The 51,114-nt window shown below is 50.3% G+C and carries 43 protein-coding genes and 1 tRNA gene; 34 read left to right on the forward strand and 10 right to left on the reverse strand.

Annotation, left to right across the window (positions count from 1 at the left end):
* Positions 1–169 precede the first annotated feature (169 nt).
* The 3 genes from AC1S52_RS24075 to AC1S52_RS24085 all read left to right on the forward strand — a co-directional run bounded on the left by AC1S52_RS24075 (position 170) and on the right by AC1S52_RS24085 (position 1,615).
* Positions 170–436, forward strand: a complete 267-nt coding sequence (locus AC1S52_RS24075) for a hypothetical protein (RefSeq protein WP_482031579.1) — start codon at positions 170–172, stop codon at positions 434–436.
* Positions 433–1,080 carry an MAE_28990/MAE_18760 family HEPN-like nuclease gene (locus AC1S52_RS24080; RefSeq protein ID WP_482031580.1) on the forward strand — a complete coding sequence of 216 codons (648 nt, stop codon included), beginning with the start codon at positions 433–435 and terminating at the stop codon, positions 1,078–1,080. Before AC1S52_RS24075 ends, AC1S52_RS24080 begins: the two co-directional genes overlap by 4 nt.
* Positions 1,081–1,435: 355 nt before the next feature.
* On the forward strand, positions 1,436–1,615 hold the full coding sequence (locus AC1S52_RS24085) for a phage integrase N-terminal SAM-like domain-containing protein (RefSeq protein WP_482031581.1): 180 nt from the start codon (positions 1,436–1,438) through the stop codon (positions 1,613–1,615).
* A 147-nt stretch (positions 1,616–1,762) separates the two neighbouring features.
* Here the strand turns inward: AC1S52_RS24085 and AC1S52_RS24090 are convergent, their stop codons facing one another.
* Positions 1,763–3,676: a transglycosylase domain-containing protein gene (locus tag AC1S52_RS24090; protein ID WP_482031582.1), complete on the reverse strand. Its 1,914-nt coding sequence runs from the start codon at positions 3,674–3,676 to the stop codon at positions 1,763–1,765.
* Positions 3,677–3,956: 280 nt separating this feature from the next.
* Between AC1S52_RS24090 and tyrS the strand changes: the two genes are divergently transcribed.
* Positions 3,957–5,246: a tyrosine--tRNA ligase gene (gene tyrS / locus AC1S52_RS24095; protein ID WP_482031583.1), complete on the forward strand. Its 1,290-nt coding sequence runs from the start codon at positions 3,957–3,959 to the stop codon at positions 5,244–5,246.
* An 81-nt stretch (positions 5,247–5,327) separates the two neighbouring features.
* On the opposite strand, the gene AC1S52_RS24100 is transcribed toward tyrS, so the two are convergent.
* Both AC1S52_RS24100 and AC1S52_RS24105 read right to left on the reverse strand, forming a co-directional pair.
* Positions 5,328–6,155: a PAS domain-containing protein gene (locus AC1S52_RS24100; protein ID WP_482031584.1), complete on the reverse strand. Its 828-nt coding sequence runs from the start codon at positions 6,153–6,155 to the stop codon at positions 5,328–5,330.
* A complete protein-coding gene (locus AC1S52_RS24105) occupies positions 6,152–7,435 on the reverse strand; it encodes a HAMP domain-containing protein (protein WP_482031585.1) in 1,284 nt (427 codons plus the stop codon). Before AC1S52_RS24105 ends, AC1S52_RS24100 begins: the two co-directional genes overlap by 4 nt.
* Positions 7,436–7,660: 225 nt before the next feature.
* Here AC1S52_RS24105 and pyrF point away from each other — a divergent pair, with 225 nt between their 5' ends.
* The 3 genes from pyrF to rsgA all read left to right on the forward strand — a co-directional run bounded on the left by pyrF (position 7,661) and on the right by rsgA (position 10,574).
* Positions 7,661–8,380 carry an orotidine-5'-phosphate decarboxylase gene (gene pyrF / locus AC1S52_RS24110; protein WP_482031586.1) on the forward strand — a complete coding sequence of 240 codons (720 nt, stop codon included), beginning with the start codon at positions 7,661–7,663 and terminating at the stop codon, positions 8,378–8,380.
* A gap of 174 nt (positions 8,381–8,554) precedes the next feature.
* Positions 8,555–9,148, forward strand: a complete 594-nt coding sequence (locus AC1S52_RS24115) for a hypothetical protein (RefSeq protein ID WP_482031587.1) — start codon at positions 8,555–8,557, stop codon at positions 9,146–9,148.
* Between the two features lie 364 nt (positions 9,149–9,512).
* Positions 9,513–10,574, forward strand: coding sequence for a ribosome small subunit-dependent GTPase A (gene rsgA, locus AC1S52_RS24120; protein WP_482031588.1), 1,062 nt, complete (start codon positions 9,513–9,515; stop codon positions 10,572–10,574).
* Between the two features lie 54 nt (positions 10,575–10,628).
* Here rsgA and AC1S52_RS24125 read toward each other — a convergent pair whose 3' ends face one another.
* Positions 10,629–11,333: a uracil-DNA glycosylase gene (locus tag AC1S52_RS24125; protein ID WP_482031589.1), complete on the reverse strand. Its 705-nt coding sequence runs from the start codon at positions 11,331–11,333 to the stop codon at positions 10,629–10,631.
* Between the two features lie 189 nt (positions 11,334–11,522).
* Here AC1S52_RS24125 and AC1S52_RS24130 point away from each other — a divergent pair, with 189 nt between their 5' ends.
* The 3 genes from AC1S52_RS24130 to AC1S52_RS24140 all read left to right on the forward strand — a co-directional run bounded on the left by AC1S52_RS24130 (position 11,523) and on the right by AC1S52_RS24140 (position 14,595).
* Positions 11,523–12,224: a phosphoribosyltransferase gene (locus AC1S52_RS24130; RefSeq protein ID WP_482031590.1), complete on the forward strand. Its 702-nt coding sequence runs from the start codon at positions 11,523–11,525 to the stop codon at positions 12,222–12,224.
* A gap of 363 nt (positions 12,225–12,587) precedes the next feature.
* Positions 12,588–14,006: a glycogen synthase GlgA gene (glgA, locus tag AC1S52_RS24135; protein ID WP_482031591.1), complete on the forward strand. Its 1,419-nt coding sequence runs from the start codon at positions 12,588–12,590 to the stop codon at positions 14,004–14,006.
* Positions 14,007–14,124: 118 nt separating this feature from the next.
* The gene (locus tag AC1S52_RS24140) at positions 14,125–14,595 is read left to right on the forward strand and encodes a hypothetical protein (protein WP_482031592.1); all 471 of its coding nucleotides are present in this window, start codon (positions 14,125–14,127) and stop codon (positions 14,593–14,595) included.
* A gap of 595 nt (positions 14,596–15,190) precedes the next feature.
* Here the strand turns inward: AC1S52_RS24140 and AC1S52_RS24145 are convergent.
* Complete coding sequence (locus tag AC1S52_RS24145) at positions 15,191–17,419, reverse strand: NAD(P)/FAD-dependent oxidoreductase (protein ID WP_482031593.1); 2,229 nt, start codon at positions 17,417–17,419, stop codon at positions 15,191–15,193.
* 147 nt (positions 17,420–17,566) lie between these two features.
* On the opposite strand from AC1S52_RS24145, the gene AC1S52_RS24150 reads away from it, so the two are divergent.
* From AC1S52_RS24150 to AC1S52_RS24190, 9 genes are all read left to right on the forward strand, one after another.
* Entirely contained in the window at positions 17,567–17,800 is a 234-nt protein-coding gene (locus AC1S52_RS24150; protein WP_482031594.1) for a hypothetical protein, read from the forward strand.
* A 102-nt stretch (positions 17,801–17,902) separates the two neighbouring features.
* On the forward strand, positions 17,903–18,754 hold the full coding sequence (gene ccmA, locus AC1S52_RS24155) for a heme ABC exporter ATP-binding protein CcmA (protein WP_482031595.1): 852 nt from the start codon (positions 17,903–17,905) through the stop codon (positions 18,752–18,754).
* Positions 18,755–18,973: 219 nt separating this feature from the next.
* Positions 18,974–19,462 (forward strand): SMC-Scp complex subunit ScpB, encoded by a 489-nt coding sequence (gene scpB / locus AC1S52_RS24160; RefSeq protein ID WP_482031596.1) that lies wholly within the window; start codon positions 18,974–18,976, stop codon positions 19,460–19,462.
* Between the two features lie 458 nt (positions 19,463–19,920).
* Positions 19,921–22,131 carry an ATP-binding protein gene (locus AC1S52_RS24165; protein ID WP_482031597.1) on the forward strand — a complete coding sequence of 737 codons (2,211 nt, stop codon included), beginning with the start codon at positions 19,921–19,923 and terminating at the stop codon, positions 22,129–22,131.
* 39 nt (positions 22,132–22,170) lie between these two features.
* Positions 22,171–22,527 carry a DUF760 domain-containing protein gene (locus AC1S52_RS24170; protein ID WP_482031598.1) on the forward strand — a complete coding sequence of 119 codons (357 nt, stop codon included), beginning with the start codon at positions 22,171–22,173 and terminating at the stop codon, positions 22,525–22,527.
* Between the two features lie 13 nt (positions 22,528–22,540).
* On the forward strand, positions 22,541–23,650 hold the full coding sequence (locus AC1S52_RS24175; RefSeq protein ID WP_482031599.1) for a tocopherol cyclase family protein: 1,110 nt from the start codon (positions 22,541–22,543) through the stop codon (positions 23,648–23,650).
* A 13-nt stretch (positions 23,651–23,663) separates the two neighbouring features.
* A tRNA-Arg gene (locus AC1S52_RS24180) sits at positions 23,664–23,737 on the forward strand.
* An 18-nt stretch (positions 23,738–23,755) separates the two neighbouring features.
* Positions 23,756–24,499, forward strand: a complete 744-nt coding sequence (locus AC1S52_RS24185; protein ID WP_482031600.1) for a histidine phosphatase family protein — start codon at positions 23,756–23,758, stop codon at positions 24,497–24,499.
* Between the two features lie 231 nt (positions 24,500–24,730).
* On the forward strand, positions 24,731–25,660 hold the full coding sequence (locus tag AC1S52_RS24190; RefSeq protein ID WP_482031601.1) for a hypothetical protein: 930 nt from the start codon (positions 24,731–24,733) through the stop codon (positions 25,658–25,660).
* Positions 25,661–25,671: 11 nt separating this feature from the next.
* Here AC1S52_RS24190 and AC1S52_RS24195 read toward each other — a convergent pair whose 3' ends face one another.
* Entirely contained in the window at positions 25,672–27,450 is a 1,779-nt protein-coding gene (locus tag AC1S52_RS24195; protein WP_482031602.1) for an ATP-binding protein, read from the reverse strand.
* Positions 27,451–27,758: 308 nt separating this feature from the next.
* Here AC1S52_RS24195 and AC1S52_RS24200 point away from each other — a divergent pair, with 308 nt between their 5' ends.
* The 3 genes from AC1S52_RS24200 (at position 27,759) to AC1S52_RS24210 (ending at position 32,298) form a co-directional block, all read left to right on the forward strand.
* The gene (locus tag AC1S52_RS24200; protein WP_482031603.1) at positions 27,759–29,864 is read left to right on the forward strand and encodes a GAF domain-containing sensor histidine kinase; all 2,106 of its coding nucleotides are present in this window, start codon (positions 27,759–27,761) and stop codon (positions 29,862–29,864) included.
* A 108-nt stretch (positions 29,865–29,972) separates the two neighbouring features.
* On the forward strand, positions 29,973–31,661 hold the full coding sequence (locus tag AC1S52_RS24205; protein WP_482031604.1) for an ABC1 kinase family protein: 1,689 nt from the start codon (positions 29,973–29,975) through the stop codon (positions 31,659–31,661).
* 370 nt (positions 31,662–32,031) lie between these two features.
* Positions 32,032–32,298, forward strand: coding sequence for a Cif family virulence factor (locus AC1S52_RS24210; protein WP_482031605.1), 267 nt, complete (start codon positions 32,032–32,034; stop codon positions 32,296–32,298).
* Between the two features lie 132 nt (positions 32,299–32,430).
* Here AC1S52_RS24210 and cysH read toward each other — a convergent pair whose 3' ends face one another.
* A complete protein-coding gene (gene cysH / locus AC1S52_RS24215) occupies positions 32,431–33,177 on the reverse strand; it encodes a phosphoadenosine phosphosulfate reductase (protein WP_482031606.1) in 747 nt (248 codons plus the stop codon).
* A gap of 216 nt (positions 33,178–33,393) precedes the next feature.
* Between cysH and AC1S52_RS24220 the strand changes: the two genes are divergently transcribed.
* From AC1S52_RS24220 to AC1S52_RS24240, 5 genes are all read left to right on the forward strand, one after another.
* Positions 33,394–33,681 carry a glutaredoxin family protein gene (locus AC1S52_RS24220; RefSeq protein ID WP_482031607.1) on the forward strand — a complete coding sequence of 96 codons (288 nt, stop codon included), beginning with the start codon at positions 33,394–33,396 and terminating at the stop codon, positions 33,679–33,681.
* A gap of 27 nt (positions 33,682–33,708) precedes the next feature.
* Positions 33,709–35,217: a UDP-N-acetylmuramoyl-L-alanyl-D-glutamate--2,6-diaminopimelate ligase gene (locus AC1S52_RS24225; RefSeq protein ID WP_482031608.1), complete on the forward strand. Its 1,509-nt coding sequence runs from the start codon at positions 33,709–33,711 to the stop codon at positions 35,215–35,217.
* A gap of 204 nt (positions 35,218–35,421) precedes the next feature.
* A complete protein-coding gene (locus AC1S52_RS24230) occupies positions 35,422–37,530 on the forward strand; it encodes a DNA polymerase III subunit gamma/tau (protein ID WP_482031609.1) in 2,109 nt (702 codons plus the stop codon).
* 357 nt (positions 37,531–37,887) lie between these two features.
* Positions 37,888–38,058, forward strand: a complete 171-nt coding sequence (locus AC1S52_RS24235; protein WP_482031610.1) for a hypothetical protein — start codon at positions 37,888–37,890, stop codon at positions 38,056–38,058.
* 195 nt (positions 38,059–38,253) lie between these two features.
* Complete coding sequence (locus AC1S52_RS24240; RefSeq protein WP_482031611.1) at positions 38,254–39,225, forward strand: glutathione S-transferase family protein; 972 nt, start codon at positions 38,254–38,256, stop codon at positions 39,223–39,225.
* A gap of 11 nt (positions 39,226–39,236) precedes the next feature.
* On the opposite strand, the gene AC1S52_RS24245 is transcribed toward AC1S52_RS24240, so the two are convergent.
* Positions 39,237–39,392 (reverse strand): hypothetical protein, encoded by a 156-nt coding sequence (locus tag AC1S52_RS24245; RefSeq protein WP_482031612.1) that lies wholly within the window; start codon positions 39,390–39,392, stop codon positions 39,237–39,239.
* A gap of 55 nt (positions 39,393–39,447) precedes the next feature.
* On the opposite strand from AC1S52_RS24245, the gene alaS reads away from it, so the two are divergent.
* From alaS to AC1S52_RS24265, 4 genes are all read left to right on the forward strand, one after another.
* Positions 39,448–42,075, forward strand: a complete 2,628-nt coding sequence (gene alaS, locus AC1S52_RS24250; protein WP_482031613.1) for an alanine--tRNA ligase — start codon at positions 39,448–39,450, stop codon at positions 42,073–42,075.
* A gap of 650 nt (positions 42,076–42,725) precedes the next feature.
* A complete protein-coding gene (locus AC1S52_RS24255) occupies positions 42,726–42,881 on the forward strand; it encodes a hypothetical protein (protein ID WP_482031614.1) in 156 nt (51 codons plus the stop codon).
* Positions 42,882–42,947: 66 nt separating this feature from the next.
* Positions 42,948–43,667 (forward strand): hypothetical protein, encoded by a 720-nt coding sequence (locus AC1S52_RS24260; protein ID WP_482031615.1) that lies wholly within the window; start codon positions 42,948–42,950, stop codon positions 43,665–43,667.
* Positions 43,668–43,855: 188 nt separating this feature from the next.
* Positions 43,856–44,488: a DUF305 domain-containing protein gene (locus AC1S52_RS24265; protein ID WP_482031616.1), complete on the forward strand. Its 633-nt coding sequence runs from the start codon at positions 43,856–43,858 to the stop codon at positions 44,486–44,488.
* A 279-nt stretch (positions 44,489–44,767) separates the two neighbouring features.
* Here the strand turns inward: AC1S52_RS24265 and AC1S52_RS24270 are convergent, their stop codons facing one another.
* Both AC1S52_RS24270 and AC1S52_RS24275 read right to left on the reverse strand, forming a co-directional pair.
* Positions 44,768–46,045, reverse strand: coding sequence for an IS110 family RNA-guided transposase (locus AC1S52_RS24270; protein ID WP_482031617.1), 1,278 nt, complete (start codon positions 46,043–46,045; stop codon positions 44,768–44,770).
* 517 nt (positions 46,046–46,562) lie between these two features.
* A complete protein-coding gene (locus AC1S52_RS24275) occupies positions 46,563–48,203 on the reverse strand; it encodes a cyclic peptide export ABC transporter (protein ID WP_482031618.1) in 1,641 nt (546 codons plus the stop codon).
* Between the two features lie 87 nt (positions 48,204–48,290).
* On the opposite strand from AC1S52_RS24275, the gene AC1S52_RS24280 reads away from it, so the two are divergent.
* The 3 genes from AC1S52_RS24280 to AC1S52_RS24290 form a co-directional block, all read left to right on the forward strand.
* Positions 48,291–49,304, forward strand: coding sequence for a glycosyltransferase family 2 protein (locus tag AC1S52_RS24280; protein ID WP_482028219.1), 1,014 nt, complete (start codon positions 48,291–48,293; stop codon positions 49,302–49,304).
* A gap of 290 nt (positions 49,305–49,594) precedes the next feature.
* A complete protein-coding gene (locus AC1S52_RS24285) occupies positions 49,595–50,029 on the forward strand; it encodes a hypothetical protein (protein WP_482028218.1) in 435 nt (144 codons plus the stop codon).
* An 11-nt stretch (positions 50,030–50,040) separates the two neighbouring features.
* On the forward strand, positions 50,041–51,114 hold a 1,074-nt coding region (locus tag AC1S52_RS24290; protein WP_482031619.1), incomplete at its 3' end, for an HlyD family secretion protein.

A 51,114-nucleotide genomic window follows, 5' to 3' on the forward strand; every position in this document is an offset into this window, starting at 1 on the left:
TGCAGTTAGGGTTGAAAAACTTGACCTACAACTTGCTGCGCTTAGTGTTCTGGCAAACGCGCCCACTTGAGGGATAGATCTGCCCAAAATCGGGTATTGAGTCAGGTTAGACGCTCTATGCGCCGCAGATTTTGCTGGCCGAAGCCCAGCAATTGACCATGAGACTGTTATGAGACTGAAAATTGCTAGAAAACCAATTAATCGAGGTGCCCAAAGATTTCTAGGTGGATTTTTATTATCTGCTTTTGAGGCAGTTGCCCTTGGTGTTGGATATAACTATGAGGCCATTCTGGATGTGAAGAATTTTGAAATTTTAGAACGGATTAAAAAGTTATGGGGAAACAAAGACTTCCTAAAAAGAATTGGTTCTGGAAAAACAGCTAGTTTGCGGATGCCAAGAATAGTTCCTCTGGGAAGAGATTTGTTCAAACCATGACCAAGATTCGGACTGTATCTCAGCTAAGTGATCAGCTTTCTGAGGAAATTGCATGGCGAAAAAAAGAACTGATATACATCAAAACTTTAGTCGAGAAAAATAGATATAAAACTGTTCAATCTACTTTGCTTAGGAGCGGTACTGCAATTTTGTACGCGCACTGGGAAGGCTTTGTTAAGAATGCTGCGACAGCTTATGTAGAGTTTGTTGCTAGGCAAAACCTAAAATACTCAGAACTGGCACCTAACTTTCTAGCTTTGGCTGTTAAAAAACACCTTAATGAAGCTCAAGGCAGTTATAGAGCAGTTATCTTTACCAAAGTTATAGATTTCCTAATAACAGGGTTAGAATCCAAGTGTTTAATTCAATGGGATGATGCAATTAAGACACAATCAAATCTTAATTCTGAAGTCTTGAAAGATATTATATGCATCTTAGGGCTAGACTACTCTTTCTATGAAACAAAAGAAAAAATTATTGATGAAACCTTGCTTCGTTCTAGAAACGAAATCGCGCATGGACAATATCTATTAATCGGGTTTGATCAGTATATGGAATTGCATCATGAAATCATATCACTAATGGATTTGCTCAGAGATCAAATTGAGAATGCAGCAATATCAAAAGCTTACCTTTGTGCGTAGAACTTACTGGTCGCTTCAATTTTAGAAATATTATTTATCACCATACAGTGCAACCTACTGAGAAATTCCGTGCCACCTCAACACTCGGTACTTACAGATACCCTTTGAGCGGCTCTCCTGACGGAAACGCAAAGCGGTCGAACTATTAATAGACTGAAATTTTCTGCCTAAGATCCCAAATTGGGCGGATAGGCAGAATGATTCGGTATAGTCTCCAAAATTCGCTACTTATGCAGATTGTTTCCGCATAATACGCCGTTTAGACTGAATAGACAGAATCTTTCTGCATATTTTCAGATTCCTTACGTAGATAAATGAATGTCCTATTAGATACACAGTGCATTTATTTATCTCTATGCAGTCACCTTCTAAGAAATTGCTGGATCAGGTGCGGGATGCCATTCGTCTCAAGCACTACGCCTACCACACAGAAGAAACTTACGTGCAGTGGATTCGCCGCTACATTCTGTTTCGCAATAAGTGCCATCCAAAGAGATGGGCAAAGCTGAAATCGAAGCATTCCTCACCCATCTAGCCGTCGAGGGGCAAGTACGATCGCCCGCCTTATATGGGTTAAGCACCGTCAAGCTTTTCACCCATCCCCTCTCGGCTCCAGCGAAACCTAACATCCACGGTTAAATTTTGAGAATCTGCGAACCGCCAAAATTTTTCTAACAGAGTACTACGGGCGTGGGAAGTCGGAAGGCGATCGGAAATTCTCGACCGGAACCCCTCTTAAAGCCTGCTCCATAAAGTCTCGCCAGATGGGAGCAATGAACCCACCCCCCGTCGCGCCCCTGCCGACTGGCGTATAGTTATCGTTTCCTGCCCAGACCGCAACCGATAGCTGGGGCACATAACCCACAAACCAGATGTCTCGCTCAGAGGATGTCGTCCCCGTTTTACCTGCCGCTGGACGACCAATTTGGGCAGCGGTTCCCGTTCCCTGAGAAATGACCCCTTGCAGCACATTGTTAAGTGAGGCGACTGCCCACGGATCAAGCACCAGTTGAGGCTTTGGCGTATTATCCAGCAGGACATTCCCCATACTATCGGTCACCTGCACAATCATCGTAGTTTCTGAATACCAACCATTGCTAGCGAAGGTGGCGTATCCCCCCGCCATCTCCAGAGGAGTCAGATCGACTGCACCGAGGGGTAGGGACACGACAGGTTCAATTGGGGTGCGGATGCCAATCGTGCGGCAGACATCAATGACTTTATTTAGCCCAATGTCCTGACCCAGGCGAACAGCGGGCACATTACGGGAAACCTCCAGTGCCCGACGAGCCGTGATCGATCCAGAAAAAGAACCATCGTAGTTCTGGGGTGAGTAATATTCATACCCATCCGGGTAACTCACTGGACTATCGGAAACGATCGACTCAGGTGAGTATTTGCCCGTTGCGAAGGCAGTGTAATAAACAAAGGGCTTAAACGCAGAACCGGGCTGGCGTAAAGCCTGAACGGCACGGTTATACTGGCTCTTGCCGTAATCGACCCCGCCCACCATTGCTTTGACAAAATGGGTCCGAGGATCGACCGCAACCAGTGCCATCTGGTCAGCATAAACGCCCTGTGCCAGCAGGTTGGAATGTCCCCGATTGACCACATCCTCCGCAATCCGTTGGAGTTTGGTATCCACAGTGGTTTGCACCCGCATCCCACCCTTGAGTAAGGCATCTCTCCCAAACCGCTTCGTCAACTCCTGGACCGTTGCTTCGGTGACATAGGGAATGGTACTGCCCTGGAAAGAAGTCACCTTACCCAGGCGAATTGGCTGTTTACGGGCAGCGGCTTCCTCCTGGGGCGTAATCCATTGCAGATCCCGCATCCGCCTCAGAACGACATACTGCCGTTGCTTTGCTTGTTTGTAGTCAATAAAGGGGCTGAGGCTCTCTGGGGCTTGAATCAGCCCCGCCATCATGGCAGACTCTGCCAGATTCAGTTCGGTTGATGACTTGCCAAAGTAGCTTTCGGCGGCGGTTTCGGCACCATAAGTATTGTGCCCCCAGTACACCTGATTCAAATACAGTTCTAAAATCTGAGTTTTCGTCAAAATTTGCTCGAGCCGCAGCGCCAGTACTGCTTCCGCCACTTTACGGCTAAAGTTTCGCTTGGGTGTCAGGAAGAGGTTTTTCACCAACTGCATAGTCAGGGTAGAACCGCCTTCAACCGTTTTTCCCGTTTCCCAGTTCGCCACAAAGGCGCGAACGACTGCCCCTGGGTTCACGCCCCGGTGGGAATAGAAGTAACTGTCTTCGATCGCCAATACTGCCCGTTTTAAATCTGGCGAAACCTTATCCACCGGAATCACTTCCCGGTTGGCTTCCCCGTGGATGCTGCTTAATAGCTTACCTTTGACATCGTAGATGTGGGTAGTCTCGCTGGGCACGTAGCTGCGCAAAACCCGCACATCTGGCAGGTTACGGAAGCTAATTGCCAAACCCACCAGCCCGCCTGCGACCACCGAACTGGTCAGCATCATTGTCCCCAGCACCATGCCCCCGGTGACCTTGCCGACGGTTTTGACAAACTGGAAGACTGCTTCGGGAGCGTCAGGTTGATTCCGTTGTTGGAGGGTATTGGACGACACGACGATTTTATTCCCTTAAAAGATTTAGAATACAGCAGTCGATCAAAGCGCCCTATATTGTTTAATATCCACCGGGCAATTGCCCGATCAGGAAGCCAAAATCATGCATTTGAAACTGCTCTGGTAAAGGGTAGCACTAACCTCTCAGATAGGCACATAAAGTAGAGATGACAAATCACGTTACAGTAATACATGCAGGCTACCAGATGGGCACGGGTCGAAAAATCTTACACTCCATGCTGTGTGATTGCTTAATGCCTGCAATTATAGTAGTCCGTCCATGAATCGTGAACGTTCATCCGTGAGTCTAGAGAATTTAACAGGAAATTTACATTCAGTAGGTGGTCAGGGAGCTTCCGGCTCAGACCCAGATTTTAACTGGCTGCGACGCGGGATCAGCGAGATTTTTCCTGACCAGGCAGATTCTATCAGTCTGGATGAGAATTTGTTAAAGCGATTGCAGGGGAGCGATCGCCCCTTGCGGGTAAAGCTGGGAATTGACCCGACTGGATCGGAGATTCACCTGGGGCATAGCATTCCCGTCCGCAAGCTGCGGGCATTTCAGGATGCGGGTCATACCGCTGTGCTAATTATTGGTGACTTTACGGCTCGGATTGGCGATCCCACGGGCAAGTCAGAGGTGCGAAAGCAATTAACCGAGGACGACGTTCGCGCCAATGCCCAGACCTACCTGGAGCAGGTACGTCCCATTTTGGACTTTGACACCCCAGGACGGTTAGAGATTCGCTACAACTCGGAATGGCTGGCAAATCTAGACCTGGGTAAGATTCTGGAATTATTGGCGACCATGACCGTCGGGCAAATGCTGGCAAAGGAAGGCTTTGCAGAACGCTACGACAAGGGCAACCCTGTTTACCTGCATGAGTTTCTTTACCCGCTGATGCAGGGCTTTGATTCGGTGGCGGTGGAAGCCGATGTGGAACTGGGTGGCACCGATCAGAAGTTCAACATTGCGGTCGGTCGAGACTTGCAGCGGCACTTTGGGCTGCGCCCTCAGTTTGGGCTACTGATGCCAATTTTGCTGGGGACGGATGGGGTGCAGAAGATGTCGAAGTCTCTCGGTAACTATGTGGCGCTGACGGAAGACCCGCTGACGATGTACTCGAAGCTGGAGAAAACGCCCGATCATCTGCTAAAAAACTATTTTGAGTTGCTGACGGATGTGCCCCTGGAGCAGATGCCGGAGAATCCCCGCGAGGCTCAAAAGCGGCTGGCATTAAACGTTGTGACTCAATACCACGGAGATGCGGCGGCGAATCAGGCACAGCAAGATGCGATCGCCCTGATCCAGGGTTCTACGTCCCAGGCAGATAATGTTCCAGAATTTTCCCTGGCAGAGGTTCAGTTTCCTGCCAAAATCTTTTACTTGGTCAGTGCGAGTGGCTTATGCAAGACCAGTTCCGATGCCCGTCGCCAGATTCAAGGGGGTGCCGTCCGGTTAGATGGAGAAAAAGTAGAGCGGGTGGATCTGAGCTTCGACTCCCCAGACACTCTGGCTGGCAAAGTGTTGCAATTGGGTAAAAACAAATTTGTCCGCTTTGTTCAGTAGTAGATCCTGAGCTTTGTATGATTGGCTTGGTTCTAAATCAGTCAAATCAATTAGTTAAAATCAGTCAAATTAGGGTCTGCTTCACCCTATAGGATGCATTATCCCTTGATGGTCATGCAGTTCCTGGATGTGAGCAACGAAATAAAGGGGCTTCTGTTCACTGTTATGGACGAGCGAAATACTGACTAATGCCCACAGAACATTTCCATCTTTCCGAACGTAACGTTTTTTCAGATGGTAGTAGGGGATGACTCCACTCAGGAGTTGCCGGGTATGATTTAATTCTTTCTCTACATCTTCAGAGTCAGTGACCTGATAAAACGTGAACTTCAGCAGTTCTGCCTCGGTGTAACCCAGCATCCGACAAAAGGTAGGATTCACCTGCAAAAACTGCCCTTCAAGGGAAGCAATATTCATGCCTACCGCGCTGGTGGCAAATGCTCCCCGAAATCGTTCTTCACTTTCGCGTAAGGCGGCTTCTGCCTGTCTGCGTTCTTCTTCGACGCGCTTACGTTCTGTAATATCTCTGGCAGCTCCAATAATGCATTGCCGTCCCTGAAGTTCAATGATTTCAGAGGAAAAAAGCACAGTCAGCAATTCCCCCGATTTGGTTTGAAACGCTTCTTCTCGGTTAAGGATGCGTCCTTGCTCCCGTAGTTGATCAACATGGGTTTTTCGGTCCGCTGGATTGAGCCAAATGGAGATTTCACTGTGCCGATGACCCACAACTTCTTCTCTGTCATAGCCAAACAGGTTGACGAACGAATCATTGACTTCCAGGTAGAGTCCATCCAGGGTGGCGATCGCCATTGGGTCAGGGCTGGAGCGAAATATTTTTGTGAATTTTTCTTCCGATTTTTGCAGGGCTGTGGTGACCTGATCAAAGGATTCTTGCAAATGGGCTGTCATCTGGTTAAACGATCGCGCCAGAACTTCCAGTTCAGCAATCTGGCTCTGTTCTTCAATGGGATAGTCCCATTGAAGAACAGAGCCAGGTTACGGCTTGCCCGACTCAGTCTTAGAATCGGTTTGGCAATCCACTCGGCAGTGGTCCACCCCAGGGCGATCGCCGCCAACAGGGCAACGGCGCAAAGCATCATTGTCATCCGAGTACTGTGCTGAATTTCTGCCATAAAATCGGATTCTGGCATCACCATCACCATCAGCCAATTGAGACCATACTGATCGGTGTACGGCTTTATCTGCACAAACTGACGTACATCGTTGATCTCGAAGTCCAGTTTCTGTGCCTCTTTGATGGTTTGCAACTGAGCAAAGTGGGCACTTAAATAAGCCGCGGTTTCTGAAATCAGCGGATCAAAACTTCTGGAGGCTTTGATCCGCTGAACTTTGCCATTTACCAGGTCATAGGGTGGCTCATCACTTGAACTGGCAACCAACAGACCAGAAGCTTCAACAATGAAAATTCTGCCGTTTGGACTTAGCTGCAAGCGACGTAGAAATTGGTTGATTTGAACCAAACTGTCCTCAATCATGAGGACTCCTAACAGCGTTTGATTGTGGTCATAAATCGGCTGATTAAATGAAATTCCTAAGCCTGGATCCCTTGACCACTGGTCAATCTCGCCCCAGGCAGGCTTGCCGACTTGCACTGCATTGGTATATCGCTCTGGATTCACGACGGTAAACTGGGCATCCGGTTGTAGGGGTTTAGCTGGGTTACCATCCCCCTTAAATTTGTAGTAGTAGAGTTGAGCATCGCCCGACCTCTTCAACACCTCAATCACCGGTTGATTTTCCCCTGCCAGGTGAGTTCCCACAAATTCACCTTGGGTATTCGTTAACCCAATCGAGCTAATGTCGGGGTAGAGTCGGTGTTTGTGTTGAAAATACTGTCCAATGCGAGGCAGATCCGAAAGTTGAAGAACACTCAATTCAATGGTGCTGGATGCCATGCGGGCAATCAATGGCGGGGTTTTCAAGTAGGCATTCAATTGATCATGGGTGCGATCGCTAACCTCATCAATTAACTGATGAGCCAGGTTATTGACTGCCTGCTGTCCATTGCGAAAGGATAGATACCCGGTTAACCCTACTACAATCAGAATTTCTAATAAAAAGGGGACGACCAGGACGACCCGTAGGGGAAACTGGAGCAAACCGTAAGAAACGGGGGGAATTATCCGGCGTTTATGACGCAATTTTCCTCCGATCAGGTGATGTGACATAACTCAGGTTTTGATAATCCTAAATCAACCCAATGGGGGAAGTTCTGATTTGAGGCAGGCGAAGCGGTGATCTAAAGCAGGAGAAAAGTTGATCTGAAGCAAGTATATTTTGCTACGATCCGCTGCTTCTAACATCACTCATTTGTTTGACCTGCAAAACTTTGCTCCAGATCATGAAACAATGGCTAAAAACAAGGTTCGCACCGCTAATTTCTTCAGGCTTTCATGGTATTTGCTAGTTACATTATCGTTCCCCTGGATGTGTCGAGCGAACGAGAAGCGATCGCACTTCTAGATAGAATGCCTCAAGTGAGCTTCTGGAAAGTAGGGCTGGAACTCTTTGTCAGCAGTGGTCCCAGTATCTTGCATGAACTCAAGTCCCGCCAGAAAAAGATCTTTCTGGATCTCAAGTTCCACGATATTCCGAACACCGTTGCAGGAGCCTGTCGCGCCGCTGCCCGTTATGGGGTCGATTTGATCACACTCCATGCAACTGCTGGAAAGGAAGCTCTACAAGCGGCTCAAGCGGCAGCGGCAGCGGGGGCATCTGAATCAGGACAGCCTACCCCTAAGCTGATCGCAATCACCCTGCTGACCAGCCTCAACTCCCGCAATCTTGCCTTTGACTTGAAGATTCCCCTGGAATTGCCAGAATATGTGCTTCAGATGGCGCTACTGGCACAGGAAAGTGGTTTAGCCGGTGCGGTCTGCTCCCCTCAGGAAGCCGCATCACTCCGACGAGCCTGTGGTGATGACTTTCTGCTGGTTTGTCCGGGGGTGCGTCCCACCTGGTCAGAAGCGGGCGATCAGCGTCGGGTGGTCACCCCAGCAGCAGCCCTCAAAGCAGGGGCAAATTACCTGGTCATTGGTCGTCCGATTACGGCAGCGGCAGATCCCGTGGCAGCGTTTGAGCGGATTTGTGAGGAACTGGCGACGACTGGGTGAATGGGTGAATGGATGGATGGGTGGATGGGGCTTATGCCAGGGGAAACGGCTTAAGACGGGGTGTAATGAATACAAGTAAGAAAAATTGCAAATCACCCAAGACCTCCGAGGTTTTCAAAAACCTCGGAGGTCTGAGCCACCCAGCTTACACATCAATCGGGTTGAGATTTTGAGATGCTGAGAAACAGTAATTGGGTGGGAGAAATTTTGCTGGGAGGGGCGATCGCCCTTTTTCCTCTCCATGCCGCCCATCCCTCCATTCCTGCCAGCCAAACGAAGGCTACCAACAACCAAACACCGCAATACATTCGCCCCCGCGTCACCTGCCCTGCCAGGGTAGAGCCACTGAGCACCGCCCTGTTGCGAGACTTACCACAGTACATGAACCGGGTTCATCTGCGTCAGGTGCATCGTCAGACGGGTAGTTTGCTGTATGCGATCGTCGCCAACCAGCCGGATTTTATTCCTCTTCCCGCCCAGTCCCGCGAATACAACAATCCTGTTAACGAAAATCTGCACCAGATCTTTTTCACCGTCCTGGAACGTCAGTACGTTGGTCAACACCTGGAAGAATACCAGCACTATCACTGGCTGTTTCTGACCAAAACAAGCGCCGGTTGGCGCATTGCCCTCATGTTTTCCCACTTCGGTTCCTACCCCGATAGCACTTTACCGCTGACTGTCCCCAGAGAAAGCAGTGACAGTTTAACCGCTCAGGCGGTTCGGATCTGGTTGAGGGATTGCCAGGCGGGAGCAATCAGGTTGTGAAAGTTTCAGGAATCCACCAGGTTAGACTTGTTATCACTCATACACCTCGTTAAGGAGGAAAGAACGATGTCTGAGCTTCAACCAGTCTGGGTCCTTGTAACCCTTCAAATCACACAGATCTGGCACACAGAGAGCTTTCGTTCAGCCTCTTCTTTAGCTGAAATATAAGGAAAGAGAGCAGTTGAGAAGTTGAAAGTTGAGAGTTAAAAGTTTTTATTGGTCATTGGTCATTGGTCATTGGTCATTAGGAGGTTGCTAATCCAACTTGGCACCAACTAGTGACTACTGACTACTAACCAAAAACTAACAACTCCCCTCTCCCCTCTGTGTGCACCTAACCAAACAGCACATTGAGGCAATAACAATGCATTTATCTACACTGGGCTGGAGTGATTTTTTTGCTTCCAGCTTCACACCCTATCGGGAACAAGGGTTTACCGTTGGTAGGGTGGCGATCGCATACCGCAACATTTACACCCTTTACACAGAAATGGGAGAGGTGACCGCCGAGGTGAAAGGCAACCTGCGATACCAGGCAACGGGATCGCAAGACTTTCCTGCGGTAGGAGATTGGGTTGTGATTCGCACAAGGGAATCTGAGCAATCAGCCATTATCCATGCAGTTTTACCACGCAAAAGCAAGTTTTCTCGCAAAATGGCAGGTGCCAGGACTGAAGAACAGGTTGTGGCGACAAATATTGACACGGCTTTCCTGGTTTCTGGCTTAGATGGTGACTTCAACCCCAGGCGAATTGAACGTTATTTACTACTGACCTGGGAGAGTGGTGCGAATCCAGTCATTGTTCTCAACAAAGTAGACCGATGTCATGCAGTGCAAGAGTGCATGGCTGAAGTGGAGGCGATCGCGCCTGGTATTCCAATCATTCCCCTCAGTGCTACCCACCAGCAAGGACTAGATGCCCTCAACCCCTACCTTCATCTGGGACAAACCATTGCCCTGCTGGGATCTTCCGGGGTGGGCAAGTCCACGCTGACGAACCAGTTGAAAGGAGAAGCGATCCAGGCAGTTCAATCGGTTCGGCAGGGAGATGACCGGGGTAGGCATACCACTACCCATCGGGAGTTAATTCGATTACCGACCGACAGTTGGATCATCGATACCCCTGGAATGCGGGAGATTCAGATCTGGTCGGGGCAAGAGAGTTTGCAGGGAACCTTTGCAGATATTGAGGCTTTAGCAGAACACTGTCGTTTCCGCGATTGCCAACACGATAGTGAACCGGGCTGTGCCATTCAACAAGCCCTGGATGCCCGAACCCTCGATCGCTCCCGGTTCCTCAACTACCAAAAACTCCAGAAGGAACTCAACTACCTCACCCGCCGCCAGGATCAACAAGCCAGTCTGGTTGAAAAAGAACGCTGGAAGAAAATCCACAAAGCGTTGAGAAACCAAGGGAAGGGGTGAGGAGTGAGGGGGCGGAGGAGCAGAGGGCAACTTTTAACTCTCAACTCTCAACTCTCAACTCCCATTCTGAATTTCATCCAACTTCTTCCGTACTTCCTGAACATCCTGCCACATCAGCCATTTAGGACTTCCCTTCTCACGGGACTGGTTCCTCAGCAGGTAAGCGGGGTGGAAGATTGGCATGTAGAGGCGATCTTCCCGTTCGACCCATTGCCCTCTGACTTTGGTGATCCCCTGTTTAATTCCCAACAGGGTGAGCATGGCGTATTTGCCTGTCAACAAAATAATTTTGGGGTCTACCAGTCGAATCTGTTCCCGCAGGTAGCCGTTGCAAGCCTCAATTTCCGCAGGCTGGGGATCACGGTTTCCTGGGGGACGGCATTTGACAACGTTGCAAATGTAAACATCATTTTCAGTCAGATTGACTGAGCTAAGAATTTTGTCTAAAAGTTGCCCTGCTTTACCCACAAATGCAATTCCGGTTTCATCCTCGTTCTGCCCAGGCCCTTCCCCCACAATCATGATGGGTGCCCTGTCGTTGCCTCGCCCAATGACAGCGTTGGTTCGGGTTTCTCCTAAGCCGCAGCGAAAGCACTGATTGCAATGCACTTTCATCTGCTCCATGGTCTGGTAAGTACCAGCAGGAATAGGCACTTTGGCATCCGTCGGAATTAATTCTGGGTCAAATGTTGGCGGGGGCGCAGAATTGCTATCCGACTGGGAAAGTTCAAACAGGCTGATTTGGTCGTCGTTTGCCATAGAAATTGATAAAAAGGGGGCAATCGTGCCGTTTCAAAGTCTCTAAATTTTAAGATAATCGTCAATCCTTAGCAGCTATCTTCAATAAAGATGCCAGGTGATAAGAATCTTGCTTCCCATAAGCTCAAGCCTTTAATTTTCAGTCATGATGGGATTGGGATCCCTGGAACGCGCTGTCGGAGGGAAGTTATGGTGACGTTTTCATCGTTTCAAGATACGGGAGCAACGGTTTGTTTTGTCAATCGCCAGGAAGCGGGTGAAAGGCTGGCACAGGCAGTGCTGGCTGAGGTGGCGGCGTTGCCCCATGAGGAGGCAGAGAGGCGCTATGTAGTCTATGCTTTGCCCAGAGGCGGGCTACCGATCGCCCACCCGCTCGCGCACGCACTGGATTGTCCACTGGATGTCATTGTTGCCAAAAAAATTACCCGACCCGACAACAGCGAACTGGCAATTGGGGCGGTCACGGCAGATGGGCATGTCATCTGGGCTTCCCATCAACGGTTGATTATGCCACCGTTTACCCAGCACGAATCAGCCTTAGAACAGGCAAGATCCCATGCAGAGGCGCAGTGGAGAACTTTTTCGCCAAGTGGACCCCGTGCCAATCCATCAGGGGCGATCGCGTTGCTGGTGGATGATGGTATTGCCACTGGTATGACGATGGCAGCGGCGGTGCGATCGCTACGGGCACAACAAGCCGCCGAAATCTGGATCTGCACTCCAGTGGCTCCGCCAGATTTGATGCCGTTTTTGCAAGAGTTGGGCGATCGGGTGATTGTCCTGGCCACTCCCCATCCGTTCAACAGCGTCAGCCGCTTCTATCAAGAGTTTCCCCAGGTGACCACGGAGGAAGCTGCGTCTTATTTGCAAGATTTAGATAGGAGATTATAGTGGTTTCCAAAAAAGATTTTATCTTCCAAAATTGTGCCCTTCCGCTTCTTTCAGAGTGCGGTGGTTGAGCGAAATCGTTGGCTGAGCCTACCCCCAGCGCATAGCCAGCCGGTAATTTGTTGGCTAGAAATTCCTCAGAAGCTGTAAAACGAGCCAGGAGCCAGAAATTAAGAGCAGAGAAAAGCCTTCAATTTCCCATTCTCAGCTTAAAAACTCTCAACTCTGAAACTTCCTGGGGTTCCCCTTAGTGGGTATGATGACAGTGCAGTGGTTGGTAAAGTTTAGTCAATTCTCACTAACTGACTATCCATAACGGTCACAGTTGCTTTGGTATAGAGATTTCAGGGAGACACAGAACCTAGCATGCGAATTCTGTTTGTTGCAGCAGAGGCGGCTCCGCTCGCCAAGGTTGGTGGAATGGGCGATGTCGTTGGCTCGCTACCAAAAGTGTTGAAAAAAATGGGGCACGATGTGCGTGTTTTTCTGCCCTATTACGGGTTTCTGGCAGACAAGATGAAAGTTCCCAAGACACCAATTTGGGAGGGATCTGCCATGTTTCAGACCTTCGATATCTACGAAGCCGCTCTGCCCGGAAGTGATGTGCCTCTCTACCTATTCGGTCATCCTGCGTTTTCGCCTCGCCGTGTTTACTCCGGTGAAGATGAGGATTGGCGGTTTACCTTGTTTGCCAACGGAGCCGCCGAATTTGCCTGGAACTACTGGAAACCTGACCTGATTCACTGCCATGACTGGCACACGGGTATGATTCCAGTCTGGATGCACCAGTCCCCAGAAATTGCCACCCTGTTTACGATTCATAATCTGGCATACCAGGGTCCCTGGCGCTGGCGACTAGAGCAGATGACCTGGTGCCCCTGGTACATGCAGGGGCACAACACGATGGCGGCGGCTGTTCAGTTTGCCGATCGCGTCAATACCGTCTCTCCCACCTATGCGAGACAAATTCAAACGCCTGCCTATGGTGAATCTCTGGAGGGGTTGCTGTCTTTCGTTAGCGGTAAGCTGTCCGGCATTCTAAATGGAATTGATGTGGACTCCTACAATCCGGCAACGGATCGGTACATCACTCAAGCGTTCACCTCCGATACTCTAGACGAGCGGGCAGCCAACAAAATTTCGCTTCAGGAAGAACTCGGACTGGAAGTCAATTCCAGCGCTTTTTTAATTGGCATGGTGACGCGCCTGGTAGAACAAAAAGGGCTGGATCTGGTATTGCAAATGCTGGATCGATTCATGGCATATACCGATGCCCAGTTCATTTTACTGGGGACTGGCGATCGCTACTACGAAACCCAGATGTGGCAAATTGCCTCTCGCTATTCTGGTCGGATGGCGGTCTACTTGCTGTATAACGATGCCCTCTCTCGCCGGATTTACGCTGGCTCCGATGCCTTTTTAATGCCCTCCCGGTTTGAACCCTGCGGCATTGCCCAAATGCTGTCCATGCGTTATGGCTGCATTCCCATTGTTCGTCGCACCGGAGGGCTGGTAGATACCGTCACCCACCATGAGCCAATGAACCAGGCAGGCACCGGCTATTGTTTTGACCGCTATGAACCCCTCGACCTGTATACCTGCATGGTGCGGGCATGGGAAGGCTTTCATTACAAAGATCGCTGGCGGGAACTGCAACAACGTGGAATGGCTCAAGACTTTAGCTGGGAAACCTCGGCCCACCAGTATGACCGGCTGTACCGGGAAATCAAAGGATTACCCCTAGAAGATCCCACACCCCAAAAAGCAACGGAACTGGTTTCCTGATGGGAACGTCTTGGGTTGCAGGACAAAGTAGAAAGGGCAAAACCCTGTCATTTTGCCCTTTCTCCCTACCCCGTACTACCTGTACTCTGCTCCCTGACACCTTTCTATAACTGTGTCCATGAAACGAAGTTCTTCCTTGATATTTTCCGCTGTTGCTCTAGCAGTTTTGCCAATTTTTCTGAGTGGGGGGGGTGCCTCCAGCTTGCGCCCTCCCACAGAAAGCCCTCATCCGGGCCAAACGGTGTCAGAGATGCCGGTCAGGTATGCCCAGCGATCGCGCACCCAGCGCATCCGGTTCAAACCTGGTGAAAGCTCTGCTACAGTGCAAACCGCGGTTGTCCGGGGAACCCGTGATACCTATCTCTTAGGTGCCCAGAAAGGACAGACCATGACTGTCAGAATTCAGTCCCTGGAAAACAATGCTGTGTTTGATGTTGTGACCCCTGCCAGCCAAACAGGTCAACGAAGAGTCTTAAAGCAGGAGGCTGTTTTCTGGAGTGGTAAGCTTCCAGTCAGTGGAGACTATCAGATCGTGGTTGGTACAACCCGTGGTAACGCCAGCTACCGGCTAGAGGTTGGGATCAGGTAAGGAATGGGAGTTCTGGCAAACAAAAAGCAGAGTGCAGAGGGCAACTCGTTACCAGGCTCCAGCCTGGTAATGGCTGACCAGAAGCTCCAGCTTCCAGGTGTATTGGGAAACCAGAGCTTCCATGCAAAGGTTACTAAGGATCCTGGATTTAACCCCGCAAACTGTACGGGCGGGTTTAGCAGTCCAATTTGCCTGGTGCGATGGATTTGACGGCAAAACCCATCCCTACCCAATTCCGAACTTACAGCAGTTTATTAGATGCGTAGACCACAGCAAAGACGGGGAGTAGGGAGTAAAGAGTAGGGAATCGTGTGGCTTAACCAAATGAAAATCGCTGTAATTTAATTCCCATTCCTAAGCTGGAACTTAGGAGATTTCTACGAAACAATTTACCCGCTGTAGGGTGCCGTTAGCGAAGCGTAACGCACCGTGAGTTGGTATTTTCATTGCTGGAAATCTCCTTAGTAACTAGTAGAGCAACCGAAAAGTTCTGCAACCTAGGTTGATTTGAGCGCTAGCGAAACCCAACACTTTCAATAGGTCGGTCTTGCAAAATTATCTGGATTCGCAGTTTGTTGAAAGGACGAGAAATTTTTCATCGAGTGTTGAGGGAATCCTGCAAGGGTTGGCTAGATGGGTTGACCGGGTGAGTCAGCCTAAAAGCTGGAGTTGCAGACGCTTGAGGGCGACCAACGCCATCGGTGAAGGCATAGCTCTGGGTTAACAGCCATAGCCATAGTCCGGGAAAGCGAGGTTCGATCCAGGATTGTACTCTTTTCAGAAAGCTGGGGAACCAGCTACGGATTAAGGCACTGATAAAAGCACTGATTGTAAAGCTCAAGTAGCTACCCAACCAGCGCAACATATCCTGGGGACCTGCCAGATCCCAGATCCAGAGCAGGAGGGCAGGGTTTTGCCAGGCAGCTTTGATTGCCATATGGTTGAAGGAAAACCAGTCTACCCGGTCTTTGATAAAGGCTTCTGCGACCTCTGGGGGTTCTGCTGCCAGGATGCCGAAGAAGGTATTCAGCATGGCGTTGACTCGCTCTGGTGGAAGGTTGCGTCCAGTAGGCACCATCATGCCCTTAGAAAACAGCCAGGTCACAGAGACATTACTCTGGTAGGCGCGAATTTGATTGAGATGGCTGGCATCCAGCAAATTGTGTTTCAGTGCTGTATCCAGCAGATGGGTCAGGCGGGGCAGGTTGCGAACCAGGGAACCAAATCCCGTAAAGACAAGGGGGGATTGGAGGGAGGCAGCGTCACCGATCGCAATCAGGCGGTCAAATGCGACCCGGCGATCGTCCCCACTAGTGCTGAAATGACCCGGAATGTAGCCAAACGTGGGTTTCTTCCAAATCAGTTGCTCCATATTGCAGCGACGGTATTCTGGCAGGATGGTAAAAAAGTCTTCGTACATTTCTAACAGAGAACCGGGGTTTTCGGGATGCACCTGATGGTAGTGGAACAGATAGAAAGTTAACTCTTCCCCCTCTGCCGGAAACAGTTCCCAGATCAACTGCCGTCCCCGCGAAATGTCACCGTGACTATTCAGCACATCCCCGTAGCGGGCATCCCACACCCCTGGTTCAAACCCACTGGCAATTACCGCCCCCACCGTGGGGCAGACACTATCAAAGGCACGACCGCCGTTTAACTGCCAGGCGATCGGCGATGCCGTTCCCATCGCATCAACCAACAATCGGCCCTGCACTGTCCGCATTTCTCCAGTGGGCAAGTGTTTCAACTGAAGCGCGACCTTCTCCCGATCAATCTCCGCCTGCACAAATTCTGTTTTGTCCCAGATCTCACCCCCCGCTTCCCGGAGCTTTTCACCACAGACTCGTAACAGTTTCTCAGCATCCAACCCTACATTCAGTACAGTTGGGGTATGTAACACTGGAGCCTTTGCCTGGGGTGGATTATTAGCATCAAAAAACTTATTAAACCCATCCACATATTCCCGCGCAATCACATTTTCAAACTCAGCCGGAGTAAACAGCCCCAGATTAATCAGGCTTTCAAACTCACTGCGGGAAATATTCCACTCCCGGTTCATCCGCCCAAATGGCAGACGCTCCACCAGCAACACCCGGTACCCCAACCGTGCCATTACCGCCGCATGGATGACACCCAACGCTCCCCCGATGTAGATCAGGTCATAAGACAAGGACGGGGAAGCGCTCTCCGGCTTTTCTGGTTTCTCGGTAGCCTGTACCCCGGAACGGCTACCCGCTGCTACCCGCCTGCCACACACCACCTGCCTCGGTTGCTGCGGATTCTGCACCCCTTCCCGCCAGCGCTGCTCCCACCAATAAACACGGGTCAGGTCGTACTCTCCGTTGGGCATCTTCTGAAAATACTTAACAGTCAGCGGGTACTGGTTAACTAAAGCATCAAAGATAGATTGCTGAGACAGGTCAATTGTTGGAGGAGCAGGATATTGATTGGGAAAGCGGTCACGAATCTCTGACTCCAGACATTTTAGAATAGTGCCCTCGTGGGGGATGGCACTTTTTGCCCAACGGAATACTTTGAGATAGGTTGTGCGTTGTACCGACCAGACAAAGATTGAAAGTTCATTGCAAAGGTGTGAGGAACTCTCAGAAATGTCAATGTCGCCCAGTGTAGTGCCTGAAGGAGTGCCTGGAGTAGTGCCCAATTTAGCTTCAGAGGAAATGTTGGAGAATCCTAACCGGATACCGCTTGTAGTCAAAATCTTCTTGATTTTCTTTCCCTCTACTGGCTCGAAGTGAAGCTGTAGCCAGCTTTTAACCTCCTCAGTAGAGGGTGTGGGAACTTCAATGTACAGGATTTCCTTCATTTGGCTCGAAAAACTCCTATGATTTGGCTGAAAGAAGTTGGTTAAGGAACGCTTAAAATGCGCTAAACTGCAAGGCACAATTGCAAACAAACGTTACAGCTTTTTCATAATTTATCAGGGTAATTTTAATCCGTGTATCAGTCCACCATGAACTATCCTATTCCAGCGCATCCCCAAGAATTCGTCGCCCTCCGTCAAAATCCTGTGAGTGAGGAGTTGATAGCAGCCGCGATCGCTGGGGTAGTTCAGGTAGCCCGCTCTAGTGGTCAGTCCCTGGATGAACTGATGGCGGAAGTGCTGGCAGACGATGCCCTCCTCGATCTTGAGCAGCGACGATGGCTCAGCGAAATTGTCGCTGTCGCCTGGCAAAAATTGCCTTAGAACCTGTCACCAGAGAGAGGTTGCTTAACCGACTTGTCCATAGGAATGTTAAGTTAAATTTAGTATTCTTACTAAATATTCATCCGATTGGCTCAGTTTTTCATGGTAGTTGCAGTTTCCCTTCAAAACGTTTTTAAGCACTTCAACAAAGTCTCGGTTGTTAATGATCTCTCGTTTGAGATTGAAGCGGGAGAGATGTTTGGGCTATTGGGACCCAATGGAGCTGGGAAGTCTACTACCATTCGGATGCTGACTACCCTGACCCGCCCTTCCCAGGGAGAAATTTTGGTCGCTGGGTATAACGTGGTTAATCAGCGATCGCAGGTGAAGCAACGAATTGGCGTAGTGCTTCAGCAGACCAGTGTGGATAATGACCTTTCGGTTTGGGAAAACATGGAGTTTCATGGGCGACTCCACCATATTCCCCGCTCCCAGCGTCAGCCAGACATCGATCGCTGGCTGGAGTATGTAGACCTGGCAGATCGGCGAGATGATCTGGTCAAAACCCTTTCCGGTGGGATGAAGCGTCGATTGCAAATCGCCCGATCGCTCCTGCATCAACCAGAAGTGCTGTTTCTGGACGAACCCACCGTTGGACTCGATCCCCAAACACGTCGCCGCCTTTGGGAGATTATTCGCGACCTGAACAAACAGGGCATGACCATTCTGATCACGACTCACTATATGGATGAGGTGGAATATCTGTGCGATCGGATTGGCATTATGGACAGTGGCAAACTGATTGAACTCGGCACACTCCAGGAATTCCGCCAAAAGCACGGGGAGGGGTTAGTGATGAAACAAATGCAAGACCGCTGGGACTATAAGTTTTTTCCCACCCTGGAAGCTGCCAACCACTATCTTGACCACCAGCCTGACAAAACCGGCATGATGGTCAGACCTTCAAATCTGGAAGATATTTTTGTGGAATTAACTGGGAGGAATTTGGACTGAGGGAAAGGCAGAGGGATGAAGGATGAAGAATGACAGATCAAGGCAAATCGACCTTTTGGTGTAGCTTTTGAAGATTTCCCCAAATCGTCATGAATAATACAGGGATGGCGCATCCCATTCAATCGGGGTAGACCATGATTCCCTTAGTTTCCTTGATTGAGATGTAATTCATTCAACTGAAAATTGCTATCAGCTTTTATTCTTCATTCCTTCCTGCCCATGCCTCGTCTTGCCAGCACCATTGAAGCCATTCTCTATCTCAAAGCCCAGTCTCTTACAGTCTCAGAAATTGCTGAGTTCGCTGGATGCGATCGCCATGCCGCCGAAGATGGACTGATTGAACTGATGGAAGAGTACGCCCGTCGCGAGAGTGCCCTGGAAGTGGTGGAAACTCCGAACGGCTATAGCTTGCAACTACGGGAGACGTTTCATCATCTGGTGCAAACCCTGGTTCCTGCCGATTTAGGAGTGGGGGCATTGCGAACATTGGCGGCGATCGCCCTCAAAGGTCCCCTATCCCAACCAGATTTGATTGAACTGCGGGGTTCTGGGGCATATCAACACGTCCAGGAACTAGTAGAACTGGGATTTGTCAAAAAACGGAGACAATCGGACGGGCGCTCTTACTGGCTCCAGGTCACGGACAAATTTCACCAATATTTTCAGCTCAGTCAACTGCCTGAGCTAGACAAACTAGCAAAACCGTAATCATTGTTACACCTACCCTCTATCGGATGGTAGTTACCACGGACACCGAAAAATTAGTTAATAGGAGATAGTCTCACCGCCTATCCTCTACACTCCACCCCTTTTACAGTGAGATGTACTTCATTGAAACGAAAATTACTATAGTGGTATAGCTGTCACCCCTATGAAAAGGACATTTTAGGGTTGTTTAATGAAACCTACCACCTCAAAGACTGTATAAAAGAGAACGGGTGTTAAGCTTTGCTGTAAGCGGCTCCCAGGGGGCATTCGCCAAACTTGCTAGCCCAGAGCGGTAGAGAGGTGGAAGGGGTAAGGTGCCTGTGGATGAATGTCTCCAACGGGTTTCATCCGGGTAGATAATTCTAGACAAGTTGGGCACCGATCAAATGTGACTCAGACGTAAAGGTCAAATGACCTTTGCCATATTTCTTAGATATCGCCAATGCGAGAGCCTCAGTATGCCAGAGCTATTTAACCAATTATTCCTGTCCGGTCCTTTCATTCCGCATGGACACTGTTATCTTTGGAAACCCGAACTGGTCTGGCTACACGTCGGGGCTGACAGTTTAATTGCATTGGCTTATTATTCCATTCCCCTCACACTGCTTTACTTTGTCCAAAGGCGGAAAGATCTCCCCTTCAATTGGATCTTTTTGCTATTTGGGGCATTTATCGTTGCCTGTGGTACGACCCATTTATTAGAGGTTTGGACGCTCTGGTATCCGACTTACTGGCTATCCGGTGGGGTCAAAGCAGCCACCGCCGGGGTTTCCTTGTTCACTGCCATACAGTTAGTGCCGCTGATTCCTCAGGCACTTGCTTTACCCAGTCCTGCCCAGCTTGAAACTGCCAACGAGGAACTACAAGCGCAAATTAGGGAGCGCTTGAAAGTTGAGGAAGAACTAAGAAAATACCAGAATCAATTGGAAGAGTTAGTCAGCGATCGCACCGCAGAACTGGTGCAAACCAATGCCAGACTGGAGCAGGAAATTGCTGAACGGCAAGCCGCACTGTGTGAACGACAACGAACCGAAGTTGCCCTCCGCCAGAGTGAAGAACAGTTTCGCCAGCTTGCCGAAAACATCCATGAAGTTTTCTGGATTATTGCCTGTAACGATCATCAGATGATTTACATCAGCCCCGCCTACGAAAAAATTTGGGGGCGTTCCTGCGCCAGCCTTTATCAACAGCCAAAGTCGTGGACGGAATCGGTTCATCCGGAAGACCGGGAGCGAGTTTTTACCGCATTTGCCAGCCGTGTTCCAGGAACGGTTAGTTTCAATCAGGAATATCGGATTGTTCGCCCTGACCATTCGATTCGCTGGATCTGGGCACGGGAGTATCCCATTCAAAATGACACGGGAGAGGTTTACCGAATTGCTGGGATTGCCGAGGATATTACCGAACGCAAACAGGTGGAACAGGAACGAGAGCAACTACTGGCACGCGAAAAAGCTGCGCGCACTCAAGCCGAAATCGCTAACCGCACAAAAGATGAGTTTCTTTCTATCCTTTCCCATGAGCTACGTACTCCACTCAATGCCATTCTGGGATGGACTCAAATGCTCCGGTCTCGTCACAATCTGGATGCAGTGATTACCGCCCGTGCCCTGGAAACCATTGAGCGCAATGCCAAGGGGCAAGCAACCCTGATCGAAGACCTGTTGGACATTTCGCGGATCATTACCGGTAAATTACGGTTAAGTGTCTGTCCAGTTAACCTGGCTTCAGTGATTGAAGCGGCGATCGATACCGTCCGCCCCGCCGCCGAAGCAAAATCTATCCGGCTTCAACCAATTCTCGATCCCACAGCCAGTCCCGTTTCTGGGGATCCCGATCGCTTGCAGCAAATTGTCTGGAACTTGCTGGCAAATGCGATTAAATTTACCCCCAAGGGCGGTCGGGTACAGGTTCGCCTGGAGCGGATTAACTCCCATGTCGAGGTTGTTGTCAGCGATACCGGGCAGGGAATCAGCCCCGACTTTTTGCCCTATGTGTTTGATCGGTTTCAGCAGGAGGATTCCTCGGTCACCCGCAAGCATGGGGGTTTGGGGCTGGGATTGTCGATCGTTCGGCACCTGACCGAATTGCATGGGGGAACGGTTAAAGTCTACAGCCCTGGTGAAGGTCTAGGTGCCACCTTTATGGTGGAACTGCCCCTTTCTGTCCTTCAGAACCCAGGCAATCCTGAACGGCTTCATCCCACCACCGATATGGAACTTCCCTGTGAGCACCTGCCCAAACTTAATGGTCTGCATATTCTAGTAGTCGATGACGAAGCAGATGCCCGCGATCTGTTAGTCACCATCTTGACGGAATGTGGCGCAGAAGCCACTGCCGTTTCCTCTGTGCAGGCAGCGATCGCAATCCTGGAACATTTACAGCCAGATTTACTCGTAAGTGATATCGGAATGCCAGGAGAAAACGGTTATGACCTGATTCGACAAATTAGAGCACTAGACGCAGAGCGGGGTGGTCACATTCCAGCCGTTGCCCTGACGGCATACGCTAGAGTGGAAGACCGCACCCGTGCCCTGGCAGCCGGATTTCAAATGCATATTGCCAAACCCGTCAATTTGACTGAATTTGTCACCGTCATTGCTAGCCTCACCGGGCGTACCGCCCATCCAACTAATTCCTCCCAGCATCACGGTGTGCAGTTGGGGTGAGAAATGCCAAAATAGTTAGAAAGGATGAAGGAATCCCTCATGGTTTTTAACCCTGACAGTGCAGACTTTTTTGGAACTGATACTGAGGAACCGGAAGCAAACGAGTTGCTGAAATATCTTCAGCACCAGCCTCCTGAGATATTGGCGCAGGTTGCAAAGTCCGTCACCCCAGAAGTGAAACAAATCATTTCTCATAATGTCCAGGGGTTGGTGGGAATGATGCCTTCGGAAGCCTTTAATATCAAAATCACCACGGATCGGGACAACCTGGCAGGTTTACTCGCCTCTGCCATGATGACAGGCTATTTCCTACGTCAAATGGAGCAACGCATGGAAATGGAAGGTATTCTGGCAGGCTCCTTCTCTCTGCATCGGGATTTGAATGACGTTGAGTAGGGTTGAGGGTTGCTTGGAGTCGGTTTTTCAAGTTTCTCATCCATTACAAACGCCCCACAGTGGCTTTCACTGGGATGGGAGTGACCGCCGGTTTTTTGAAGGCTGGTATTTTCGCGTGACTCTACCCGATGTGGGTGAGTCATTTGCATTCATGCACTCGATTGAAGATCCCTTTGGGGGAAGTCCCTACAGCGGTGGGGCAACCCAAGTTTTAGGACCCAATGATCAATATTTGTGCCGCACCTTTCCAGAGGTCAAAACCTTCTGGGCATGGCAGCAGCAGCTTGCTTTAGGACAGTGGGGCAAACACAAGCCTGAGGGCATCAAAGCGTCTATGGACGGGCGATCGCCCACCTACCTTGAGCCTGACCAATTCGACCAGAGCATTCAAGAAGGCTATCAGGTTACGGCAGACTGTCATCAAGGAGCATTGCAAGAACCATCTGGCAATTCAATCCGCTGGCGTTATCAAGTTCAACCTGTCTATGGTTGGGGGCAGGTCAATGCGCCTCAACAATCTACCGCAGGCTGGCTTTCCTCCCTGCAAATTTTTGAACCGGGTTGGCAAATCCTGATGGCCCATGGACTGGCAACCGGCTGGATTGAGTGGAACGGTCAGCGCTATGAGTTTTCCCACGTACCCGCCTATGCGGAAAAAAACTGGGGGGGTGCCTTTCCCCAAAAATGGTTCTGGATTCATTGCAACAGCTTCGACCATCAACCCGATCTGGCACTCACCGCAGGCGGTGGTAAACGCGGTGTGTTGTGGTGGATGGAATCGGTGGCAATGGTTGGAATTCACTATCAGGGAACGTTTTACGAATTTGTTCCCTGGAATTCAACCCTTCACTGGAATATTGCACCCTGGGGTAACTGGCAGGTACGGGCTGAAAATGAGCGGTTTACCGTTGAGGTGACTGGCAGGTGCGATCGCCCCAGCACCCCGATTCGAGTTCCTACCACTCAAGGGCTGGTATTTGCCTGTCAGGATACCACCCACGGGCAGGTGGAAGTGCAGTTATGGGAGCACGGCAACCACCAACCTATCCTGCAAGCCAGGAGCAACCTTGGTGGATTGGAAGTCGGTGGTGGTCCCTGGGATGAGGGGTGGAGGATGTTATGATTGCAATAAATCTGGGGCTGTAGCTCAGTTGGATAGAGCGGTCGCCTCCTAAGCGACAGGTCGAGGGTTCGAGTCCCGCCAGTCCCGTTACGATAGGTTCAGTCAATGCACCGGGTATTGAAACTGTTGTTCATTCGCCATGCCCAATCAACGGGAAACCTGGAAAAACGAATGCAGGGTCATGGCGATTTTCCCTTGTCTGAAACTGGCAGACAGCAAACTGAAAAGCTTGCCGGTACTCTGTTGGCAGAGGGTTGGTTTCCCTCCCACGTTTATAGCAGTCCCCTGGCGCGAGCCACCCAAACAACCCAAATCCTGCTTGACCATTTTCTTGCGGCTCCCCTGCCCGCTGCCGTCAGTGACCTGATTGACGCAGCTACCCTGTCTGTGGATGTGCCAGAAGGTGAACCCAGTACCATCCCGGTGAACTATGCGAATGAACTGAGGGAGTTCCAGAATGGCATTTTTCAGGGCTTAACCTGGGCAGAAGCCATGGAACAATATCCTGATTTGTGCCATAGCCTGGAAGCCTCACCAGACTGGATTCCAATCCCCGGTGCAGAAACCCTGGAAGATGCCCGCTACCGGGCTAATCAGTTTATTCAAACCCTACTCAGCCATCACACCAATGGCGATCGCATCTGGATTGTGACTCATAGCTGGATTTTGCAGCATCTGGTAGCAGAATTATTGGGGTGCGATCGGTCCTGGCGCTTACGGGCACAAAACACTGCCTTGTTTGAATTCTGGATTGATCAATCTCGCTGGCACCGGAGAGATCAAAACCGATTCAATACCGATCTCTGGCAGGTGCGTCGGTTTAATGACTGCCATCATCTGCAAACTTGAACTTGATCCCTGTCTGGCATACATTGATTATTTATCAATGACTGAAACCAGGTAACGAATGTTTTTTTCCTCCTGCATCCCGTTCAGATTCACAGATGGGACTCACGGATGGGAAGGAATCATCCTCGGATATATGCTGATCCCCGTAATTTAAAGTATTCTAGAGTATTCTGAATCGAGGTTCCGTTCAGAAGTCGGGGTCACGTTTGAAACTACCAGCCAGATTCAGAGATGAGTGACGAAGCAAATAACATCCTCAAGCAGGCAAGTCAGGGCAGCGTTGCAGCTATCATTCAGGTTTTGAATGAAAAACTTGCTGACTCTGGAGTCAGAACTCGCGCTGTTTTTGCTGATGGGATGCTGCAACTTCTATGTGAAGCGGCGACTCCTGAACAACTGGAACAATCCGTTTTAGTTGAGCGAGTCCGACAGGCATTGGAAGCGATCGCCCCCCGCAGCGTTCGCCGCGTCAATATCAATAGTCGAATTGTGCGTGAACAACAATTGCTCTGGCTCGAAGAAATCAATCGAGATCCTGAAAACCAGCTCCTCTGGTCTGAAGAAATCACCCTCCGCAGACCCCACTTTTTTCAACAAGTTGCCCACGACTGGAAAACTGGTAGAGGTGCATCGATCAAGTCTAAACTGCCCCAGTTTGCGCCTCCCCGCCGTCTGCGAGAAAAGCAGCAATTTTGGCGAGGACTGATGGGTGGTGCCGGAGTCAGCCTGTTACTACTGCTAGTCGGTTGGGCGTTCTACCAAAAGTTTATCGCTTCCCCTGATAATCAAATTCAGACACAAAAACCCGAACCAGCCTTAAACAACTCCGCCAACCCGATCAGCACACCTGCTGCAACCAGCCCACCATCCCCATCTCCCAGCCCTACCGTTGCCCAGGGAGATGCCTTCGTAAGAGCAGTCAGGCTGGCTGAGCAGGCATCTCAAACCGGGATGAATGCCCAATCCTCAGCCGAGTGGCTGGAACTGGCTGCCCGCTGGCAACAGGCATCTGATTTAATGGCAAGCGTGCCTTCTGATGATGGGCGCTACCAGACTGCCCAAAACCGGGCCGTTGCCTACCGGGAAAATAGCGAAACCGCACTTCAGCAGGCTCAAAAATACCGTACAGAAGCGCCTGTTGGTGCAGAGCAGAGTGAGTAGCTGGCACTTGACTACTCAATACTCACCCCTTGAATTGTTTTTGAACGCGATCGCCGCTCGCCTGGGGCATCCTGAATTTGCCGTTCGCGCACGCGATGAGCCTGAAAATGTTGTTGCCAGAGTTCGGGAGCATCCAGGGTTGCACCTCCGTGCTGGGTTAGGCGCTGGCGTACCTGACAGAGGACGGGCGTATTGACACAAGCTCCAGAAATAATGACCTGCCCCTTTGTTAGGGCTGGCAATTCCTTTAGTAAGTCCCGTCCCGCTGCTTCTACACCATACTTGAGGCTCTCCTGGTCCACGGGGTTGACAATCCGCATAATGAACTGGCTCATACACTGGGACAGCACATCCGAGTCCAGCTTACCGGGTCGCTGGGTAATCAACCCAACCCCCAAACCAAACTTACGCCCTTCGCTCAAAATCGTGCGTAACACTGCCTTGCAGCGAGAGGGTTCATGGGCGGGAGCAAAGCGGTGTGCTTCTTCCAGCAAAATGAAAACTGGGTAGGGCAGATAGTTTTCATCCTCTGGACCAATCAACTCCTTCAACGTATTCATGCGTGCTTGATTCGCCTGTCGCAGAATTGCTGCACAAATAACCTGCTGTTCTTCCTGGTTAATTTCGTTCATTTGCAGAACCGTGACCTGTCCTGGTTCAAACAGGGCTTTGGGGGGAAGATGCTCAAAGGCATGGAAATAGGGCGATCGCTCCATCCGCTCCAGTTTCCATTCCAGCGCTGGTGCCGACGAACCCGACTTTTCGTTACCGTCCTCATCAATCTGCCGATCGGCTTCGTACACGGCTGCAATTAAATCCTGTACACCCCAGCGGTATTCTCCCGATTTATGCTTCCTGACCAGTGCAAAGGCTTTGCTCAAAATTGACTTTTGGCGATCGCTCATTTCTGGCAGCAGAATCAGAATGTCCGAATAGTCTAGAGAAGAGACCCGAATCCGAATTTCCTCTGGCTTTAAGATATTTACCGTTGGGGCATAACCATCCTCTGCCTTAAACGCTGGGTGCCCACGCAGTTCAGACAGGGTATCGTACTCGCCGTGGGGGTCAAAGATTAACACGGCTGCCCGGTTGTTGGGCAATAGCAGTTCTTCTACCAGTACCCCCGCTGTGTAGGATTTTCCCGAACCTGTACCCGCCAGAATCGCCATATGGGTACTGACCAGTTCCTTCACATCCAGCGCAATGGGGACTGCCTCCTGTTGCCTCAATAACAGCGATCCCACCTGGGCGGCACCAATCGCTCCCGGTTGTTTGCGGTTCAGAACTCGTTTTAATAAGGCATCCTCTGCCAGATACACCTTCGCACCGGGATCGGGGGTCTGACGGGGATTCATAAACCCCAGGCGTGGGTCAAAATATCCAATCACATCCACGGTTACTTCATAGATTTCAGGATTGGCATAGGTAAACCCTACTAGAGCCGCGATCGCCTCTGGGCTGATTTCTGTATCGGCGAAAATCCGATCCGGGAGATGGTCAATTAAACAGCGATTGGAGATCTTGCCCAAAATTTGCAGAGCTGCCTGGGAGACTCCCAGACCTCCGAGCACTTCATAATAAACAAACTCGCCAATTTTGACCTGCTGATTGTCTGCCGTAATAAAGACATACTGATTGCCATTTTCGCCCGGTCCTTTCACCGTGCCAATTGCATTCACAGCAGCATTTCCAGAACCAGGCGATCCAGAACCCGACAATACATGAGGCTGTATCTTGGACTGTACTAAAGAGGGTGGTAGGTCCGCTGGACGAATGGAATCAGACTTCATGGGCGGTAGCTTTGATGCAGCAGAACATTCTAACGGTTATAGCAGCTTCCTCGCTGAGCTAGGCATAGGCGACCCAGGAATGGCTTCTATTCCCTAGAGCCGGGAAAATACGGATACTCTGTTATGGCAAGCAGTGTAATCTAGAGCAAGCTGACTAATGGGTTTCTGGTACAAAAAATAAAGTCGAAGTTTTGTCTACAAAGTTTCCTGGAAATTTTCTGCTAGGGATTGCGGTCATTCGGGAATTCTAAATACGGATGTGCATCGCTATGATAAGCAGCAGACTATAGACCGGGGTCCAGGATTTCATGAAGGATATGCAACAGGGAACGGCACTTTTATTGAACGAAGCCAGCCCAGATGGAGGGATGCTGTCAAATGTATTAGATGTAACAGATACTCCAATATCCTCTCTGACTCACTTAATCAAAGTCCTTTTGGTAAAAGCCCCCTCTACTTCAGTCATGCGGAATGATGAAGATTTTGCCAATCTCTGGCACCCGATTATCAAAATTGCCTCTACCAGCACCGATCTAAGTCAGTTCCTGGTCAAAATTGCCTCAGCCCTGGGAAATGCCTTTCAGGTTGATGGCTGTATCATTGCCCTGCCAGATGCCCAAATTGCCTGCTGGTATGATGGACAGATTCAACCAATTCATCATTTGCCAGCCATTCAGGCGGCTTTTGAAACTCCAACACCTATCCATGAATCCGTTATCATACCCAATCTAGAAGCCTCCCAGTCTAAACAAACGGATTCCTTTATTAAGCTGCTGCCAGACCTTGGACAGTTGATCTCCAAAGGTGGGGGAGTTTTCGCAACCGTCAAAGCAATATTGGTCAACAGGACTCAATTTCAAGGGAGCATCAATGGGCTAATTAGCCTGGTGCGATCGCACCCTTACGAATGGACAGACTCAGAGATTGAGGGTCTTCAAATGGTTTCTCAACAGGTGGCGATCGCCCTTTCCCAATTTCAACTTCAACAACAGCTTAATAAACAAGTGGAATATCAGGCGGTGATCAACCGCTTGACGATGGCAATCCATACTGCTTCCGATCTGCATGAAATTTTGCAACTTGCTACGGAAGGCACTGCAAAGGCACTTCAGGTCGAGCGGGGACTTCTACTTCAGCTAAAGTACTGGGATCCGCTGTTCAAAAGCCGTTTTCAGGAACACCTGCCAAAAGTGCGGGCAATCGTTACCTGTGAATGGCTGCAAGAAATGGATCGTGACCAATCTTTAGAGCCACCTGCCAGTGCCCTCAATCATTCCTTCTGGCTATCAGAATGTGGGCTGTGCCATTATGCCCTAAGCCATCCCAACCATCCCATCAGCGCGGTTGACCGCAATCAGCTACCCACCGTTGAGAACGTTCCTGCCATTGCCCCGGTTTTTAATCTGGAAGAAATGCCTTCCCTGCTCCTGTTTCCCCTCGAAAGCCAGGGAACAGTGTTGGGCTTTCTCGTCTTCCAACACAGCCAACCCCATATCTGGCAACCAGAAGAAATTGAACTGGTTGAGTTAGTCAGTGCTCAAGTGAGTACTGCCATCATTCAAACAGAGACACTCAAGCAAGTACAGGCACTGGTTGAGAAACGCACCGCAGAACTTCAGCAAAGTCTTTCAATCCAGGCAAAACTCTACGAACGGACGCGGCAACAGCTAGACCAACTCCGTCGCCTGAACCAGTTGAAAGACGAATTTTTGAGTACGGTTAGCCATGAACTGCGCACTCCTTTGACCAGTATGACGATGGCAATCCGAATGCTGCGCCAGGTTGGCTTATCTAGCGATCGCAGCGGTCGTTATCTAGACATCCTGGAACAGCAATGCGCCCAAGAAACCAATCTGATTAACGATCTGCTGGCACTCCAGGAGTTGGAGTCAAAGCAGGTCTCAATTCAGCTTGAAGAAATTAATCTGATGGATTTGGTTCTGGATCTGGAAAAAGGGTTCAATTCAAAATGGGCAACCAAAGGGCTAAACCTGGTGCTTGACTTACCCGCAAAACCGCTTAAGTTACACAGCGATCGCGACAGCCTCAACCGCATCCTGATTGAACTGTTAACCAATGCTGGCAAATACTCTGACCCCCATAGTGCGGTATATCTCAGTATTACTCACCAGCCCCACCAGCCCACCAATAAAGTGATTCTGACCCTCACCAACTCTGGACCTGGCATTTCCCCTGCCGAATTGCCCTTTATCTTTGATAAGTTCAGACGGTGCCAGGGAGCCACCCAAAATGCCATCCAGGGAACAGGTTTGGGGCTGGCTCTTGTCAAGTCTCTGGTTCAGATGCTTAACGGCACAATCACCGTCTCTAGCTGCCCAACTGACTCCATTCCGTCCTGCACCACCAGCTTCACCCTGACGCTGCCACAAACGCTTGACCTTACCAGTTCTTGAGGGTTCTCAGTTCTGAATTGGTGGAGTCTGGGATGAGAACAGGGGATGGGGGTGTTTTTTGATTGAGGCAGTTGTACTGCCCACGGGTAGACTAAATTGAAATAGCCTATGGCAATGCTGAATCCTGCTGCTACATCCAAACCGCTCCGCTGGCAACGCACCAGATACTCTCCCCTGGCGCGCCAGATGGATGTGTTTGTATCGGCGACTCAACTGATGCTCTACCTCTGGTGGGACAACACCACTGCCCGCCGTTCCTCCAAGTACCGTAACTTGCGGGCACAGTGGCTGGTGGGAACGTTATTAGAACTGGGTCCTACCTTTATCAAAATTGGGCAGGCATTGTCTACCCGTGGAGATCTGTTGCCCATTGAATACGTTAAAGCGCTGGGACAACTCCAGGATCAGGTTCCAGCATTTAACGGGGATGTCGCAATCTCAATTATTGAATCTGAGTTGGGAGGGTCCCTATACAAGCTTTATAGGGATTTTGACCCCCAGCCGATCGCTGCCGCCAGCCTGGGGCAGGTTCACAAAGCTCGCTTGCATACAGGGGAAGAGGTGGTCGTTAAAGTCCAGCGTCCGGGACTGGAAAAGTTATTTGACCTGGACTTCAAGGTTTTACGGAAATTGCTCCGCTCCTGCCAGCGCTACCTACCCTGGACCCGGCAATACGACCTGGATGCCATTTACCAGGAGTTTACCCATATTCTCTATAGAGAAATTGACTATATCCAGGAAGCGATGAATGGCGATCGCTTCCGCTATAACTTCCGTGACCATCCCCGCATCCTTGTCCCCAAGGTCTATCCTGACTACACGACCAAGCGGGTATTAACGATGGACTATGCGCCGGGAATTAAGGTGAACGATCGCCTGAGCCTGGAAGCCTGCGGCATTAATGTCAAAGAAATCAACCAGATTGGCATTTGCTGTTACCTGAAGCAGTTACTTCAAGATGGGTTTTTCCAGGCTGATCCTCACCCCGGTAATATGGCAGTCAGCCAGGATGGATGCCTGATCTTCTATGACTTTGGCATGATGGCGGAAGTTCAGTCTATCGACAAGGACCAGATGGTCAGGACGTTCTTTGCGGTTCTGCGTAAAGATGCTGATCAGGTGCTGGATACCCTGACCACGATGGGATTGGTAGAACCGACCTCAGACATGACCCCCATCCGGCGGATTATTCGCTTCATCCTGGAAAAGTTTACCGAAAAGCCAGTTGAGCTTCAGGCATTTAACCAGATGCGAAACGAGGTCTATGCTCTGTTTGAGCAACAGCCCTTTCGCCTGCCTGCCAAAATGACCTTTATTCTCAAAGCACTAACAACTCTGGACGGCGTTGCCCGTGACCTGGACCCCCAATACAATCTGCTTGTAGCGGCGAAACCTTTTGTCAAAAGCCTTGCCAGTACAAAAGAACCAGGTAGCTCCTTAGGAGAACTGGCCAAACAGGCGAAAGAGTACATTGCCTACAGGTTGCGCCAGCCCAGTGCCGCTGAACGAGTTATCCAACGCCTGGAAGAACGCCTGGAGCAGGGTGAATTAGAAATTAAAGTGCGTTCGCTGGAAACAGAACGTGCCTTGCGTGCCCTGCACCTGGCAATCAGGGGGCTGATTTACGCCAGTATTACAGGGTTTGCCCTACTGGCTGGGGTCGTCCTACTGGTGGGTGGATACCAGCCCTGGGCGATCGCTGCCTTCGTGCTGTCTGGAATCAGTGGTTTATTTTTGCTTCGTGCTTTAATCAACCTGGCAATCAAAGAGCGGTTTGACCGCTTGACTGGTCGATAGAAACACCGACTGCATTCTTTAAATTCGCCAAAAAATGAAGTGGCATAACCAAGTCTTTTGCCAACCTAAAAGATTTGTAATTTACTGTTGCAAAAACTGCACAAATCAGGTGCCCCAAGATATTTTAGTAGTGGCTAAATATACTCAAACAAAATCGATTTTGTAGAGTTTGTCCTAACTACCCGCTGCATAAGGACGAATAGCACTTTTATCCGTTTTGACGCAAGCTGAGTCTTGCATCGATAGGTTTGGAGCGGATCGCCCGAAAGAACTTCCATGAGTGCCGTTGCAAGAAGCTGGCTTCGGTATCCTCATGCTGTTCATTGGCTATGCAATGAGAGAGAGCAACCGAACTCAGGAGACACAAAATATGATTGATGCGAATGAGGTTCTCAAGGCAATGTGTGAGAAGTATCAGGCAGCCGTTAGCGCCAACGATTCGACAGCCTATCGGAAGCTATTTGCCGCAGATGCCATTCGGATTCCGCCTGGGTCGGAACCTGAACACGGACCAGAGGAGATTTCAAAGAACGAACAGAAGGATTATGATGTCGCGAAATGGACTGTTCAACTGACACCCCTTGATGCTCTACGGATCGACGATCAATGGGTCTATGGATTGCCCAAGGTAATGTGAACACGGTTGCCCAAGCTGATGGGGCGACGAATTCATTCCAAACTACAAAGACCTGGCTTTTCCATAAAGAGGACTCAGGAGAATGGCTGATCAAGCGGCAGATGTGGAATCTCAGGTAAGGTAGCAACGCCTCTAAAAATCGCTGTAATAATGGATGCCACACTCAGTTTTGCCATCGAGTCCTCGCCAGCGACCGGCGCGTTCGTCCTCCCCGTCTCTGATGGGACTCGTAATTGGTTCATCTCCAATGCTGGGGTAGCCCTGGTCGTGCAGCGGATTGTAAACCACATCGTGTTCAAAAACGTATGCCCAGGTTTCCTTCCGTTCCCAATTAGCTAAAGGATTTACCTTCAAACGCTGCTGCTGGTCTAACTCAAAAATTGGCATGTCCTGGCGAGTTGTTGCCTGGTCGCGCCGGCGCCCAGTGATCCAGGCGATCGCCCCCAGTTCTTCTAATCCGCGCTGAAGTGGCTCAATCTTAGTTAGTTGAGAAAACCGGTGTATATCTTTTGCCCAAAGCGATTCGCCGTACTTGGCAGCAAACCCCTGCCGCGTTTTCACACCTTTGATCTTGTAGATTTTTAAGTCAAGCTGATAGATAGCTTTTGCCTTAGCAACCAGTTCCAGGGTTTGGGGAAAGTGGTGTAACGTTTCGAGAAAGAGGACAGGCACGGGTGGAACCGGCTTTAGATCACGGTACAACAAATCCGTAATCAGCATGTCGTCTACATTGAAGGCACTGGTTTGCACCAGCCTGGTTGGTATGTTTACTACACACCAGGTCAGAATGTCTTTGGGATGGGCTTTTTCAAATTTCTGGTTAAGCTTTCTGAGGTCAAGACTGGCGGGCTGGATCAGTGGTTCAGTAAACTGAGTCATCGTTGCTTCGATTGCCTGAGATCGTTCGCAATTTCTACCATACCGAACTACGGGATCGTTAACAGTAGAGAAGCATGAAGATCCTATACAAATGTACATTGAGGGAGGGGAGAGAGGGAGGGAAATGAACGGGTTGAGAGTGGGGAGTTCAGAGTTGAGGGGTAAAGGCAAAACACCTGACACCTGTCCCCTCACACCTGACAAGGAGAACTGAAGATGAAGTTGATTTTGTATAGCAAGCCGGGGTGTCACCTCTGTGAAGGGTTGCAGGAAAAGTTGGAGCAAATTCGGAGTCTTGATCTGGAATTGGAGGTGCGGGATATCACTACCCGCGAGGATTGGTTTCAGGCGTATCAGTATGAGGTGCCGGTGTTGTTTTTGGCTCCCCCTCCCTCCCTCCCTGACCCGTCTCCCCTGCCAATTCCCCGTCCTTCTCCCCGATCGACAGTGGCACAGTTGGAGCAGATGTTACAGAAATATTGGCAGAACGATCGCAGAGAATAGAAAGTGCCTTTGTGAGGATTAGCTGACATGAAGTTGCGAACGTTACTGGCTGCTGTTCCTGAAATTGCGTTACCCAACCATCCAGCTTTGGAGCAGGAGGTTAAGGGGTTAGCGACCAATTCCCTTGCCTGCCAGCCGGGAGACTTGTTTATCGGGATGCCGGGAACCCGTGTGGATGGTGGGGATTTTTGGGCAGGGGCGATCGCGGCGGGGGCGATCGCGGCGGTGGTTTCGCCCCAGGCAGCCGAGAAGGCACGGAATGGGCAGTCCGCGACGGGTGGGCAACCCTGTATCATTCCGGTGCAGGATATGGTGGGTGCCTGCGCCCGGTTGGCGGGGGTGTTCTACGGTTATCCTGCTCAGCAGATGAAGCTAGCAGGGGTGACGGGCACCAACGGTAAAACGACGACCACCCATCTGATTGAGTTTCTGCTGAACCAGGCTCACAAACCAACCGCTTTAATGGGGACGCTGTATGCCCGCTGGCGCAACTATCAGCAAACGGCGGCTCATACGACTCCCTTTGCGGTAGAGTTACAGCGCCAGCTTGCAGACGCGCAGGCGGCTGGGTGTGAGTATGGGGTGATGGAGGTTAGTTCCCATGCCCTCTCCCAGGGGCGGGTGAAGGGATGCCCCTTTGAAGTGGCAGTATTTACCAACTTGACCCAGGATCATCTGGATTTTCACCGCGATATGGAGGATTACTTTGCAGCCAAGGCGCTATTGTTTAGCGCTGACTACCTCCAGGGGCGGGCGGTGATTAACTGGGATGATCCTTACGGACAGCAGTTGATGCAGACGCTTGAGCGATCGCGCGTCTGGAGCTATAGCACCCACGATGCCAGGGCAGATTTGTGGACGAGCGATCTGACCTATGGTTCGGATGGTGTTCGGGGGATTATCCATACGCCCCAGGGCGAGGCAGCATTTCAATCACCCCTGGTCGGGCAGTTCAATCTCTCTAACCTGCTGGCGGCAGTGGGGGCAGCCTTACACCTGGGACTGGAGTTGGCAGCGATTGTGACGGCATTGCCTCACTTTGATGGTGTACCAGGACGGATGGAACAAGTTCATGGGTCTTCTGATCAGGACATCAGCGTGATTGTAGACTACGCCCATACCCCCGATAGCCTGGAGAATCTGTTACGGGCAGCTCGCCCCTTCATTTCCGGCAGAATGATTTGTGTATTTGGCTGTGGCGGCGATCGCGATCGTGGCAAACGTCCCCAAATGGGTCGGATTGCAGCAGATCTGGCAGACGTGGCTTATGTCACCTCCGACAACCCCCGCACAGAAGACCCGCAACGGATTCTACAAGATATTCTGGCAGGCATTCCAGATGCCGTAGAGCCAGTTGTGATTGCCGATCGCGCCATTGCCATTCGTACCGCTATCCTACAAGCCCAACCAGGTGACGGAGTGCTGATTGCGGGGAAGGGGCACGAAGATTATCAAATCCTGGGAACCGAGAAGATCCACTTTGATGATCGGGAACAGGCACGGTCTGCTTTGAGCGATCGAAATCGGCAAAAATAGATCAGGTGTTCTATCTTTCGCTTCACTATCGCTTACGCTAGAGAATGAGGCGCATCGTGGTTGCACAGAATTTAGCTGCACCGATGGGTTACTCTAATAGCCTGCGGCGTGACTTAGCGCTATAAGACCCATCCACTTAATAGTTGTGGTTTACTCATCTAAAAATCACCGTAAATTTAGGGTCCGGGGATTGCTGGAGACGCAATGACCTATCAGCCACTGCACCACAAGTATCGCCCCCAAAGATTTGCAGATCTGGTGGGACAGGAGGCGATCGCTGCTACCCTGACCCATGCCATCCAGCAACAACGGATTGCCCCGGCATACCTGTTTACCGGAGCGCGGGGAACCGGCAAAACCTCCAGTGCTCGGATTCTGGCAAAATCGCTCAACTGCCTCCAGCAAGATGCACCAACCGAAAAGCCCTGTGGCAAGTGTGAGGTATGTCGGGCGATCGCCAACAGTTCTGCCCTGGATGTGATTGAAATTGACGCTGCCAGCAACACTGGCGTAGACAATATCCGTGAACTGATTGAGCGGTCCCAGTTTGCACCCGTCCAGTGTCGCTATAAAGTTTACGTCATCGATGAATGCCACATGCTCAGCACCGCTGCCTTTAATGCCTTGCTGAAGACTTTAGAAGAACCTCCCGATCGCGTTGTTTTTGTGCTGGCAACCACCGACCCGCAGCGGGTGTTACCAACCATCATCTCTCGCTGCCAGCGGTTTGACTTTCGCCGCATTCCCCTCGACTCGATGGTCAAACATCTGCGCCAGATTGCCGATCAGGAAGCGATCGCGATTACCCAGGAAGCCCTGACTCTGGTAGCTCAGATTTCCCAGGGAGGGCTACGAGATGCAGAAAGTCTGCTCGATCAACTGAGCTTGCTGGCAGAAGAGGTCACCGTTGATAAGGTCTGGGATCTGGTGGGTTCTGTCCCAGAGCGGGATTTGATGGCGCTGCTGGAGGCGATCGCCCAGGATGACCCGGAAGCGCTGCTCAACCACACCCGCCGCTTGATGGATCGGGGACGGGAACCGCTGATTGTGCTGCAAAACCTTGCCAGCTTCTACCGCGATTTATTAATTGCCAGAACTGCCCCAGAGCGGGGGGACCTGGTGGCACTGACCCAGGAAACCTGGTCCAGGTTATGCGAGTTTGCCCAGACAATTGACATCGGCACCATCCTGGCAGGGCAGCAACACCTGCGTAGCTGTGAAATTCAACTCAAAAATACAACCCAACCCCGCCTCTGGTTGGAAATTACCTTGATGGGGCTGTTGCCATCGGCAATTAGCAGTCAGTCCACTGGAGTCAGCCCAGCGGTCAGCCCCAGGAAAACCGAAACAGTGCGGGCGGAGTCGGTTGGGGCGATCGCCCCAACCGTGGGTCAACCCCGAGAAGCTCCTCCAGTTCCACCAGCCCCAACGGTTGCCCCTCAACCAGACATTTCTGATTCTGGCTCTCTTCAGCGCGATCAAGGTGATCAAGGATCGCAAGGGGCGATCGAGCCAGAGTCAGAGCCTGTGCCCCCAGTAGTAAATCCACCAGAACTGCTCAGCAATCAGCCTGCTGATTCCAACCTGAACCAGATCTGGCAGCAAATCATCGCCCACCTCCACCCGCTGAGCAAAGCGCTGCTAAACGAACACGGGCAACTGCTTGGTTTCAACGGGCAGGAAGCTCAGATTGGCATCAGTTCTGACAAGCTGGTGAAAATTGCCCAAAATCAGTTGAAAAACATTGAAAAGGCATTTGCCGATGTTTTTCACCAACAGGTCAGGGTGACTCTGGAAGTGGCGGGTCCCGTTTTTAGCAGAGCCACGTCTATACCCAGTTCCTTTTCTCCAGACGTAGGTAGCGGTAAGCCCAATCGCGAGAATCCAGAGGCTCACCCAACCACCGACCCATCCCCTGAAAGTTCAAAACCTGCGCCCAGAAAGCCCATCGTTCAGGAATCTAAAGCCTATCAGCCTGGTACAACGAAGGGAACTGCCTCCCCCCAAGCTTCAGACTCAATTCCAGCCTCAAAATCTGCACCGGCTTCAAATTCCGTTGAGTCAAGCGCTCTGCCCCAAGCCTCAAACCCAGAAAAACCTTCTGTCAATTCCTGGGAGGAAGATGAAGCCATCAAGGCGGCTAAACAACTGGCAGAGTTTTTTGGCGGTAAGGTGGTTAGCGACAATGAAGAAATAGTGGAGTCCATAGAGCCTGAAGCCCTGGAAAAAGTCATTTCCCAGAAGCCCGACTCCCTCTGGAGCAGCTCTGATGAGGCAGAAGACTCTAATGATGATAGCGATGTTCCTTTTTAAGTCCAAAGCGAGACTTCTTGTGCTGATTGAGTATAACTAGCACGTTCCCTTGCTAAAACGTATATTCATCACTCATATTTTCTTCTGTAGGGTGTGTTGCAATTTTTTATACTTCACAAATAGAGTTCTTTTAGTATTCGTGCGGTATCAAAAACGAGTCTTTCATATCCTGTAGGTGTTGATTAACCGGCAGCCTCATTTAGTAAAAGCCGATCTTCTCTAGATTTTCCCGATTTCTTCCCTGGAACTTCCCTTTTTCCCCATACCCTAAACGTATCAGTCAAAAAACTAGTCAAAAAAGATGAATAGAAAGTTATCTCATTGTTTCTAATGGTGAAGCTTGCATGATTTTTGATCATGGATCACAGTACGAATGATGTGGTTAAACATGGTTCACAGCAATCAGTGGAAGATACAAAGGCATTGACTGAACATTTGCAATTGATGGAACAGGAAGGACTCAAAAACCTGTCCTCGGAAGGTTCCTGTTGGCTTGGAACCGAGTTTAGTCTGGTTGATTTAACCTAATTATCCCTGGTTTGAACAATGGTCTGTGCTGGAGTCTTTTCTAAACCTGAAATTTCCACCCGAACTTAATCGACTACAGAAATGGAGGAAGCTGTCGCAAATCGCGAATCTATGCGTGCGATCGCCCATGACAAAGAATTTTATATCAAACAGTATGCTCAGCTAATTCAAGCTCAGAAAGCTTAGGAGAAAATTATGCCATCAGGAATGTTAATCAAAGGCAAATGGACAACTGGCAGGAAGGATGCAGATGCCAGTGGTAAGTTTGAGGCGATTCCAACCACGTTTCGTGGTCGTGTTACTGCGGATGGATCAAGTGGGTTTAAGGCAGAAGCACGACGCTATCATCTCTACGTTTCTCTGGCATGTCCGTGGGCGCACCGCACGGTCATTATGCGGGAACTTAAAGGGTTGAATGATGCGATCTCCATTTCGATTGTCGATCCAATTATGGGCGATCGGGGCTGGGAGTTTTCGGACGCACCGGGAGCCATTCCTGACTCGGTGAATCACGCCCAATATATGCAAGAAATTTATCTAAAAGCCGATCCCACATTCAGCGGACGGGTTACTGTGCCGGTATTGTGGGATAAGCAAACGCAAACGATCGTCAATAACGAATCGCGTGAAATCATGCGAATGTTTGACGTTGAGTTTGCAAAATTGGCAACGAAGAAAATCGATTTATACCCGCGCAAGCTACAACAGAAAATCGATGAGACGATCGATACCATTTATCTGCCAATTAATGCGGGGGTCTATCGTGCTGGTTTCACGACATCGCAAGCAGCTTATGAAGAAGCAGTAACTGAACTTTTCGAGGGTTTAGATCACTGGGAGTCTGTTTTGAGCCAGCAGCGCTATTTATGCGGAGATAAACTCACCGAAGCAGATGTTTGTATGTTTACAACGCTGTATCGCTTCGACTCGGTGTATTACAGTCACTTTAAGTGCAATTTGCGGCGGATTGTCGATTACCCACACCTCTGGAATTATCTCAAGGATCTGTATCAGCGTCCTGAATTCAAAGTGACCTGCGATCTAGACTATACGAAGCGCGGCTACTACATGAGTATGACCGAGATTAATCCCACTCGAATTGTGCCAAAGGGTCCAATCATTAATTTCGACGAACCGCACGATCGCGATCGCTTTGGCAAGGCTTAGGAGCAGAGAATTTATGCAAATGTGAGCCAGGATTGTGCCTGGTCAGGTATGGGGTCGCCTTTTTGAGGGGAAACCCGTTCTGTAGCGGAGGGAGCAAATCTGCCAAAAGGGACGATCGCAGGAGAATTACTATATTTCCTGACTTCCCACCCGACTTCACCGGACATAAGGCATGATAAAGATCAGCGTAATTTGTAGTCAATTCGGATTCACTTAAGGTCCATGTCTATTCCCAAGAGCGGCTCTGAGATTCGGCAGGCATTTCTCGATTTTTTTGCGGCTAGGGGACACAAGATTCTTCCCAGCGCGTCTCTTGTACCGGAAGATCCAACCGTGCTGTTGACGATCGCCGGAATGCTGCCGTTTAAGCCCATCTTTCTGGGACAGCGACCAGCGGAGGTTCCCCGTGCGACCACCTCCCAGAAATGCATTCGTACCAATGACATTGAAAACGTGGGGCGCACCGCACGGCACCATACGTTTTTTGAAATGCTGGGTAACTTCAGCTTTGGCGATTACTTCAAATCGCAGGCGATCGCCTGGGCGTGGGAGCTTTCTACCAAAGTCTATGGCTTCCCCCCAGAACACCTGGTCGTCAGCGTGTACGAAGAAGATGACGAAGCATTTGCCATCTGGCGGGATGAGATTGGCATTCCTGCCCACCGGATCCAGCGCATGGGCGCAAAGGATAACTTCTGGGCATCTGGTCCCACGGGTCCCTGTGGTCCTTGCTCGGAGATTTACTACGACTTCAAACCCGAACTGGGGGATGACTCGATTGATCTGGAGGATGACACCCGGTTTCTGGAGTTTTATAACCTGGTGTTCATGCAGTACAACCGGGATGCAGACGGCAACCTGACCCCACTTCAAAACAAAAATATTGATACCGGCATGGGGTTGGAGCGGATGGCACAGATCCTCCAGAAAAAGCCGAATAACTATGAAACGGATTTAATCTTTCCGATTGTTCAGAAAGCCGCTGAAATTGCTGGTATTCACTACGCGAAATCGGATGAAGCCACCAAAGTTGCCCTCAAAATTATTGGGGATCATACCCGTGCGGTGGTTCACATGCTGGCGGATGGGATTGTTGCCTCCAATGAAGGGCGTGGCTATGTGCTGAGACGGTTGATCCGACGGGTGATTCGCTATGGGCGGTTATTGGGTATCGATAGGGAATTTACGCCCCAGGTGGCGGAAACCGCGATCGCCCTCTCCGAGTCTGCCTACCCCAGCGTGCGGGCAATGGAGCGCACGATCAAAGTTTCCCTGCAACGGGAGGAAGTCCGTTTCCTCAAGACCCTGGAGTTTGGCGAACGGGAACTGGCAAACCTGATTGAAAAATTGGGTCCCGGTGGAGAAATTCCCGGTGTCAATGCTTTTATCCTCTATGACACCTACGGTTTCCCCCTGGAACTGACCGAGGAAATTGCGGCTGAAAAGGGACTAACGGTTGACCTGGAAGGCTTTAAGGCAGAAATGGAGAAACAGCGCCGCCGCTCCCAGATGGCGCACGAAACGATTGACCTGACTGCCCAAGGCACCCTCGACACCCTGGCAAATCACATTGAAGAGACGGAGTTTCTAGGCTACACCCAACCGTCAGCCGCCGCTGTGGTGCAGGTGTTGATGGTGAATGGCAAACCCGTACAGTCAGCCGAAGCGGGAGCCGAAATCCAGGTGGTGCTGGATCAAACCCCCTTCTATGCCGAGTCTGGGGGACAAATTGGCGATCGCGGCTACCTCTCTGGGGATGATGTCGTGGTGCGGATTGAGGATGTGAAGAAAGAATCCAGCTTCTTTGTCCACTATGGACGGGTTGAACGGGGCACTCTCCATCCCTCCGATTCCGTCACCGCCCAAATTGACCTTGCCTGTCGTCGTCGCGCTCAGGCACACCACACCGCGACTCACCTGCTGCAATCTGCCCTCAAAAAGATTGTTGATGACAGCATCTCGCAAGCTGGATCGCTGGTTGACTTTGATCGGTTGCGGTTCGACTTCCACTGCCCCCGTTCCCTCACAACCGAGGAATTGCAGCAAATTGAAGAACAGGTCAATACCTGGATTGCGGAAGCTCACGCAGCGGAGACTTCCATTTTGCCCCTGGCGGAGGCGAAGGCACGAGGAGCGATCGCCATGTTTGGCGAAAAATACGGTAGTGAAGTGCGCGTGCTGGATGTTGCCGGGGTTTCAATGGAATTGTGTGGTGGCACCCACGTTAACAACACCGCTGAAATCGGGCTATTTAAGATCGTTTCTGAGTCGGGGGTTGCCGCTGGCATTCGCCGGATTGAAGCGGTTGCTGGTCCAGCGGTGCTGGAGTACCTGAACCTGCGCGATGGGATTGTGCGCGATTTAAGCGATCGCTTCAAGGTTAAGCCGGAAGAGATTCCCGATCGGATTACGGGTTTGCAGAACGAGCTAAAAACCGCTCAAAAGCAACTGGATGCCCTTAAGGGACAGCTTGCCCTCGCCAAAGCCAATGAGCTAGTGGCAAAAGCCGAGTCCGTTGGTGACTTTCAAATCCTGGTCGCCCAACTGGATGGCGTGGATCCAAACTCTTTGATGACCGCTGCCGAACAACTTCAGCAAAAGCTTAAGGGTGGTGCAGTCATCCTTGGTTCTGTCGCAGAGGAAGGGAAGGTCAGTCTGGTGGCAGCCTTCAGCCCCGAAGTCAACAAAAAAGGTTTGCAGGCAGGTAAGTTCATTGGGGCGATCGCCCAACTCTGTGGTGGCGGTGGCGGTGGACGACCCAACCTGGCACAGGCAGGCGGACGCGACACTGAAAAACTGCCTGACGCACTGGCAGAAGCGAAAAAGCAGTTAGAGTCAGGTTTAGGCTAAAACATTGCTTGAACAAACCTGCATCGCCTTTTTTAACCTGTCAAAAAAAGGCGATGCTATGCTTTTTCTAAAAAGATTTGAGGTGGGCTAGGGGCTGTGGATGTTGGGTTTTGTTGAAGCCGAATGGTAATGGGTGAAAAGCTTGATGGTGTTCACCTCAACCTACGGGGAGGGGCGATCGGACTGACAGTTTTATGGAACCTGCTGTAGATCCACCCAGAGTGTGGAGATTTACAGTAAATTGTTAACCCTTGACTCATCGGTGAGGGCTGTAGCGCAAAGCGATCAGTTGGCATCCAAGATGATGCTGTGCATCTCTCTAAAGATCTGAAATTATGTCGAAGAATTCGGGCTATCCAGCCTGAGCGGTGTACTATGCGGAAATAATCTGCATAAGTACTAAATTTAGGGTGTTAAGCCGAATCATTCTCCCTATCCACTTACTACGGGATCTTAGGCGGAAAATTTCAGTCTATTAATAGTTAGCTGTCTGCCTTCCGTTTGAGGCTGTCGTTTCTGAAAGACTGTCGCTGAGTTGTAGCCATTGAGTCAGCGAAGGTTGGGTCAGTTGGGGCGATATATGGGGCGGCGATACCGCCCGGTAGGATGTTCGTTGATGGCAGCGGTTAAGTGGGTGAGGGGCGAGGGAAGTGCAGCGAAGCGTTGGAAAGCTTTGGGTCGTGGAAGAGCGATTCGTTGGGCGGCGACAGCTAACACGTCAGTGCAGCGGATTGACAGGTGCTACGGGCGACAAGTCTAGGGGATCTGCAACCGCTGCCTTTGCCGTTATGCCGCAGTCTTCATAGACAGTTCTGAAGCTCATCTGTATAGCCTTTTAGAAAGTACCTTAGATTTTGATATATCCAATTCCTATGCCTTGGAACCTTGTCTATTGCTTTTTACTATTGCAAGCTCAAGGTAGTTCTCAAAATCAGAATTTAAGTAATCTTTTCTTAAATGAAGCATTTTCTAACTATGTGGTTTTTCTTGCGGGAATAGTTGTTGGCATAATTGGATGGTTAATTGTTAATTTTTTATCTAGGCAAAAACCGCAAATTATAGAAGTTATTAAAAAAGAACAGGTATCTTTGCTGAAAATAGACTCTCAGGTTAAAAAAGATATCAAATTAGAGTACAAAGGGAAGTCAATAAATTCTCTTCATAGAACGTCCTTAGATCTATTTAATAGAGGTGAGACACCAGTTCAAGATTTCACTCTTACAATACAAACTGAAACTCAAGATCTGCAAAATGAGGTTCTTGGCAGCCTGGTTGTAGATTCTAGTGAAAATGAGATTCATGATGCGAATATTTTGTTGTCTGGCAAGAATATAGAAGTGACAGTAAAGTTTCTCAATCCGTTTAAGCAATATAAAGATCGTTTGACACTTTACATTTTTTCATCAGCTCCTATAAAAGTTAAAGATGCTAAGGGAAGAGGTCTTGGATGGGGAGCAGCTTATTTTGATCAATTAGAATATGAGAGAGAGTTAGAAGACGGGTTTGCTAAAGCTATTTCTGGAAGTTGGTATGGTCTTGCTTATGGGCTAGGAAAATCAATATCAGTTGTAGTAACAAGATTGGTTAGGTAAAAACTCTAGTACAGCCTCTTAATTAATGAGCGGCATAACAACCCGGCTGGAGCGGACTGCCGAGGGATCTTGCTGATGTTGCAGAGGTTGTTTGCAGCCGCTCAGCCGGAACGTTAGACCGCTGATTTCTTGGTGCTGGCAGTTCTGGCTACTTTTAGGTGGGTGTTATAGTACAGTGAGGTTTATATATGATTTCTCTTCTGAAAAACAAAGTTATCGTTGTGCTAGGGGCGGTTGCCGCTCTTGGACTGGCTGCGACTTCAACTTTACTTCTGACACGTCCATCTGGAAATTCTCCAGATTCTGCCTCTGCTCAATCTCCTCACAACGGCATGGGCATGATGCATCATATGCAGGTCAGTAGCGAGTTTGATTATCTTGCCCAAATGATTCCTCACCATCAGGAGGCAATCGATACTGCCCAGATTATTCTGACACGCAGTAATCGTCCTGAGATGAGGCAGTTTGCTCAAAATATTATTCAAGTGCAAACTGCTGAAATTGCTCAGATGAAAAACTGGCTCAACGAGTGGTATCCTGGACGGAATATTAGCGTCTCCTACGTTCCCATGATGCGCGATCTGAACCAACTTCAGGGCGATACCTTAGATCAAACTTTTTTACAAGATATGATTGAACATCATATGGGAGCCGTGATGATGTCGCAAATGCTCCTGAATCGTAATCTGGTGCGGCATCAACCTGTCCAGCCCTTTGCTGAGAACATTGCCACTAGCCAGCACCAGGAAATTCAGCAGATGCAAACTTGGTTGATAGCTTGGTTTGGTAATCGCAATCCAATGGGTGGGATGCATCATTAGCTTGTAGTGATCGCGATCGAGATTTTGGGGGCGATCAGTGTTTTGGTTCTGGTGTGCGGTCTAACATAGCCTCTGAGGCGGACGGGGTCAACTCAATATTCTGAATCTGTGCCAATAAAGGTTTACCCTTCGAGATCTAAACAAACGACTGCGATTTGATTCTGAAGTCAAGCTTAGGCGCGGGTTTAGAATCAAGATTCCAATGTTATTTGGATGGCGCGTAGCACGACGGTGGCTGCGTTTGTTTTAGGTTCAAGAACGCATGATGGATGCGCTAAATTAAGCAACAAGTAGTTTGGCTAAGGGAGAACCTTTTCGTTGCAACGCTGCAACATACTTTGTCTCATCATACGCTTCTCGATTTTTCCAGCAGCGGAATAAGATGCGTATCCATTTGAATGCTAGAGAACGCATAGCGGCAGGATAAGAGTTCCCCTTTGCACGCTGCCTCTGATAGTAGGCTTGCGCCCAAGCACAGTGATGTCGGCTTTGATTGGCCCACTCGACAAAAGTTTGCCTTAAGAAAATTGGGCAACTCCAGCGCCAATGCACCCAATTCTTTTTACCGCTACTTTCTCTGACCGGGGCAATGCCGAAATAACACATCATCTGCTGGGCATTGTCAAAGCGCGTTCGGCTCTGCCGTCTCGAAGAGAATCTATCTTCACCAAAGGCCGCTAGTAGTCGAGGCGCTAAATGCTCTCCAGATCCAGGCAGGGCGGCAAACCAAGCAGCATCAGGCAGCGCCCTAAAGCATTGGTCGATTTTGAGCGTCAGTTCGCTTAAGCGCAACAGCAATGATTTTAATTGACCCATTAGGGTCTTCACCAACCATTGCATCGGTTCAACAATCCCTCGGTCTTCAGTTAAGGGAATTCCTGAAGCAGTAATTTGTTCAATGCGACGGGCGATCGCACTGTGGCGAATCACGTGATGAGAACGAAAAAACTGAGTTAATTCTTGTGCAGTTGCGGCTTGAGCCGCTTTGAGGCTGGGATAGCGCTCCAGAAACTCACAAAATACCTGCGTGTCTTTGTCCTCAAACCAATCCAGCACTTGTGGATAGTAGTTCTTGAGAGCTGCAGTCAGACGATTGGTTAAACGCACCTTCTCACCTACCAACATTCGCCTTGATTCAACCCATTGCCGCAGGGCTCTCATCTGAGCACTTTCGGGTTGCCAAGTTGGGATTTTATCGCGATGCTTTTGCAGCAATTCAACGAGAATTCGAGCATCAATGGGGTCTGACTTGGCACGAGATGGCTGAAAGGCTTTGCGATAGTTAGCAACAGTGCGTGGATTAATGGGATAAAGCACCAGGTTCTCATATTGGCACAGTGCATAAATCAAGGGTCCTCGCTTCTGCTCCAAACACACCGCCAGCAAAGCATTGCCATACCGTTTTCGTAACCCTTCTACCCAGGCTTGTATCGCATTGGGTTGTGAACTAATGACAGACTCTTCTGTTTCGCCTGTTGTGCAGTTGTACAGATAAATATCGTGTTTGCGGTCAGCCCAATCAATCCCGATATAAGCGGCATACGCTCCCTGACTCATAATGTTATCCTCAATCTACAGTCGGTGCTGCGACTGGGATTGCTTCTACTCAAGGCGAAAAGATTATGGAAGGTGTGTCCGCACCGACCTCTGAGGATTCGTTGTCGAGAGAAGCACAGGGTGGGGCGATGCAATATGTTAGTAGACATTAAATGTCACCCAATGCATAGTCGTCTCCCACCCTGTTTCCCAGTCCTGAAGTTGAGTCTATAACTTCTTCTTCAGTCCCGTCTCCCCATAATTTCACGGCACCGACCGTAAAGGGCTTGTCTGTGAATGTCTAAGATTATTTCCGGCGGGTAATTGGGAACGTTATGCCGCAGTGGACTCTTGTCTTACAACAGTTTTCAGATGCGTAGACCACAGCAAAAACGGGGAGTAGAGAGTGGGGAGTAGGGAATCGTGTGGCTTAACCAAATGAAAATCGCTGTAAAAGCCCGATCGCCCATCTTGCAGGTTGAGTTGATCACAGAAAACCCAACCGTGCGATCGCGCTACAATTCAAAGTTCTAAACTTTTAACTCTCGACGCTTTTCCCTTCTGATCGTCGGTCGTACTCAATCTGCCCGTAGTCCAGCTTGATCAAGCGATCGCCGATGTGAAAGTAGTGGTCGTCATGGCTGATCACCAGAACCGTTTTGCCCTGGTTTCTCAGTTGGGGCAGGAATTCGGTGTAGAACATTTCCTTGAAGGTGGGATCCTGGTCGGCTGCCCATTCGTCAAACAGGTAAATGGGGCGGTCCTCCAGGTAGGCAGTCAGCAGGGTGAGCCGCTTTCGTTGTCCGGTAGACAGGGAGGTGGTGGAGAGTTGCCCGTCCACAACAGAGACTTTATGGTCAAGTTTTAATCGCCGCAGATAGTCTTTTGCCTGAAGGTCGAGGTCTTCTCGATCCAGTCCCAGCAGGCGATCGAACAGGAAAAAGTCAGCAAATACAACGGAAAAATGCTGGCGATACCACTCGCGTTGCTCCCCATTGACTTGACGACCATCCAGGTAAACCTCTCCCATCTCCGGGATGTAAAGCCCCGTGATCAGTTTTGCCAGGGTTGATTTACCGCTGCCGTTACCCCCGACAATAAATACCAGTTCACCCGGCTGAAAAGTTAAATCTACGGGTCCCAGAACAAAGCAGGCATCTTCCTCGCCCACTTGGTAGGTATAAGTAACGCATTTCAAAGTGAGCGATCGCCAGTCCTGGTGAATCGGTTCCGGTACGGCTAGTGTCTCTGCTCGGCTAGCGAGGGAAAGCCCCAGGGATTCAATCTTGCTGAGGGCAATCCCCGCCCGACTCATGACGGGTAACTGATTGACTAACCGATCCATCGGCAGCATCAGATAGGTAAAGGTCAGGACATAGCCAGAAATCGTGGCTGAACTGAGGGTCATAAACCGGGGCAGGGCAAACAACACAAACCCAACGGCAAAGAAAAAGATGAGTTTGCCCCAGCTAGACGTAATGGCAAACATGGTTAACCCATCGACGTTGAACCGACGGTAAGTGGCTGCCGTCTGCTGCAAATCCTCCCGCAAAAATGCCTGCCGCCGCCAATAATGCAGTTTCAGTTCCTTGGTACCCTCCGCCACCGTCCGAAAGTGCTTAAATAGAAAATCCTGCTCTTCCCGCGCCCGTGCCAGTAGCACTTTTCCCCGTCGTAGTAACCAGCGGCAGCTACTCAAAGCCAGAAACGTAATCCCACAGACGACAAAAAACACCTGCCAGGACAACCAGGTAATGTAAACCAGACACCCAGCCACGATCGCCAGATCAATACATAAAAATGGCACCAACCGCACTGCATCTGTCACCGCCTGCACATCATCGGTCAGGGTTGCCAGTAAGCGGGGCACACCCAGCTTTTCCAGATGTGCCAGTTCTGAGGCAAGAATTTGACGGCTGAGGTTGAGGCGCAGTTGAAAAATCGCTTCCTGCGCCAGTCGGATCAGCATGACCTGGGAAAAGACACTGGTAATCAGAGAAACCAGTGCCAGCCCTACAAATGCCCAACCAATCCCAGCCAGATTGACTGTTTCCTGGCTAATCGCGTGACTGATCAGGGCAATCAATCCGGCGCTGCTACCACCACTAAGGAACCCTGTGAAGACAGCGATCGCCACCATTTTCCAGGACGATCGCAAAAGAAAAAGGATCAAATTCATAGAGCAGTTTTCAATTTCACGAGATTGGGGGCAGATTCGCCGGAACCTTTACACTAAGATAATGATTGCCCTAATATCTTTGCATTGATGGACAGATTTCCTGCCAAAATGCTTCCTAGTTTTTCTATCATTCTTGAAACTGAGAACCTGGTTAATGCCGATCTAGAGGGATTGTCGAAGTCCCTTGCTTCCCTCGTCAATCAGGATATTTCCCCCAGCCTTGCCAGAGAAGTTCTGCTAATTGATAGCGGCGATGTTCCAGATGAATTGCGGCAGCAGTTGTGCGATCGCTACCCCTGGATTACAGTAAAACCCGCTCCCGCAGGGACTGGATACTACGAAGCAAAGATGCTGGGTGCCCAACTTGCCACCGGCACGGTTGTTGTCTACGCAGACTCTGACTGCATCTATGAACCGTCCTGGTTGAAAACGATCCTCACCACCTTTGCCCAGGATGGTCAAGCCCAGGTCGTTGCGGGTGAAACCACAACCCGCGGGGTAGGTCCCTACAGCACCGCGATGGCGCTCACCTATATTTTTCCCCAGTTCTCAGGCGAAACCTCCCTCGCTCCGACCTCCCAATATTTCCTCAACAATGTTGCCTTCCGGCGACAATTCCTGTTAGACCATCCCATCCCGACGGGTCTACCGCTCTATCGGGGTAACTGTGTCATTCATGCCTGCGATTTGCTGAAAGACGGGTTTACCATCTGGCGACAACCCCAAGCGCGTGCCACCCATGCTCCCCCCAATGGCTTGTCCCATTTCTTCTGGCGGTTTCTGTTGATTGGTCACGATTATTACTGGCAAAATCGTCTTTTGGCTAAAGCGTCCGATCGCGTCAGTGAAGAGAACGCCTCCGATGCCTCCGGTAAGGAGTACCCTAACCCGATGCGTGGACTGCAAGGGAAAATTCAGGTGTTCTTCGAGCGGCTTCAGCGGATGGTGAAGAACGAACCCCAGCATTTGATTTATTTACCCCTCTCCGTTCCGGTTGCGGTAATCTCTGTGCTGCTTATCTACACCGGGAATGGAATTACCTCCTATAAGCCAGATTATTTGCTGAAGGTTTACGATCGCATCCTGGGCGAGGCAATGTAGTCGTAACAGGGAATGGCTCATAGGCAGAGCTAAGTAGGCAGGTAGAATCAAATGTAGGATGGGTTAGCGATAGCGTAACCCATGCGGGTGTTGGGTTTTGTGCCTCAACCCAACCTACAAAGGTTTTATATTTAATTAGGACTACCTACTTACAAGCGTTCGACGTATCACTACCAAAATTACAAAACTGTAATTCAGGGAAAGGGAAAGCTGTCATTCTGATCTGGCTCAATCAAGAGCATAGACATCAGATTAATTGGCTTCTCATTCTTAACCTGAAGAGGTTTGTCATGGTGATTCGTCGAATGTTGGTGCTGGCAGCCGTTCCGTTGATGATAGGGGCGTGTAATGCTGCCGATGCGGGCAATACTCAGTCCGATGGGAATGCGCAAGATTTTGCTCAAACCACTGAGCAGCAGGGGAAACCCAAAAGAGAACGTCGCCGGATTGACTTTGCGGCAGCAGCCCAAAAGCTAGGGGTGACGGAGAGCCAGCTCAAACAAGCGCTGGATGTACCGGCTAACCCGCCCAGTCCTCCGCCTGAGGGGCGTTCCCCTGACGATCGCCCCCGTCGTCCCCGCATGGATATTCCAGGTGCAGCTCAAAAGCTAGGGGTGACGGAAGAGCAACTGGTGGAAGCATTAGGCATTCGTCGCCGTCGGGATGGCAACCCCTCCACGCCATCTAAGGAATCTCAAAGTATGTCAGAGGCGATTGTCGTCTAAGGAAGGCTCCCATGACCCTAGATTCTCCCCAGTCCACTGACTGGATGCTCTTACCCAAGGGCTTGCTCAAGCATCGGTCAACCAAATGGCTGATCGGATTAGTGCTGCTGGGTTCAATGGCAGGCGGTGGATACCTTGTCTATCGTCAAACGCTGGTGAACTCGCGTCAGGAAGCCCGCCGCCAGATGCAGACGGTTTCCGCCGAGCGAGTTACGTTGCCCATCACCATCTCAGCCAACGGCACGATTCAACCCAAGCAGTCCACCAATGTCAGTCCCAAAAATTCTGGCCGGCTGCGGAGCTTGCTGGTCGAAGAAGGCGACTACGTTCAGACGGGGCAGATTGTGGCATATATGGACGACTCAAATCTGCAAGGGCAATTGGTCCAGGCGCAGGGTAGTCTGGCGGCGGCTCAGGCAAATTATGAGCGGGTCAGGGCGGGCAACCGTCCCCAGGAGATTGCCCAGGCAGAGTCACGCTGGCGAAGTGCACGGGCGACCTTGAGCCAGGCACAGGCAGATCTAAGCCGTTACGAACAACTGTATGCCGCTGGGGCAATTTCTGCTCAGGCAGTGGATCAGTACCGGACTACCCGCGATAATGCCCAGGCAGCCGTTGATGAGGCGCAACAAGCACTCAGGCTGGTTCAGGCTGGTAGCCGTCAGGAAGATATTGACCAGGCGCGGGCGCAGGTGACTCAGGCACAGGGCAGCCTCAAAACGGCGCAAACGCAAATTGAAGATATGATTATCCGCGCTCCGTTCAGCGGCATTGTCACTCGCAAGTTTGCCGATCCGGGGGATTTTGTCACCCCAACCACCTCCGGCAGTGATGTTTCCTCTGCGACCTCTTCGTCAATTCTGTCGCTGGCTTCTGCCTATCAAGCAGTGGCAAACGTTGCCGAAACCGATATTAGCAGGATTCAGGTGGGGCAGACGGTCGCGCTCAAAGCGGATGCCTATTCTGATAAAACCTTTCAGGGCAAAGTAGCCCAGATTGCGGCTCAGGCAACCGTGACCTCCAATGTCACCAGCTTTGAAGTCAGGGTGGATATGGCAGATCCAGAAAAGCGCTTACGCCCTGGA

The organism is Kovacikia sp. CALU 1929 (assembly GCF_056784235.1).

Bases quoted from the DNA above. Each gene is read 5' to 3' on its own strand.
- AC1S52_RS24080 (WP_482031580.1), top strand. From the start codon at position 433: ATGACCAAGATTCGGACTGTATCTCAGCTAAGTGATCAGCTTTCTGAG.
- AC1S52_RS24270 (WP_482031617.1), bottom strand. From the start codon at position 46,045: ATGAGTCAGGGAGCGTATGCCGCTTATATCGGGATTGATTGGGCTGAC.
- AC1S52_RS24140 (WP_482031592.1), top strand. From the start codon at position 14,125: ATGAAACGAAGTTCTTCCTTGATATTTTCCGCTGTTGCTCTAGCAGTT.
- AC1S52_RS24190 (WP_482031601.1), top strand. From the start codon at position 24,731: ATGAGTGACGAAGCAAATAACATCCTCAAGCAGGCAAGTCAGGGCAGC.
- AC1S52_RS24260 (WP_482031615.1), top strand. From the start codon at position 42,948: ATGCCTTGGAACCTTGTCTATTGCTTTTTACTATTGCAAGCTCAAGGT.
- AC1S52_RS24230 (WP_482031609.1), top strand. From the start codon at position 35,422: ATGACCTATCAGCCACTGCACCACAAGTATCGCCCCCAAAGATTTGCA.
- AC1S52_RS24145 (WP_482031593.1), bottom strand. From the start codon at position 17,419: ATGAAGGAAATCCTGTACATTGAAGTTCCCACACCCTCTACTGAGGAG.
- tyrS (WP_482031583.1), top strand. From the start codon at position 3,957: ATGAATCGTGAACGTTCATCCGTGAGTCTAGAGAATTTAACAGGAAAT.
- glgA (WP_482031591.1), top strand. From the start codon at position 12,588: ATGCGAATTCTGTTTGTTGCAGCAGAGGCGGCTCCGCTCGCCAAGGTT.
- rsgA (WP_482031588.1), top strand. From the start codon at position 9,513: ATGCATTTATCTACACTGGGCTGGAGTGATTTTTTTGCTTCCAGCTTC.
- AC1S52_RS24185 (WP_482031600.1), top strand. From the start codon at position 23,756: ATGCACCGGGTATTGAAACTGTTGTTCATTCGCCATGCCCAATCAACG.
- AC1S52_RS24275 (WP_482031618.1), bottom strand. From the start codon at position 48,203: ATGAATTTGATCCTTTTTCTTTTGCGATCGTCCTGGAAAATGGTGGCG.
- AC1S52_RS24245 (WP_482031612.1), bottom strand. From the start codon at position 39,392: ATGTCCGGTGAAGTCGGGTGGGAAGTCAGGAAATATAGTAATTCTCCT.
- AC1S52_RS24285 (WP_482028218.1), top strand. From the start codon at position 49,595: ATGGTGATTCGTCGAATGTTGGTGCTGGCAGCCGTTCCGTTGATGATA.
- AC1S52_RS24085 (WP_482031581.1), top strand. From the start codon at position 1,436: ATGCAGTCACCTTCTAAGAAATTGCTGGATCAGGTGCGGGATGCCATT.
- ccmA (WP_482031595.1), top strand. From the start codon at position 17,903: ATGGTAGTTGCAGTTTCCCTTCAAAACGTTTTTAAGCACTTCAACAAA.
- AC1S52_RS24195 (WP_482031602.1), bottom strand. From the start codon at position 27,450: ATGAAGTCTGATTCCATTCGTCCAGCGGACCTACCACCCTCTTTAGTA.
- AC1S52_RS24100 (WP_482031584.1), bottom strand. From the start codon at position 6,155: ATGACAGCCCATTTGCAAGAATCCTTTGATCAGGTCACCACAGCCCTG.
- alaS (WP_482031613.1), top strand. From the start codon at position 39,448: ATGTCTATTCCCAAGAGCGGCTCTGAGATTCGGCAGGCATTTCTCGAT.
- scpB (WP_482031596.1), top strand. From the start codon at position 18,974: ATGCCTCGTCTTGCCAGCACCATTGAAGCCATTCTCTATCTCAAAGCC.
- AC1S52_RS24075 (WP_482031579.1), top strand. From the start codon at position 170: ATGAGACTGAAAATTGCTAGAAAACCAATTAATCGAGGTGCCCAAAGA.
- AC1S52_RS24220 (WP_482031607.1), top strand. From the start codon at position 33,394: ATGAAGTTGATTTTGTATAGCAAGCCGGGGTGTCACCTCTGTGAAGGG.
- AC1S52_RS24125 (WP_482031589.1), bottom strand. From the start codon at position 11,333: ATGGCAAACGACGACCAAATCAGCCTGTTTGAACTTTCCCAGTCGGAT.
- AC1S52_RS24105 (WP_482031585.1), bottom strand. From the start codon at position 7,435: ATGTCACATCACCTGATCGGAGGAAAATTGCGTCATAAACGCCGGATA.
- AC1S52_RS24130 (WP_482031590.1), top strand. From the start codon at position 11,523: ATGGTGACGTTTTCATCGTTTCAAGATACGGGAGCAACGGTTTGTTTT.
- AC1S52_RS24280 (WP_482028219.1), top strand. From the start codon at position 48,291: ATGGACAGATTTCCTGCCAAAATGCTTCCTAGTTTTTCTATCATTCTT.
- AC1S52_RS24205 (WP_482031604.1), top strand. From the start codon at position 29,973: ATGGCAATGCTGAATCCTGCTGCTACATCCAAACCGCTCCGCTGGCAA.
- AC1S52_RS24150 (WP_482031594.1), top strand. From the start codon at position 17,567: ATGAACTATCCTATTCCAGCGCATCCCCAAGAATTCGTCGCCCTCCGT.
- AC1S52_RS24225 (WP_482031608.1), top strand. From the start codon at position 33,709: ATGAAGTTGCGAACGTTACTGGCTGCTGTTCCTGAAATTGCGTTACCC.
- AC1S52_RS24165 (WP_482031597.1), top strand. From the start codon at position 19,921: ATGCCAGAGCTATTTAACCAATTATTCCTGTCCGGTCCTTTCATTCCG.
- AC1S52_RS24115 (WP_482031587.1), top strand. From the start codon at position 8,555: ATGCTGAGAAACAGTAATTGGGTGGGAGAAATTTTGCTGGGAGGGGCG.
- pyrF (WP_482031586.1), top strand. From the start codon at position 7,661: ATGGTATTTGCTAGTTACATTATCGTTCCCCTGGATGTGTCGAGCGAA.
- AC1S52_RS24240 (WP_482031611.1), top strand. From the start codon at position 38,254: ATGCCATCAGGAATGTTAATCAAAGGCAAATGGACAACTGGCAGGAAG.
- AC1S52_RS24170 (WP_482031598.1), top strand. From the start codon at position 22,171: ATGGTTTTTAACCCTGACAGTGCAGACTTTTTTGGAACTGATACTGAG.
- AC1S52_RS24210 (WP_482031605.1), top strand. From the start codon at position 32,032: ATGATTGATGCGAATGAGGTTCTCAAGGCAATGTGTGAGAAGTATCAG.
- AC1S52_RS24235 (WP_482031610.1), top strand. From the start codon at position 37,888: ATGGATCACAGTACGAATGATGTGGTTAAACATGGTTCACAGCAATCA.
- AC1S52_RS24265 (WP_482031616.1), top strand. From the start codon at position 43,856: ATGATTTCTCTTCTGAAAAACAAAGTTATCGTTGTGCTAGGGGCGGTT.
- cysH (WP_482031606.1), bottom strand. From the start codon at position 33,177: ATGACTCAGTTTACTGAACCACTGATCCAGCCCGCCAGTCTTGACCTC.
- AC1S52_RS24200 (WP_482031603.1), top strand. From the start codon at position 27,759: ATGAAGGATATGCAACAGGGAACGGCACTTTTATTGAACGAAGCCAGC.